This window comes from Pseudomonas sp. SK3(2021), from assembly GCF_016772375.1.
Taxonomy (GTDB): domain Bacteria; phylum Pseudomonadota; class Gammaproteobacteria; order Pseudomonadales; family Pseudomonadaceae; genus Aquipseudomonas; species Aquipseudomonas chlororaphis_I.
Genome location: NZ_CP061943.1, coordinates 5,401,539 through 5,457,339, shown reverse-complemented (window position 1 = coordinate 5,457,339; position 55,801 = coordinate 5,401,539). Strand labels below are relative to the sequence as shown.

Here is a 55,801-nt window from a genome sequence, read left to right as displayed (position 1 = left end):
GTGAAGCACTCAATTAATTTCATTGCACTAACCGACAACAGCATGCTTCCCCCAAGCCCCCATGTAATATAGTGCGATACGATGAGCCTTCTTTTAAACGGCTGGGGGAAAGTATCTATCTCGTTGGCGTCCAATATGCCTTTTTTAACATGGGAAGTAGGACGAGCTAAAAAACCTGCCACCATGCCGACCATTACCAGCCTTCCCCAAGGACCCATGTGAAGATAGAACCTGCTCCCGGTTATTGCCTTGCAGTTTTTAACGTGGCCAAGTATTTCCTCCATGCGGGTGTACCCCCAATAGAGATAGATACCACCCATGCTGAATATTCCAAGAAAAGTCAGGATGCATAAAACAACAAAAAAATCATGTGGGGAGCTAATCAGGTTCATTTTCCTTTCTCATATATAAACTCTCCAATGCTCTCACCCCCAGCTTCACCCAGTTTCCCTGCCGCATAAGAGCCCCCTCCGATGACTATCAGACCGCACACCACGCTACCGATGCCACCTGTAGGGACTCCGATGGCCACACAAACAGTTCCGGTCGCGGCGGTACCTAATGCCATTCCCGCAAACATTCCACCTGCTACCCCGCCCGTAAAGCTTCCGGCTTCGGTGAACCGTACTTTCTCACAAGCCTCCTTATTCCCCGCTGAGCAAACGTCCTGAACCTTCACATAAGACGCTCCACCGCCCAATGCTGTCCCAAGCCAACCACCCAACTTAAGTACCTTGGAGGCTCGGGAAACACCCTCAATATGCGTGGCGTACCCTGGAATCTGACCTACCGCACCCGCCTGGGTCCAGCGATGCACCAGACTCCGACTGGAAATCCCCAAGGCGCTCTTAAGGCTGGGGTGATCGGGGAAGGCAATGCTCATTTTCGTGATAGAGGTCAGGTTGCTATCCAGTTGTGCAAATAGTTTTCTCCTTTCACTGAAGAACTCGACACTACGCAGATGCCCATCCCGCAGGAAGAATTTCTGATGGAGCGCCTCGATATCCAGCAACGTTCTTTTCAGGCCATCCATATGATTACCCACGGCCGCCGTGCTGACCCCTAAAGCAGTCGAGCCATAAGAAAGCATCGATTCAACCTGCGCCCGGTGCTTGAGCATAAAGGCCGCTTCCTCATCACTCATGGACACCAAGGCCGCACTGACCTTCTCCGCCGCCTCCATCAGCAAGGCTTCTTCACGGGTGCATTGATAGTTGTCGGGATGACTGAGCACAACAAGCTGACCAGGTTTGGCAGGGCTCGATAGCTGGGGATTGAGCCGGCGGAATTTCTCCAGCACAGCTTCATCGGCCTGGCCGAACAGCACCGTCTCCAGCGCGGCGCGGGTCATCGGCGTTTGCACGATATGAAACCCCGGCTCCACCAAATGCTGCGTGTCCTGCACGGACAGCGGCGGTGAAACGATATCGCCGTGAGCAACGCTCAGGCCGCGTACCCGATCCCGCGGCACCGCATCGGCAAACTCATTCTGCGGGTAGCCCTTATGAATGGCGTCGGCCCAGCGCTGGGTATTGATCACCGCAGGCCCGATGTAATCGCTGTCGAGCGGGATAGCCGGCTGATTCCCGGAGCAGACTGTCCGCTGAGTAGCGATCAGGCGGTTGGCCCCGGTCGGACAGCCGCATTGCACAAGAACACCCTCCACCGCCGTGGCTTGGTGGTTATCCGCCCAGGTGTGATGGCCTTCGGCGATATAGCCCACCGTCTGGCACACCGGGCACCACACAGGGTCGGCAATGCGGGCGACCCGTCGATCCACGACAAAGGTGGTGGCCGATCCGGCAATGACCTTGCCGCCGGTGGTGGTGGGGTCGCCTTCCCTGATGACAAAGGCCATGGCTACGTTCTCCATGAGGAATTTGCCTCGAACGTAACGACCAATATCAGGCGGCTGAATCAGGCGATCCTGAAACGCCTTACCCCTTGGCTGGCATCACGACGCAAGACCACTGTCCACCCCCCGCACCAACACCTGCGGCTCCCCCTGCTTGATCACCCACCGTATCAACTCGCTCACGCTGATGCGGTGCTGGCGCTCGACCCATTCCAGGCCTTCGGGGCTGTAGTGTTCGCTGTAGCGGCTGAGGGTCAGGTGTTGCTGGTCGGCCGAGAGGCGCAGGCTGACTTCGCGGCATTGCAGGGAGGCATCGCCGTGTTTGGCCACGCGTTGCAGCAGGACCAGGGCGTCGGTTTCAGAAGTCATCGTGGGTCGCTCCTTCGCAGCGGTTTTTCGTGGGGCTGGTGGCGCCTTGCTTGCCTTCCTGCACGAAGGTGGCGCGGTGTTCGGCGTTCACGTCGCGCAGGGCGCTGTAGTAGTCGGGCATGGTTTTCAGGCTGTCGGTGAGCGGCAGCAGTTCGGCGCGGCCGTCCACTACGCCGCCGACCATGGCGACGGTGCCCAGGGCCTGCACGGTGTCGCTGTTGTCGCCGAAGGGGGAGACCACGAAGTTGAGGATCTTGCCCACCGAGTCGCGGCTGTTGTCGGTGCCCAGCAGCGGCAGTTCGACGATGGGGCCGTTGCCGATGCCCCACACGCCGAAGGTCTGGCCGAAGTCGGCGGTGTGGCGCGGGATGCCGAGCGGGTCCGAGACGTTGAACAGACCGAGCACGCCAACCGTGGTGTTGACCGCAAAGCGCCCCAGGCTGTTGACCGAGCGCTGCGGGTTGCCTTGCAACAGGTCGTTGATGAAGACCTTGGGCTCGCCGAAGTTGCTCGCGAAGTTGTGCACGCCCTGTTGCATGAAGTCCGGCAGGTGCCGATAACCGCGGGCGACCGGTGCCAGTGCGTAGTCGTCGAGGGCCTTGTTGAAGGCGAACACGCCGCGGTTGACCGGCTCGGCGGGGTCGTAGATCGGATAGTCGACCTTCGCGCAGTCGGGTTGAGTGGCAGGCCCCGGGCTGGTACAGCCCGCCAGGTAGGACAGGGACAGCAGCAGGGCGGTATGACGACACAGGCGGGTGGAGCACAGGAATGAGCGCATGGGCGGACGACCTTGGGAACAGGGAGGCCGATGCTGGCATGGGTGTTTTGCCTGAAGATGTCTGCTTTATTGCCGGGTTGTCGGTTTGTTACCGCGTTGAAATATATGACGGGCCGCGGCCAATGGTTTTGAATGACAGTACTTTCCGAGCTTGAGTGATACGCACTGGTGAGCAGTCTGTTGATCGTGGACGACGACCTTGAGGTCCTCGCGCTGCTGAAGAAATTTTTTGTGCAACACGGCTACTCGGTGGAAGTCGCCACCGAGGGCGCTTCGCTGTGGGCGGCGCTGGAGCGGCAGGTGCCGGACCTGATCATTCTCGACCTGATGCTGCCGGGGGAAAACGGCCTGACCCTGTGTCAGCGCCTGCGCCAGCAGCACGCCGTGCCGGTGATCATGCTGACCGCCATGGGCGAGTTGAGCGACCGCGTGGTGGGGTTGGAAATGGGCGCCGACGATTACCTGAGCAAACCCTTCGATGCCCGCGAGTTGCTGGCCCGGGTGCGCGCGGTGTTGCGCCGCGCTGGCGAGAGCCGGCCGGTGGTCGGGGAGGTGCCGCGGCCGCTGATCAGGTTCGCCGGTTGGCAATTGGACCTGACCCGCCGGGAGCTGCGCTCGCCGGATCAGGTGATGATTCCGCTGTCGGCGGGGGAGTTCGACCTGTTACTGGTGTTCGTCGAGCATCCGCAACGCATCCTCAGCCGCGAGCAGTTGCTCGACCTGGCGCGCGGGCAGGCCCATGACGCCTTCGATCGCAGCATCGATGTGCAGGTCAGCCGCCTGCGACGCAAGCTGGAATTCGACACCAAGCGCCCGGCGATGATTCGCACGGTGCGCAATGGCGGCTACCTGTTCACCCCCAGCGTGACCCGCCAATGAAAGTGAGACACAAGCCGGGCGGCCCGCGCGACACCATCGCCCGCTGGATCGCCCTGACCACCCTGATGGCGATGCTCACCGCGCTGGCCTTCAATGCGCTGTTCGTGCAGTTGGCCGGGGTCTGGGCCAAACCGCCGTTGAGCGAATCCGGCCTGGTGGAAAAGATCGCGTCCATCAGCAACATGATCGACGCCTCGGAGCCGGTGCAGCGCGCGCGCCTGGCCGAGTCGGTCAGCGACCACGGCCTGAGCGTGACCTGGCACCCGACGCGACGGGACATCGAGGTGCCGGTAGTCGAAGAGCCGGAGTACCGCGAGGGGTCGACGAAACTGAAGCAACTGCTCAGGCCGGGGGTGGGGCACATTGAAGCCTACCAGCCCAGCGACTGGCCGGAGCCGGGCGGGCCTTATGCGTTGCTGATCCAGATGAGCGATGGCTCCTGGCTGATGTTCTCCTCGCTCTCGCGCAATTGGGGGCTGGATGAGGGGCCGCGCAACCTGATCGTGATCGGGCTGGTGTTGTTGTCCACCGTGCTGGTCGCGCTGATCGCCACTCGCCGCCTGGCCAGGCCCTTGCAGCAGTTCGCCCTGGGCGCGCGACGGTTTGGCGTGGACTTTCGCGCGCCGCCCATCGAGCCGGTCGGCCCCCACGAAATTCGCCAGGCGATCCTCGCGTTCAACGCCATGCAGGCCCAGTTGCAGCACTTCATCAAGGACCGCACGCAGATGCTCGCGGCGATCTCCCACGACCTGCGTACCCCCCTGACCCGCATGCGCCTGCGCGGCGAGTTCATCGAGGACCCCGAGCAGCAGCGCCGGTTGTTCCATGACGTCGATGAGATGCAGGCGATGATCAATTCGGCCCTGGAGTTCTTCCGCGACGATGCGCGGCTGGAGGAGGCGACCTCTTTCGATCTGGCGGAGCTGTTGCAAACCCTGGTCGACGATTACCGTGACCAGTCCATCGACATTGCGTTCAGCGGTCCGCCGCGCCTGGTGTATTTCGGTCGCCCGCTGGGGCTCAAGCGGGTCATGAGCAACCTGCTGGAAAACGCCATCAAATACGCCAGCGAACCGGCGATTGAAGTGGTGGCGGACGCCGAGCAGGTGAAGGTCTGCGTGCTGGATCGCGGGCCGGGGATTCCCGTCGAATGGCAGGAGCAGGTGTTCGAGCCGTTCTTCCGCATGGAAAGCTCGCGCAACCGCAACACCGGTGGCGTTGGCCTGGGGCTTTCCGCGGCGCGGGCGATCGTGCTGGAGCACGGCGGCGAACTGCGTTTGCGCAACCGTGACGGTGGCGGGTTGCAGGCCTGTGTGTTGTTGCCGGTGCAGGGCATCTAGCTGGCTGGACCCGCTTCAGGCGCTGTTTATCGGTCCTGGAGCGGGGCCTTCTTCAAGGCCGGCTGCTTACACGAGGGTTGCCTGTGGGTTGCGCACCGGCTCCGCGGCCGCTTCGTTGTACACCCGCTCGTCTTCCTCCATGACCCGCGACGCCCGGCCGACCAGCACCGGGTCGGGTTGATGGGCCACGCGCAGGTTCTTGCCCGGATAGTCGAGGGAGTGCAGGAAGTGACGGATGCAGTTGATCCGCGCGCGTTTCTTGTCGTCCGACTTGATCACTGTCCAGGGCGCATCGGCGGTGTCGGTGTGGAAGAACATCGCCTGTTTGGCGGCGGTGTATTCGTCCCACTTGTCCAGCGACTTGATGTCGATGGGCGAGAGCTTCCAGTGCTTGAGCGGGTCGTCACGACGTGAAATGAAGCGCCGCAGTTGTTCGTCGCGATTGACCGAGAACCAGTACTTGAACAGCAGGATGCCGCTGTTGCACAGCATGCGCTCCAGCTCGGGTGTCTGGCGCATGAATTCCAGGTATTGCAGGGGCGAGCAGAAGTCCATGACCCGCTCGACACCAGCGCGGTTGTACCAGGAGCGGTCGAAGAACACCATTTCCCCGGCGGTGGGCAGGTGCTGGATGTAACGCTGGAAATACCACTGGCCCTGCTCCTGCGCGCTGGGTTTTTCCAGGGCGACGATCCGCGCGCCACGCGGGTTCAGGTGCTCCATGAAGCGCTTGATGGTGCCGCCCTTGCCCGCGGCGTCGCGGCCCTCGAACAGCACCACGATGCGCTGCCCGGTTTCCTTGACCCAGCTTTGCACCTTGAGCAGTTCGATCTGCAGCTCCTGCTTGGCCTTTTCATACTCGGCGCGACGCATGCGGCTGCGGTACGGGTAACTGGCCGGCAGCTTGGCGGTGGAGCTGTCTTCATTGCTGCCATGGGGCGCGCTGGCCACCTGCAGGGCGACCGGCTGCTGGCTGATGGCGCTGATCTCGGCTTCGGCGGTCTTGGCAGCGGCAGGTTTAGGGGTCGCGCGTGGCCGGCGCGGGCGTGGAGTGGCGGGCTTGCGTGGGGCGCTTTTGCTGCTGGCCGTGACCGTCGGTTTGGCTACGGGTGTGGCTTTTTCGGGAAGAGGGTTGGGAAGGGGACGCGCGGTGGATTCTTCACTCATAAGGGGGCCTGTGGGTCGTGTACGAATGTTCGTTCGTCAGTGTATGGAGGCCTTTTCCCCGCTCGTTGATTTCCATCAAGGTTGTGCGCGGGAGAAGCCTGTAGCGCACAGGGCGGGTTAAGGAAGCAGTTCCTGCTGATGCGCGGTGTACGACTGATGTCCTGGGCAGTGGGGCCGCGCCTCGGATTTCGCCGGGGCGCCGGCCTGCTCAATGGTAAGTCCTGGCCGGCCGCGCCAGGGTGCCCATCCAGTTGCCGGGCAGGTACAAGCTGTAGCAGCAGTGTTCCGAGGGGGGCAGCGGGAACCACTTGCTCAACGGCAGGCCTCGGCACTTGAGCCTGGCCTCGCGTTCGTTCCAGGCCCGGGCGACAAGCACAGGCTTGCGGCTCCGCTCCCTGTGTCAATCCTGTACCGGCGAACGCTCCTTGGCCTGATACTCGATCATCCAGCCCGGGTATTCGATCTCGGGGGCGCTGATGGCGTCCAGCCGGGCTATATCCCCGGCACTCAGGCGCACCTGCGTGGCATGCAGGTTGTCGTCCAGCTGCTCCAGGGTCTTGGCGCCGATAATGACGCTCATCACGGCGTTGCGCTGTAGCAGCCAGGCCAGGGCGATACTGGCGACGGAGGTGTCGTGGGCCTTGGCGATGGGCGCCATGGCTTCGACCAGGTCATAGACCCGTTCCCCGTCCGCGGGCGGAAAATCGAATGTCGAGCGGCGTGCTCCTTCGGGGAGATGGCCGTTGCGGGTGAACTTGCCGGACAGCAGGCCGCCAGCCAGAGGGCTCCAGATCATGATCCCCAGCCCCTGGTCCTCGCAGAGCGGGACTATCTCGCGCTCCAGGTCGCGGTTGGACAGGTTGTAGTAGGCCTGCACCGTTTCGAAGCGGGCGAAGCCCCGCCGCTCGCTGATCCCCAAGGCTTTCATGATCTGCCATGCGGCCAGGTTCGAGCAGCCAAGGGTGCGGATCATGCCCCGTGACACGCAATCATCGAGGGCGCGCAGCGTCACTTCGATGGGTGTCTGGGCGTCGAAACCGTGGATCTGGTACAGGTCTATGTGCTCCGTGCCCAGGCGCTTCAGGCTCAGGCCCACCTGATCCATGATGTGCCCGCGTGACAGTCCCGCCGAGTTGGGGCCGGGGCTGGTCCGTCCGAACACCTTGGTGGCGATGATCACGTCTTCGCGTCGCACATCGACTTCGCGCAAGGCCTGCCCCAGCAGCACCTCGGACTGTCCTTCGGAATAGACGTCGGCGCTGTCGAAGAAGTTGACTCCGGCTTCGAGGGCGCGGGCTACCAGCGCGGTAGCGCCTCGCTGGTCAACCGTACCCACGGTGCGCCAGAAGCCCTGGCCGCCGCTGAAGGTCATGGTGCCCAGGCACAGTTCGGAAACGAACTGGCCGGTCTTGCCCAAAGGTCTATAGCGCATCGCTTGCATCCTTCCTGTCTGGATATGAGGGCTGACGTAGTGCCGCCGCTGTTGCCGACGAAGCCTGAACTCCGAGGGCGGCCTGTGCGTCAGGCAGGTGGAATTCTGGAAAACCTCGGTCAGACTGTGAATGCAGCCACGTCCTATTTTCTGTCGAGATCATCCGGAGTTGCCTATGGATCCCTTGTCCGATGTGCTTTCTCAACTGGATAGCCACAGTTCGGTTTTTGCCGGACTGCAGGCCGGGGGGGAGTGGTCCATCAGCTTTCCGGCCCCGGAAGGCATCAAGTTCAACGCGATTATCGAAGGTTCATGCTGGTTGCTGGTGGAGGGCGAGCGCCCGATCGAGTTGCACCAGGGCGACTGCTTTCTCTTGTCCAAGGCGCGGCCCTTCATCCTGGCCAGCGACCTGAGCCTGGAGCCTGTCGATTCGCAACAGGTCTACCGCGATGCCAGGAACGGGATTGCCCGCTACCGGCAAGGCCAGGGCTTTTTCCTGATTGGCGGGCGATTTGCCTATTGCGACGAGGCCAGGCTGTTGCTGGATGGTCTGCCCGCGGTCGTTACGGTCAATGGCCAGTCGGATCAGGCCTGTGTGTTGCAGTGGGCATTGCAGCAATTGAAAAGCGAGCTGCCCAGCACTCTGCCGGGGTCATCTCTGATCGTGCGGCAACTGGGGCACCTGATGCTGGTGCAGGTGCTGCGACTCTATCTGGCGGCGACCCGGGAGCATCCGCCCGGGTGGCTGGCGGCACTCTCGGACCCGCGGATCAACGCTGCCATTCAAGCCATACACGCCGAGCCCGAACAGCGCTGGACGGTCAATCTGCTGGCCAGGCAGGTGGGCATGTCGCGTTCGACGCTGGCGCTGCGTTTCAAGCAGAAACTCGGCATGGGGCCGCTGGCCTATGTGCTGCGCTGGCGCATGCAGCTGGCCTCCCGGGAACTGCGCCGGCATCAGGGCAGCATCTCCTCAATCGCACAGGCGCTGGGCTATGACTCCGACAGCGCTTTCAGCAATGCCTTCAAGCGGGTGATGGCCTGCTCTCCACGAGAGTACCGGCTGCGCCAGGCCGCGCTTGCGAGTGTTGCATGACGAAATCGATAAAGGCCCGCAGCGACGGCGCCATTTGCCGTTGGCTGGGGTAATACAGGTAGAACCCGGGGAAGGCCGGTGTCCACTCCTTGAGCAGGTGGATCAGTTGGCCGCTTTCCACCAGGGCCGCCACCTGATGGCGGAACAGGTAGGCGATGCCGACCCCGTCGAGGACCACGCGGGTAAGCATTTCCGGCTCGGTAACCACCAATGGTCCCTTGACCTCGATCTCCAGCAGTTCGCCGTTGCGCTCGAATTCCCAGCGATACAGGCTGCCGTCCGTGGGCCAGCGGTAAGTCAGGCACTGGTGGTGTATCAGCTCCTGAGGGGTGCGCGGTATCCCACAACGCTCCAGGTAGGCGGCGGAGGCGACCACCAGCATTTCCTGATCACCGCCGAGCCCCTGGGCGACCATGTCCTTGTCGAGTTTCTTGCCAAGTCGGACCCCGGCATCGAAACCGCCGGCGACTATGTCCACCAGGCGTTCGTCGGTGACCACATCGAACTGAATGTCGGGGTAGGCCTGGAGAAAAGGGCCGATCAGCGGTGCCAGGTAGTGAACGGCCGCCACTCGGGTGGTATTGATGCGCAGCAGCCCGTGGGGGCCCTTGCTGGAGGTCTTGAGCCTGGCCAGCGCGGTATCCAGGGATGCCAGCGCGGGCAGCAGGTCTGCCAGGAGCCGGGCGCCCATTTCGGTGGGTGAGACGCTGCGTGTGGTGCGATTGACCAGGCGAACGCCCAGGCGCTCCTCCATGTTGCGGATGGTCTGGCTGAGGGCAGAAGCGGACATGCCGAGATGGGCGGCGGCGCGGACAAAACTTCCTTGTTGAATGACGGCGGCGAACGCCTGGAGCTGGGCATATTCATTGCCTCGCATTATGTCCACTTCCTTAATGGGTCATGCGGATAATTATGCATTATCAATTGACCCCGCATACGCAATACTTCCTGCGCATTGAGCATTTCACGTTAACAACGGAGGTTGACCTGTGGGCAGATTTTCCGGAAAACGCGTCCTGATTACCGGGGGCACCAGCGGCATGGGGCTGGCAGGAGCCAAGCGCATTGCCGATGAGGGGGGCCAGGTGGCCGTGACGGGCTACAGCGCCGAGCATCTCGAGGAAGCCGCGCAGCTTCTTCCGGCAGATGCCTTGGTTTTCAGGAACGATGCGGCCGATCCCGAAGCGACGCAGCAACTGGTGGAGCGGGTTCGGCAACTGGGCGGGCTCGACGGGCTTTGGCTCAATGCCGGTTATGCACAGGTGGGGCCGCTCGAAGAGGTGGATGCCGGCTTCTTCGATCGCATGATGAATGCCAACGCCAGGGGGCCTTTGCTGCAATTGGCCGGGCTGAGCGGATTGCTGCGACCCAATGCGTCGGTGGTGCTGACGTCCTCGACCTCCGCCTATGAGTCCTCGCCCATGACCAGCGTCTATGCGGCCACCAAGGGCGCGATGATCTCCATGGCCCGTTGTTGTGCCGCTGCCCTTGGCCCGCAGGGGATCAGGGTCAATGTGCTGGTGCCGGGGCCGATCGAGACCAATTTCCGTAACTTCATGGCGCAGGACATTCGCCGCCAGTTCGAGGATGGACTCGCCACCCAGTTGCCGCTGCGGCGGGTCGGTACCGCTGCCGAAGCCGCGGCGGTCGCGTTGTTTCTCCTCTCGGACGACTCCTCCTATGTGACCGGGAGCCAATACGCGGTCGATGGCGGCCTGACGATGCGCTGAGAGCGGACGGTCCGCTACTGCCCACAAGAAAGAGTTCCCGGGGTGACGGCTACGTACCCAAGAGGAGCGGATGCACCAGAGACACTATTGATGTCCTTCGGCTAGAAGGAGCGCGATGAGCAAGTCATCGCCAACAAGCCTTGGTTGGATGTTGCGTCATATACACAGTTTTCAGGCAGTCAGCTGTAGCAGTATCGCAATCCATTTGCGGATGAGCGATTGCTAACTGGCGTAAGAAGTATGTGTAAGGGATAACTTATGGGCAGCAATAGTATGTCTCTCCAGTGGTTGATGGACTTCCGTCTGCGGATGATGGCGGTAAGTTCCTCGGTACAGGCATTGAATATCATCGAGATTGAAACTCAACGTCACGGCTTCGATGTATTTGCATTCGGTGTAAAGAAGTCCACGCCTTTTACCCGACCCGATACCCGATTGCGTGGAACCTATCCGGAAGCCTGGATGGATATCTATCGGATCAGGAACTATGCGGCCACCGACCCGGCCGTGGAGCATGCACTGCGTACCACCAATGTAGTGGTGTGGAGTGACAAGTTGCGCGAGGAGAACCCCTTGTTATTCAGTGAGGCGAAAGAATATGGCCTATGCGAGGGTGTGACACTGTCCAACAAAGGCTCTGATAATACCGTCAGATTTTTATCTTTCTCGCGTAGCCAGGGAGTGGTTTCCGAGGCTGAAGTGGCGAATATCGGGCTGGGCTTCAAGTTGATGCTGGATATTCTTGTGGAAACCCTTGCCCGAACTAAAGACGAGGCTCTGGTGGCTGAATCCGCCAGCCTGACCAAGAGGGAAAAGGAAATACTGCAGTGGACGGCCGACGGCAAAAGTTCCGGGGAAATATCCATGATTCTGAGAATCTCCGAAAACACGGTGAATTTTCATCTAAAGAGCATCCAGAAGAAATTCCATGCCCCCAACAAGACCTTCGCCGCTGCCTACGCGGCGGCGCAAGGCTTGCTGTGATGGCCGCAGCCGGCGTGGCGGGTTCTTGCTTGAGCGGCTAATGGCTAACCTGGAAGTCCCGTGCACCAACATGGGGCTATTGTCGCTGCGCATTCAATTAACTTTTATGAATATTTTCAGGCGCCATTAATGTGGCGCTTTTTTATTGCGGGTTTGTTTTGGTGATCAATTAGTCAGTTCTTGTGTTGAATGTTTGTGTTTTTTGGTTACTTGTCGTCGAAGTTGGGTGCTGTGTCATTATGAAGCACTTAGTTACCTACCAGAATTAGTAGGTTGTAATGGGTAATAACGTTTGTTACTTTTTGTTTCATGGGCGTTTTGCTGAATAGCTCGCTCATTGATATTGGAACTTAATTGTTTCCTGTCTCTGTTGTCGAAGGTTTTTTGAAGTGTCTAGCAGCGTGCTGGCAATCGTTTGATTGCTAAAGGAGGTAGTTGTGCGAGATGTTAACTTCAGTCATATAGAGAACCATCTTGGGCCCGCGGCGGACCGATTCTTCGGTGCAGGTTTCAAGCGTGTTGAATATGGCACCAGACATCTAAGTCTTACTGATACTTCGGTAGATTCGAGTGTCAGTTTGAGCTATCCGGCTGGTTGGTCGAAAAAAATCGGCAGTGGTGAACTGGTGCCTCATCTGAGCACTATCGATGCATTGGCCATTGCCATCAATCTTTGTCAGGACGTGCTCCTGGAAAAGTTTGCAAACATCGATTGTTGCTGGGTCCGGCGGATATCGATAAAGGCCGGCAAGAAGCCTGAGGAAGACCTGCGCGAGATCCAGGCGCATATGCACGAGGAGCTCCCGCAAGTCGATGCCCAGGGTGATACCTGCCTGGTATTTTCCGGACATGTCGGCGCGATGGCCCTGCAACTGGAGATCATCCGGCCGGTGGCGGCTGGCGACAGGCTGAACCAGGATGGCAGTGGTAATAACTACTATGTGGACGGCTTCAGGAAACGCACCCAGCTGATTGACGACATAGTTTTCGATTCACCGCTCAAGGCGATTTCGAAACTGGTTGTCGTCGATGAAGAACCGGGCACTGCCAGTGGTGGTATCGAAGCCAGCTACCCGCAAGTCGTGACCCCTATCGATGCCTTTGTCAGCCACCTGCAAATCGCCCAGGTGCTGCTCTACAAACTCGACAATCTGCAGCGGGGTCAATCCAACACCCTGTGGATGAGAACCACCACCATTACCGCGCAGGACCCGGCCAGGCGCAGCGCTAGCGCCAGGGTGCTGATGACCGAACTCAGGGACGCCAACATAGTGACGGTCAAGGGTGAGGACTGGCGAGTGGCGGAGATTGTCGGCCACCTGAGTGGCATGACCCTGTCGTGTTCCGTCGCGCATCTGTTACCTCGCTAGGAGAGCACCATGGGCGTTCGTATCGCGGGGTTGGGAGGCGCCTTGCCTCCCCTGGAAGTGACCAATGAAGACCTTGAGCAGCGGCTCGATACCAGCAGCGAATGGATTGTCAGCCGTACCGGCATATTGAAGCGTTACGCCGTTACCGAGGGTATCTGCACCAGCGACCTGGCCAGTGAAGCGGCCAGGGCCGCCATCGAAAACGCATCGGTGGACCTGAACATCGACTTGCTGATCCTGGCAACCACCACACCGGATCGCCGTTGCCCGGCCACCGCGCCCAAGGTTGCGGAGAAACTCGGGCTGCGCGGGATCTCGGCCTTTGACGTGAATGCCGTGTGTTCGGGTTTCATCTATGCATTGCAAGTGGGGACGGCGGCGATCAAGGCGGGATTCGCCAAGCATGTATTGGTGATCGGTGCCGACGTATTTTCCTCGATCATCAACGGGCAGGATCGCAGTACCGTGCCCATTTTCGGTGACGGTGCCGGGGCCGTGGTGCTGCAGGAATCCGATGTCGATGACGTGCTGGATATCGAAACCGGCAGCGATGGCTCCCTTGAGGATCTGATCACTGTTCGTGCCGGCGGCGTGGAATCGAAAGTCAATTCGGCGCCGCAACACCCCGACGACATCTATTTCTCAATGAGTGGCAAGGAAGTCTTCATGCGGGCAATTCAATGCATGAACGATTCGGTGCTCGGTTTGCTACAGCGCAATCAACTGGATATTCAGGATGTGGATTGCCTGGTTCCGCACCAGGCGAACCTGAGAATTATAAGAGCCTTGGCCGAGCAACTCGGCGTGCCTTACGAGCGTGCAGTGGTTTCCCTGGATCGGTTTGGTAATACCTCGGCCGCTTCTATACCGCTGGCGCTGACGCAAGCCTGTATGAACACCACGCTCAAAGCGCGTGATCGAGTAGTGCTGACCGCTTTTGGCGGTGGTGTTACCTGGGGTTCTGCGTTGTTGAACTGGCCTGAATTGCAAAGTGTTCCATTCATCAAGCATATGAGCGCGACAGGGGTAGCCAAATGAAAGACAAACTGATTGAAGCAATTACCTTGATGTTGAAAGAGAAGTATCAGGTTCCCGCCCAGCAACTGCATGCCGATGCGGTGTATGAGGAATTGAATCTGGACTCGCTGACATTGCTGGAAGTTTCAATGGCGCTGGAACGAGGTTTCGATATCAAGGTGCCGGATGGAACTATCGCTCCCGAACACAGCATCGCCAAGTCGGTTGACAGCATACTGTTGAGCAATGCCGCCTGATGTTTATCGTCATCTTGCGGCACGGTGAAACGCCACAGAACCTGAGTGGCGTTTTCCAGGGGCAATCCGACCCGGACCTGCATGAAGTGGGAGTAGCGCGATTCCTGAGTGCTGCCCGGGTGCTTCGGAAGCAGGCCTGGGATGGGGTTTACAGCTCCCATTACCGACGCGCCATGAGTTCCGCTGACTTATTGGCGGACGCCACCCAAGCCCTCAGGTTCGTCTGCGCTGATCTGGCGGAGAGAAACCTGGGTGAATTGGATGGCCAAGCCAAATCCGAGCAATTGCAGCTCGATCCGCAGTTGCCGGAAAAGTTGATGAAACTTGACTACGCCCCGCCGGGAGGCGAGTCGGGACAGGCGGCTCTACAACGTTTCATTCGCGCAATTGAAGCAATAGCGGCAAACAACCTGACACGCACACTGGTGGTTTCCCATGGCGGAGTTATTGCCCTGTTCGCACATCACGTGCTGGGCGTGCCGGCGGCTTCCAGTTTTTTGGAACATGGTCATGGGCTGATGATCAGGGTGTCAGGAAAAGACTTGAGCCTGCTTGGCGTCAACTTTCAGCCAGAGTCAATAGTTGCTGACTTTTCTTAACTTCGGAGATCTGTGATGAGTATTGATATCGTGGTGTTCTTCAGTGTGAGCGCGACCAATCGAGTTGAACTTGGTCGACACTTCAATGAACTTGCGGCGCAAACATTGAATGAGCCGGGTTGTCAGCGGTTTGAACTTTACGAACAGTCGCCAGAGGTCGGCGGGTTCGCTCTGGTCGAGCGTTGGCAAGATGATTCGGCTATTTCCGATCATATGGGCATGCCCTATACCGAGCATTTCATTGCCAATGCCAAGCACCTGATCGAACGTAGCGAAGTCCATCGCTTGACTTCCTTGACCCGTGACTGACAGAGGACTTATGACATGGACTCGTCAGCCGTTGCATCCAGACCAGCATATACCCTGGTCGTCGTCTGTATCGCGTTGTTCGTGATCCCCCTGACCATCACCGGATCGGGTGTCCTGGTACTGCCGATTGCCCAGGGTTTCGCTTCGAGCTACCTGCAGACGCAGTGGGTGATCTGCTCGTTCATGGTGAGTTACGCGGCCTTTATGGCGATGACCGGGGTGATGGCCGATGCCCTGGGGCGCAAGTTGTCCTTTATCGCCGGCCTGGCGCTGTTTGCCATCGCCAGCGCGGCGGCGGCGGGCGCTGGCAGTCTGACGCAACTGATTGCCGCCAGGGCGCTGACCGGCGTCGGGGCGGCGGCCGTGACCACGGCCGGAACGGCGATTCTGGCCCTGGCCTACACGGGTCCGGCGCGGGTCCGGGCGTTCACTGTATTCGGTACGGCGCTGGGGCTGGGCCTTGCGGTCGGCCCTCTGGTGGCCGGTAGCCTGGTGTCGTTGCTGTACAGCTGGCGCCCGTTCTTTGCCGTGATCGCCGCGGTGCTGGGGATGGTCGCTCTGTTGGGGCTGGGGTTGCCGGAAAGCCGTTCCCTGGAGCGGCAGGCGGTCGACTGGAGCGGTGGGGTGCTGTTCACCAGTTGCCTGATTCTGCTGGTTTCGGCCTTTTCCATGGTGCCCGGCGCAGGTTGGGCGGACCCGACGGTGCTGTGCCTCTTTGTCGGCGCCGCGCTGCTGGTTCCGGTTTTCGTCAAGGTCGAGAGCCGCGCGGCCCATCCAATCGTCAACCTTCAGCTGTTGCGCAACCGGCAGTTCCTGGCGGTCTGCGTCACGCCGGTGTTTCTTGGCTTCGGTTACATCAGCCTGCTGTTCTACCTGCCCCAGTACCTGACGGTGGTTGCTGGCATGAGTGCCATGGAAATAGGCATCGCCTTGATGTGCTCAACATTGCCTTCGCTGCTGCTTCCATTGTTCTCCAGTCTGATGCGCCAGCAGTTGCCGCTCAGGACACTGATGGTCGTGACTTTCGCCTTCATGGTGCTCGGCCCGCTGTCCCTGGCCTGGGTGATTGCCAGCCCCACGCTGCTCAACCTGGCTGTGCCGCTCTTTATAACCGGCGCCTCCTTCGGCGTGTCCCTGTCCTATCTCGATGGTGCGGCGGTCAGCGTGGTTCCGCCCCAGCGCTCGGGAATGGCGGCCGGCATGTTCAATACCTTTCGCCTGGGAGGTGAGGCCCTGACCATTCCCTTGCTGGGTATGGTGATCATGGCGCTGCTCGGCCGCCAGGCCGATGACCGCGACGCGGGGCTCTCGGTCCTGGTGCAAGGCGATCTGGAAAGAGCGGCCCGATTGCTGTCGCTACCCCGGGAAGTGTTGATCGAGCATCTGGCGATTGCCATGCAGGAGGCCTTGATCGTCATTTCGGCCGTCTCGCTGGTTGGTTTGATGATCATCTTGAAACTGTCGAATCAGACTCTCACCAAAGGTGTTGAATATGCGCACTAAAGAGCAGGAGTCGAAAGTCCTGATAGTTGGCGCGGGGCCGGTTGGCATGTTGCTGGCCCTGGAGTTGGCCCTGTACGGGGTTCAGGCCCGAGTGATTTCCAGGGACGTGCGGGTTTCCCCGCATTCGAAGGCGACCATCGTCTGGCCGCGGATTCTGGAGCTGATGGACCGTACTGGCGTGTCCGAAGCGATTGTCCGTGAAGGGCACTACTTCGATCAGATGAACTATTACTCCAACAAGAAAAGAGTTGGACTCATACGGTTCAACACCCTGAGCGATACCCCCTATCCATTTGGCATCACTATTCCCCAGGCCAAGACCGAACGCATACTGGAGTCGGCGCTCACTGCCCAGGGCATTGCGATCGAATATGGCTGCGAGTTCGTTGGTGGCGAGCAGGATCTGGACAGTGTCAGCGTGACCCTCAGGGACAGGTCCGGGGCCGAGCAGCGTTGCAGCTTCGATTGGGTGGTCGGCGCCGACGGTTTTCAAAGCAGCGTGCGTTCTGCCTTCGAGTTCGATTTCAGCGGCTACTCGATGCCGATCCGCCTGGCCATTACCGATGCCGAGCTGACAGGGCAAACCACCAGCAGCGAAGCCGCCTACTACATGCACAGGTCCGGCAACATGGTACTGGCCCCGCTGGGCGATGGCGTGTTCCGGGTCGGTGCCAGCGTGCCGCCGGAATATACCGGCGACCAGCCCGACCGGGAGTTCTTCAATACCTTGCTGGAGCACCGGGTGCCCGGGGTGAAGAAACTGGGGGAAATGAAGTTCAGTGGGATCTTTACCGCCCATGTGCGTACCGCCAACCGTTTCAAGAAGAACCGGGTGTTTATCGTCGGCGATGCGGCCCATGCGATGAGCCCCTCCGGTGCTCAGGGGCTCAACACCGGGTTCCAGGATGCGGTCAATCTGGGCTGGAAGCTGGGAGGAGTGATCAGGGGCAGCCTGTCGCCGGACATTCTGGAGTCCTATACCCGGGAAAGGCTCGACTCGGTCAACCGGGTATCGGCCTTGTCCACCAGCCTGGCCAAGATGAGCCTGTATCGGCGCACGCCGCAGATAGTCCTGCGCGATACCGCGTTCAAGCTCGCTTCGCTGACCAGGGTCTTGGAGAACTATGTCTCGCCAAGGTTCGCGCAGCTGGATTCCAGCGTCGCCAAGCCGGATAACCGGCTGTTCCCCGGCAAGAAACGACCCTTTTGTGCAGGCGACAGGATTCCCCTCAGCTGGACGGAAAACTGGCAGGCGCCGGTACTCGCCAAAGACGCCTATTCCATCCTGCTGTGGCCCGGAAAGACTTACGTCTATGAAACCTGGTCGGCCTTCAGCCAGGAACTCGATGCCGCCATGCCGGGGCACAAGGTGATCAATCTGGGGGCGATGCCTCTGGGCAAACTGCTAGATCGATTGGGGACGCGGCCACAGAGCATCATCGTGCGGCCGGACGGGCATATTCAATCGATAGTCGCACTGGATGCGGCGGCTTACACAAAGGGCATCGACGCTATCAGCAATGCACTGCCTCACTCTCTCAACCTTCAATAACCAAGGTATCTGACATGAGTAAAAATCGAGTCGAGTTAACTTCCCCTGCCGATATGACTCCCGAGCAACTGGAGGTCTATGCCCGGTTTCCTTCCAACCTGACCCGCTCGCTGCTGCTTACCAAAGGCTCTGCGGGGCCACATCTGACCCTGGGCGGGTCATTCACGGTCGGGCTGATCTCGTTCCTGGAGCGTGAGGTTCTGGTGATGCGCGTGGCCAAGTTGCTGGAGAGTGCCTTTGAGCGACTGATTCACTACCCGCTGGCGATCAAGGCCGGTTTGACCGAGAGCGAAATCGACGATATCGAGCACGGTCGTTATGAGCGCATGGAGCCCAAGCGCGTTGCGCTGCTGGTGTACGTGTCCGAATGCACCCTGGAGCACAAGGCAAGCGCCGAGGCGTTCTGGGCGCTGCGCGAGTTCTATTCGCAGAATGAAGTGGCCGAGATCACTCATCTGGCCGGCCACTGCGCCATGACTGCCATGTACCTGGCCAGTCTCGATGTTCCTCTGGATGAGTCGGAAACTTCCTGGGACAAGCTGGTGGCTCGCGATCCCACCTGAGGGAGGAGGCGTCGATGTTGTATACCAAGCTGGGACGCAGCGGATTGAAGGTCTCCAGGCTGGCCTTGGGGTGCATGAGCTTTGGCGAGTCTGCGCGGGGTACCCATGCCTGGACCCTGGGGGCGGAGGAAAGCGAACGGATTCTGGGCAGGGCCCTGGACCTCGGGATCAACTTCCTCGATACGGCGAATATCTACTCCCAGGGATCGAGCGAAGAAATCCTCGGCAACGCCTTGTTCAAGCTCAAGGCTCGCCATGAGGTGGTGCTGGCGACCAAGGTCTATGAGGCCATGACTGACGGTCCTTTGTCGGGAGGGCTTTCGCGGCAGGCGATCTTTCGCGAAGTCGACGCCAGCCTGAAGCGCTTGCGCACGGACTATATCGATCTGTACATCGTTCACAGGTGGGACTATCAGACCCCCATCCTGGAGACGATGGAGGCGCTGCATGATTTGGTGAAGATGGGGAAGGTCCGCTACATAGGTGCCTCGTCGATGCATGCCTGGCAGTTCGTCAAGGCACAGTACCTGGCCACGCTCAATGGCTGGACGCGTTTTGTCAGCATGCAAAGCCACTACAACCTGCTCAACCGCGAGGAAGAGCGGGAGATGCAGCCCTACTGTGTCGACGAGGGGGTTGGCCTGACACCGTGGAGTCCGCTGGCCAGGGGCAAGCTGGCGCGGGTCGGCGAGGGTGGTTCGCCGCGTGCCGATAGCGACAAGGTGCAGTCCTGGCTGTACCAGTCGGCACAGGACAGCGATCGGCAGATCATTGCCGTGGTCGAGGCGATTGCCCGCGAGCGGGGTGTGACCAAGGCCCAGGTAGCGTTGGCCTGGCTGCTCAGGCAGCCGGCCGTGGCGTCACCGATCATTGGTGTGACCCGCCTGGAACAGTTGGACGATCTGCTCGGTTCGCTGGATCTTGAACTGGAGGCTGAGGAGCTTGCGCGTCTGGCTGCGCCTTACACGCCGCATGCTGCGCCCGAGTATGTGTAGCCCGGTTGATTGAAGAGCTGTCGCCAACCTCCCGGACAGGGGGTGGCGGCATTGCTCCAGAAAGCAGAAAGCCCGCAATCAGCGGGCTTTCGGGTTGTTGCATAGTCATCATGGGATGGCTACTTGTTGCGTTTGGTGCCCCGAGGGAGACTCGAACTCCCACTTCTCTCGAAAACGGATTTTGAATCCGCCGCGTCTACCAATTCCGCCATCAGGGCTCAATGGCGGCGAAGTATAGAGAGCTGCCTACCGTTGGTCAATCAGGTTTCATGGTCAATTTTGGCTATTTCCGCTAAACTTTCCGGCCCTGCTAGACGAACCCCATCATGCGTGTTGCTGACTTTACCTTCGAGCTCCCTGATTCGCTGATCGCCCGCCATCCCCTGGCCGAGCGTCGCGCGAGTCGCCTGCTGACCCTGGATGGGGTCACCGGCGCCCTGGCCCACCGTCAATTCACTGATTTGCTTGAGCATTTGCGCCCGGGCGACTTGATGGTGTTCAACAATACCCGGGTGATCCCGGCGCGCCTGTTTGGCCAGAAAGCCTCCGGCGGCAAGCTGGAAATCCTGGTGGAACGGGTGCTCGACAGCCACCGTGTGCTGGCCCATGTGCGCTCCAGCAAGTCGCCGAAACCGGGTTCGAAGATCCTGATCGAAGGCGGCGGCGAGGCTGAGATGCTGGCCCGTCACGACACCTTGTTCGAGCTGGGGTTCGCCGAGGAAGTGCTACCGCTGCTTGAGCGCGTCGGCCATATGCCGTTGCCTCCTTATATCGACCGCCCGGACGAAGACTCGGACCGCGAGCGTTATCAGACCGTGTATTCCGAGCGCCTGGGCGCCGTGGCGGCGCCGACCGCGGGGCTGCACTTCGACCAGCCGCTGCTGGAGGCGATTGCCGCCAAGGGCGTCGAGACCGCATTCGTGACCCTGCATGTCGGCGCCGGGACCTTCCAGCCGGTACGGGTCGAGCGCATCGAAGACCACCATATGCACAACGAATGGCTGGAAGTCAGCCAGGACGTGGTGGATGCGGTGGCCGCCTGCCGGGCGCGCGGCGGTCGGGTGGTGGCGGTGGGGACCACCAGCGTGCGTTCCCTGGAAAGCGCGGCGCGCGATGGCGTGCTCAAGCCGTTCAGCGGCGACACCGACATCTTTATCTACCCGGGCCGGCCGTTCCATGTGGTCGATGCCCTGGTCACCAACTTCCATTTGCCCGAATCCACGCTGTTGATGCTGGTTTCGGCGTTCGCCGGTTATCCCGAAGCCATGGCTGCCTACAAGGCCGCCGTCGAGCATGGATACCGCTTTTTCAGCTACGGTGATGCGATGTTCATCACCCGCAATCCCGCGCCACGCGGCCCTGAGGAAACAGCATGAGTCGCACCTGTCGTATGTCTTTCGAGCTGCTCGCCACCGACGGCAAGGCTCGTCGCGGTCGTCTGACCTTCCCCCGTGGCACCGTGGAAACCCCGGCCTTCATGCCGGTGGGCACCTACGGCACGGTCAAGGGCATGCTGCCGCGGGACATCGTCGCCACCGGCGCCGAAATCATCCTGGGCAATACCTTCCACCTGTGGCTGCGCCCGGGCACCGAAGTGATCAAGAAGCACGGCGACCTGCATGACTTCATGCAGTGGAAAGGCCCGATCCTCACTGACTCCGGCGGTTTCCAGGTGTTCAGCCTGGGCGCCATGCGCAAGATCAAGGAGGAGGGCGTGACCTTCGCCTCGCCGGTCGATGGCGCCAAGGTCTTCATGGGCCCGGAAGAGTCGATGCAGGTCCAGCGCGACCTGGGTTCGGACATCGTGATGATCTTCGACGAATGCACCCCGTACCCGGCCGACGAAGACGTCGCGCGGGTGTCCATGGAGCTGTCGCTGCGCTGGGCCCAGCGCTCGAAGAATGCCCATGGCGACAACACGGCGGCGCTGTTCGGCATTGTCCAGGGCGGCATGCACCAGGACCTGCGCATGCGCTCCCTGGAAGGCCTGGACAAGATCGGCTTCGACGGCCTGGCCATTGGTGGCCTGTCGGTGGGCGAGCCCAAGCACGAGATGATCAAGGTGCTGGAGTACCTGCCAGGCCAGATGCCAGCAGACAAACCTCGTTACCTTATGGGTGTTGGCAAGCCGGAAGATCTGGTTGAGGGTGTGCGCCGCGGTGTGGACATGTTCGATTGCGTGATGCCAACCCGTAATGCCCGCAATGGGCACCTGTTCATTGACACTGGCGTGCTGAAGATCCGCAACGCGTTCCATCGCCATGATGATTCGCCGCTGGATCCGACCTGCGATTGCTATACCTGCCAGAACTTCTCCCGTGCTTATCTGCATCATCTGGACAAGTGCGGCGAAATGCTGGGGAGCATGCTCAATACCATCCATAATTTGCGTCATTACCAACGTCTTATGGCTGGTTTGCGCGAGGCTATTCAACAGGGTACATTGGCCGCCTTTGTCGATTCCTTCTATGCCAAACGCGGGTTGCCCGTGCCGCCTTTAGAATAAGTTCTAAAGACGTTTAGACCCACTTTTGCAATTATCCGGAGTGTTACATGAGCTTTTTTATCTCGACTGCAATGGCTGATGCTGCTGCACCTGCTGCTGGCCCCGCTGGCACTGGCTTTGAGTGGATTTTCCTGGTCGGTTTCCTGGTCATCTTCTACCTGATGATCTGGCGTCCGCAGGCCAAGCGCGCCAAAGAGCAAAAGAACCTGCTGGGCAGCCTGCAGAAAGGTGACGAAGTTGTGACTACTGGCGGTATCGCCGGCAAGATCACCAAAGTGACCGACGACTTCGTAGTGCTGGAAGTTTCCGACACTGTCGAGATGAAGTTCCAGAAAGGCGCTATCGCTGCCACGCTGCCAAAAGGCACGCTGAAGGCGATCTAAGTTTCATCTTTTACCAATCGACGGGGCGCGCAAGGCGCCCCGCTTCATAAACGGGCGGCGTGATGCTGAACAAATACCCTCTGTGGAAATACGTACTGATCCTGGCGGTGCTGGCGATCGGTTTTATTTATTCCGCTCCCAATCTATACCCTGATGATCCGGCCATTCAGGTCAGCGGCGCGAGCACCGCGTTGCAGGTCACTCAGGCGGACCTGGATCGTGCGAGCAAAGCGCTCACCGACGCCGGGATCAACGTCAAGGCAGCGACCATCGCGGCCAAAGGCAAGGGCGGCCTGCTGCGCCTGACCAAGCAGGAAGACCAGCTTCCAGCCAAGGACGTCGTGCGCAAGGCCCTGGGTGACGACTATGTCGTTGCATTGAACCTGGCACAAACCACCCCGCAATGGCTGCGCAACCTCGGCGCGCATCCGATGAAGCTGGGCCTGGACTTGTCCGGTGGTGTGCACTTCCTGCTGGAAGTGGACATGGAAAAAGCCCTCGACGCACGCCTGAAAGTCTACGAAGGCGATGTGAAGAGCCTGCTGCGTAAAGAGCGCCTGCGCTATCGCAGCCTGCCGCAACTCAACGGTGCCATTCAACTGGGCTTCAGCGACGAAGCGGCCCGTGAACAGGCCCGTGCGCTGATCCGCAAGAACTTCAACGATTTCGACATTGTTCCGGCCGACCTCAATGGTCAGGCGGTGCTGCGTCTGGCGATGACCCCGGCCAAGCTGGCGGAAATCCGTGAATATTCCATCAAGCAGAACTTGACCACGGTACGTAACCGCGTCAACGAGCTGGGTGTTGCCGAGCCTCTGGTTCAGCGCCAGGGCGCCAACCGTATCGTGGTTGAGCTGCCGGGCGTGCAGGACACTGCTGAAGCCAAGCGTATCTTGGGCAAGACGGCCAACCTTGAATTCCGTCTGGCCGCCGAGCCGGGCGCTTCGAAAGCCACTTCCGAGTCTTTCGAGTTCCGTGAAGGCAATCGTCCTCCTGCGCTGATCGAGCGTGGCCTGATCATCACGGGTGACCAGGTGACCGACGCCCAGGCGGGCTTCGACGAACACGGTCGACCACAGGTGAACATCAAGCTCGATGGCCATGGCGGCGAGCTGATGAGCCGTTCGACCCGCAGTAACGTCGGTCGCAGCATGGCGGTGATCTTCATCGAGCAGAAGCCGACCACCACTTACACCAAGCAAGTGGTCGACGGTGTCGAGAAAGACGTCGCGGTGCAGAGCTTCAAGGAAGAGAAGAAGATCATCAGCCTGGCGACCATCCAGTCGCCGCTGGGTAGCCAGTTCCGCATCACCGGCCTGAACGGCCAGGGCGAGTCCTCCGAGCTGGCGCTGCTGCTGCGTGCCGGTGGTCTGGCCGCGCCTATGTACTTCGCCGAAGAGCGCACCATCGGTCCGAGCCTGGGTGCCGACAACATCACCAAGGGTATCGATGCGTCGCTGTGGGGCATGCTGTTCGTGTCGCTGTTCATCATCGCCATCTACCGTTTCTTCGGCGTCATCGCCACTGTGGCGCTGGGGCTGAACATGGTGCTGCTGCTGGCCCTGATGTCCTTGCTGGGGGCTACGCTGACCCTGCCGGGTATCGCCGGTATCGTGCTGACCATGGGTATGGCGGTGGACGCCAACGTACTGATCTTCTCGCGCATACGTGAAGAGATCGCCGCCGGCATGACCGTGCAGCGGGCAATCAACGAAGGCTTCGGCCGGGCATTCACCGCGATTCTCGACTCCAACCTGACCACATTGCTGGTCGGCGGGATTCTCTTTGCCATGGGCACCGGCCCGGTCAAAGGCTTTGCGGTGACCATGTCCCTCGGGATCTTTACCTCGATGTTCACGGCCATCTGGCTGACCCGCGCGATGGTCAACCTGATCTTCGGCGGTCGTGACTTCAAGAAGTTGTGGATTTAAGGGGCTGCCATGTTACGTACTATCAACTTCATGGGCGTCCGCAACGTTGCGTTCGGCGTCACTTTGCTCCTGACCGTTCTGGCACTGTTCAGCTGGTTCCACAAGGGGTTGAACTACGGCCTGGACTTTACCGGCGGTACGCTCATCGAGCTGACCTATGAGCGTCCGGCGGATGTGATGAAGGTTCGTGCTCAGTTGAGCGAATCCGGTTATCACGAAGCGGTCGTGCAAAGCTTCGGTGCCACCACCGACCTGTTGGTGCGGATGCCGGGTGAAGACCCGCAACTGGGTCACCAGGTGGCAGAGGCGCTGCAGAAGACTGGCGGCGACAACCCGGCGCAGGTCAAGCGCGTCGAGTTCGTCGGCCCGCAGGTCGGTGAAGAGCTGCGCGACCAGGGCGGCCTCGGCATGCTGATGGCGCTGGGCGGTATCCTGATCTACCTGGCCTTCCGCTTTCAGTGGAAGTTCGCGGTCGGCGCCATCGTCTCGCTGATCCACGACGTGGTGGTGACCGTGGGTATCCTGTCGTTCTTCCAGATCACCTTCGACCTGACGGTGCTGGCGGCGGTACTGGCGATCATCGGTTACTCGCTCAACGACACCATCGTGGTGTTCGACCGGGTGCGTGAGAACTTCCGCGTGCTGCGCAAGGCCAGCCTGATCGAGAACATCAACATCTCGACCACCCAGACCCTGTTGCGCACCATGGCGACTTCGATCTCCACCCTGCTGGCGATCGCGGCGCTGCTGTTCTTCGGTGGCGACAACCTGTGGGGCTTCTCCATCGCGTTGTTCGTGGGTGTTCTGGCGGGTACCTACTCGTCGATCTACATTGCCAACGTGGTGCTGATCTGGCTGAACCTGAGCAGCGAGGACCTGATTCCTCCGGCCAATACCGAGAAGGAAGTCGACGACCGTCCATAACGGTTTCCGCTTCCTGGCAGGCAGTCGAAAAGGCGCGAGCATTGAACTCGCGCCTTTTTTTATGCTCCAAGGCAGGGAGAAGCGCGGGCTTGTCCCGCTTGTGATGGTCAGGAGGTTCACGTGAACAAGTCGATGCTGGTTGGTGCGGTATTAGGTGCCGTCGCTGTGACTGCTGGGGGGGCTGTTGCCACCTACAAGCTGGTCAATAGTGGCCCTGAGTATGCGCAGGTGCTGGCAGTTCAGCCGGTCAAACAACAGATCAAAACACCGCGTGAAGTATGCAAGGACGTCACCGTGACCCGTCAGGCTCCGGTGAAGGATCAACATCAGATCGCCGGTACGGTGGTCGGTGCACTGGCCGGTGGCCTTCTGGGTAACCAGATCGGCGGCGGTACAGGCAAGAAGATCGCCACGGTCGCCGGTGCGGTCGGCGGTGGTTACGCTGGTAACAAGGTGCAGGAAGGCATGCAGGAGCGTGATACCTACACCACGACTCAGACTCGCTGCAACACGGTCAACGACATCAGCGAAAAGGTCGTGGGTTATGACGTGAAGTACGAGCTGAACGGCAAGCAAGGCCAGGTGCGTATGGATCGTGATCCAGGCAGCCAGATTCCGGTCAACAAGGAAGGTCAGCTGATCCTGGGCCAGAACGTACCAGCGCAATAGGCGTTTGAGCGCCAATCATGAAAAAGCACCCTGCGGGGTGCTTTTTTATTGCCTGGAGCTTGGGTTTGCTTCTGTAGCGAGGCTTGCCCGCGATAGCTTCAACTCCGAATGAGGCTGATACAGCGCGGCGCCAGGTCGCGGGCAAGTCTCGTTCCTGCAGGGGGAGTGGTTTCCAACAAATCCCAGGCATAAAAAAAGCACCCCGCAGGGTGCTTTCTGGTCGCTGGCGCTTAGCGCTTCAGCGAAGCCGGCAGGTGCGGCTGGATGGCGGTGAGGACTGCCTTGAAGCATTTGGTGTTGCCGGCAACCACATGGCCTTTTTCCAGGAAGTCGTGACCGCCGGTGAAGTCGCTCACCAGGCCGCCGGCTTCTTGGATCAGCAGGGCGCCCGCAGCCATGTCCCACTCGGACAGGCCCGACTCCCAGAAGGCGTCGAAACGGCCGGCGGCCACGTAGGCCAGGTCCAGGCTGGCGGCGCCAGCGCGGCGGATGCCGGCGGTCTGGCCGACCAGGGCGCGGAACATGCCCAGGTAGTTGTCGAGGTTGTCCATCTGGTCGTCACGGAACGGGAAGCCGGTACCCAGCAGGGCGCCGTCCAGGCTGGTACGGCCGCTGACGCGCAGGCGACGACCGTTCAGTTGTGCGCCGCGACCACGGCTGGCGGTGAATTCTTCCTGGCGCACCGGGTCCAGGACCACGGCGTGTTCCAGGCGACCACGGTATTTGCAGGCAATGCTGACAGCGAAATGAGGAATGCCGCGCAGGAAGTTGGTGGTGCCGTCCAGTGGATCGATGATCCACAGGTAGTCTTCGCCTTCGCCGCTGCCAGCGTGCAGACCGGTTTCTTCACCGAGAATGCCGTGAGTCGGATAGGCCTTGCGCAATGCGTCGATGATCTTCTGCTCGGCGGCGCGATCAACTTCGGATACGTAGTCTTTGGCGTCTTTTTCGTCGACCTTGATGGTATCCAGGCGCTCGATGGAGCGGAAAATCAGTTCACTGGCGCTGCGGGCGGCGCGCAGCGCGATATTCAGCATTGGCTGCATGGATAGGTCACCTAAGGTTGTTAAAGAAAGCCGAGCATTCTAGCAGAAAACTTTTGCAGATGAAGGTCGACATTCGCTCCGCTTGCCTCGTACTGTCGCTCGACCCCATAAAAACGCGGACATTTTGACGAGTGGCAGTCTGTCTGGCGTTGGCCGGCTTCTATAAAGTGCCAGCCAGAAGCGGTTATTTTTGAGGCGGGAGCGCTGGCTGTTCTGTAAGATTTGCTCCCCTTTCCCGTGTCCGAGAGCGCCTCCCTTGCTGCAGAACATTCGTGTCGTCCTGGTCAATACCAGTCATCCCGGAAACATCGGCGGGGCTGCGCGTGCCATGAAGAACATGGGGCTGTCGCGGCTGGTGCTGGTCGAGCCGCGGATTTTCCCGTCCCATGAGGCCGATGCGCGCGCATCCGGCGCTACTGACATTCTTGAAAACGCTCAGGTCGTCGCCACCCTGGAAGATGCCCTGGCCGGCTGCACCCTGGTATTCGGCACCAGTGCTCGTGATCGACGTATTCCCTGGCCATTGCTCGATCCCCGTGAGTCCGGGGTCAAGGTCGTGCAAGAGGCGGGGCAGGGCGCCGAAATTGCCCTGGTATTCGGTCGTGAAGATTCCGGCCTGACCAATGACGAGCTGCAGCGATGTCATTTTCACGTGCATATCCCTTCGGATCCGGAGTTCAGCTCGCTGAACCTGGCGACGGCGGTGCAGGTGCTGGCCTATGAAGTGCGTATGTCCTGGCTGGCGGCCGAAGGTCAGCCGAGCAAGGTCGAGAAGGATGAAGTGGCGTCGCCGCGCAGTGATGAGCTGGCGACCATGGACGAGCTGGAGCGGTTCTACGAGCATCTGGAACAGACGCTGGTGGCCATCGATTTCCTCGATCCGGAAAAACCACGGCACTTGATGGCGCGCCTGCGCCGGTTGTACGGACGCAGCTCGGTAAGCCGGGCGGAAATGAATATTTTGCGTGGCATCCTCACGGAGACCCAGAAAGCGGCCCGTGGCGAGCTCCTTAAGCGGAAGAATGATGATGTTTGAGCGTTTGCGTGAAGATATCCAGAGTGTTTTTCATCGTGACCCGGCAGCGCGTAACGCGTTCGAGGTCCTGACCTGCTACCCGGGCATGCACGCCATCTGGATTCATCGCCTGTCCGGTGCGTTGTGGGGCATGGGCTGGAAGTGGCTGGCGCGTCTGGTGTCGAACTTCGGGCGCTGGTTGACCGGGATCGAGATTCACCCGGGGGCCAAGGTCGGTCGCCGTTTCTTTATCGACCACGGCATGGGCATCGTCATTGGCGAAACCGCCGAGATCGGTGATGACGTCACCCTCTATCAGGGCGTGACCCTGGGCGGCACCAGCTGGAACAAGGGCAAGCGTCATCCGACCCTGGAAGATGGCGTGGTGGTGGGGGCGGGCGCCAAGGTGCTGGGCCCGTTCACCGTGGGCGCGGGAGCCAAGGTCGGTTCCAATGCGGTGGTGACCAAGGCAGTGCCGGCAGGTGCCACGGTGGTGGGTATTCCCGGGCGCATCATCGTGAAGTCCGATGACGAGCAGGAAGCCAAGCGCAAGGCCATGGCCGAGAAGCTCGGTTTCGACGCCTATGGGGTCAGCGAGGACATGCCGGACCCGGTGGCGCGAGCCATTGGCCAGTTGCTAGATCACCTGCAGGCTGTCGATGGGCGCCTGGAGGGTATGTGTGGGGCCTTGAAGGATCTGGGCAGCAACTACTGCGCCAAGGATCTGCCGGCACTGCGCGATGAGGACTTCGCAGGCGTCAAGGACAAGGGCGACAGTCAGGTCGGCTGAGTCTTTGGGGGCTGATGGTCTATCGCGAGCAAGCTCGCTCCTGCAAAAAAGCGAGGTAGCCTTTGTGGGAGCGAGCTTGCTCGCGATAACGCCCGAAAGGGCGCGGGCGACCCATCAGTCACCCGTCAAATCCAGGGCGTGCCATTACCTCGCAGACTTTGCTATGATTCGCGCGCTCTTTTGCGGGTAAACCTGACTAAAGTAGTAGGTCTTATAGTTGACTTAATTACTCGGGAATTGCATACTCGCTCCCATCCCGAAACACTCCGTGGTACTTGTCCATGCGACTGACTACAAAAGGCCGATACGCGGTAACTGCCATGCTTGACCTGGCGTTGCACGCGCAACATGGGCCGGTGTCCCTGGCCGATATCTCTGAGCGCCAAGGCATCTCCCTGTCCTATCTCGAACAGCTCTTCGCCAAGCTGCGCCGCAGCAATCTGGTGTCCAGCGTGCGTGGTCCAGGCGGTGGCTACCAGCTGTCGCGTGACATGCAAGGCATTCAGGTGGCCCAGGTGATCGATGCGGTGAACGAGTCGGTCGATGCAACCAAATGCCAGGGCCAGGGCGATTGCCATTCCGGCGACACCTGTCTGACCCACCACCTGTGGTGCGATCTGAGCCTGCAGATTCACGAATTTCTGAGCGGTATCAGCTTGGCTGACCTTGTGACTCGCCGTGAGGTGCAAGAAGTAGCCCAGCGTCAGGATCAGCGCCGCTGTAATGGCAAGGCGCAGCACCTGGACAAGATTGAAGCGTCCGCCGTCGAATGACAGCCAAAGAGCTAGCGGCACGCCAGCCAGCCTGATTTAGGAGAGAGTCCATGAAATTGCCGATTTACCTTGATTACTCAGCGACCACCCCGGTTGATCCGCGTGTCGCGCAAAAGATGAGTGAATGCCTGCTGGTCGACGGAAACTTCGGTAACCCGGCGTCCCGCTCCCACGTGTTCGGCTGGAAGGCCGAAGAGTCGGTGGAAAATGCCCGTCGCCAAGTGGCTGACCTGGTCAACGCCGACCCGCGTGAAATCGTCTGGACCTCCGGTGCCACCGAGTCCGACAACCTGGCAATCAAGGGCGTCGCGCATTTCTACCACACCAAGGGCAAGCACCTGGTCACCTCGAAGATCGAGCACAAGGCTGTCCTGGACACCATGCGTCAACTTGAGCGTGAAGGCTTCGAAGTCACTTACATCGAGCCAGGCGAAGACGGCCTGATCACGCCAGCCATGGTCGAAGCCGCCCTGCGCGACGACACCATCCTGGTGTCGATCATGCACGTGAACAACGAAATCGGCACCATCAACGACATCGCCGCCATCGGCGAGCTGACTCGTTCCAAAGGCATTCTGTTCCACGTCGACGCGGCTCAGTCCACCGGCAAGGTCGACATCGACCTGCAGGCGCTGAAAGTCGACCTGATGTCCTTCTCTGCCCACAAGACCTACGGTCCTAAGGGCATCGGTGCACTGTACGTCAGCCGCAAGCCGCGGGTTCGCCTCGAGGCGACCATGCACGGCGGCGGTCACGAGCGCGGCATGCGTTCCGGCACCCTGGCCACCCACCAGATCGTTGGCATGGGCGAAGCTTTCCGTGTAGCCAAGGAAGACATGGCTGCCGAAAACCTGCGCATCAAGGCGTTGAGCGACCGCTTCTACAAGCAGGTCGAGCACCTGGAAGAGCTGTACATCAACGGCAGCATGACGGCTCGTGTACCGCACAACCTGAACCTGAGCTTCAACTACGTCGAAGGCGAGTCGCTGATCATGGCGCTCAAGGACCTGGCGGTTTCCTCCGGTTCGGCCTGCACCTCGGCTTCGCTGGAGCCTTCGTACGTGCTGCGCGCCCTGGGCCGCAACGACGAACTGGCACACAGCTCGATCCGCTTCACCTTCGGCCGCTTCACCACCGAAGAAGAAATCGATTATGCCGCGCAGAAAGTCTGCGAGGCCGTGACCAAGCTGCGCGCTCTGTCGCCGCTGTGGGACATGTACAAAGACGGCGTCGATATCTCGAAGATCGAGTGGGCGGCACACTAAATATAGAAGCCGCCAGGTACAGCTCCTGTAGCGACGCGGCGACTGACGCAGGCGTAACTACAGGGGCTCAAGAGCGGCCCTGATGAGTGAGGATTAAGAATCATGGCTTACAGCGAAAAGGTCATCGACCACTACGAGAACCCGCGCAACGTCGGCAAGATGAACGCGGAAGATCCTGATGTCGGCACCGGCATGGTCGGCGCTCCGGCGTGCGGCGACGTGATGCGCCTGCAGATCAAGGTCAACGAGCAGGGCATCATCGAAGACGCCAAGTTCAAGACCTACGGTTGCGGTTCGGCTATCGCCTCCAGCTCCCTGGCTACCGAGTGGATGAAGGGCAAGACTCTGGATGAAGCCGAGACCATCAAGAACACTCAGCTGGCTGAAGAGCTGGCCCTGCCGCCAGTGAAAATCCACTGCTCGGTACTCGCCGAAGACGCCATCAAGGCTGCCGTTCGCGACTACAAGCAGAAGAAAGGCCTGATCTGATTTAGCGGATCAGCTTTCACAGATTGAGCGAAAAGTAAGGAGTCACGATGGCTATCAGCATGACAGAAGCGGCTGCTCAACACGTGCGGCGCTCCCTCAACGGGCGCGGCAAAGGTGATGGGATTCGTCTGGGTGTTCGCACCACGGGCTGTTCCGGCCTTGCCTATGTCCTGGAGTTCGTCGACGAGATCGGTGAAGACGATCAGGTGTTCGAGAGTCATGGCGAGAAAGTGATCATTGATCCGAAAAGCCTGACCTACCTGGATGGCACCGAACTGGACTTCGTCAAGGAAGGGTTGAACGAGGGCTTCAAGTTCAACAACCCCAACGTGCGCGGTGAATGTGGCTGCGGCGAAAGCTTCAACATCTGAGGCTGCTCGTGGGTACTCCTTGTCATTTCGCTTTATTTGAGCTGAAACCGAGCTTCCGCCTGGATCTCGAGCAGCTAGCCACGCGCTACCGTGAGTTGGCGCGTGCCGTTCATCCGGACCGCTTCGCTGATGCTTCCGAGCGTGAGCAGCGGCTGGCGCTGGAGCAATCCGCCAGCCTCAACGAGGCCTACCAGACCCTCAAGAGCCCTCCCAAGCGCGCGCGATACCTGCTCGCCATGAGCGGCCATGAGCTGCCGCTGGAGGTCACGGTGCACGATCCGGAGTTCCTTCTGCAGCAGATGCAGTGGCGCGAAGAGCTCGAGGATCTGCAGGACGAGGCCGACCTGGCCGGTATTGCAGTCTTCAAGCGCCGCCTGAAAGTGGCCCAGGATGAATTGAACGAAAGCTTCGCAGCCTGTTGGGATGATGCTGCGCAACGCGAACAGGCCGAACGCCTGATGCGGCGCATGCAGTTCCTCGACAAGCTCACCTACGAAGTGCGCCAGTTAGAAGAGCGCCTCGACGATTAACCCAGTGCCGCTCCGGTCGCACGCCTGATATACAGATAAGTCCAGATAAACATGGCCCTACTGCAGATCGCCGAACCCGGCCAAAGTCCTCAACCGCACCAGCGTCGCCTGGCTGTGGGGATCGACTTGGGTACTACCAATTCGCTGGTCGCTGCCTTGCGCAGTGGTCTTTCCGAGCCACTGGCCGACGCCAACGGGCAGGTCATCCTGCCGTCTGCCGTGCGTTATCACGCCGACCGTGTCGAGGTGGGCGAGTCCGCCAGGCTGGCGGCGTCTGCCGATCCCCTGAACACTGTGCTGTCGGTCAAGCGCTTGATGGGGCGTGGTCTGTCCGACGTCAAGCAGTTGGGCGAGCAGCTGCCGTACCGTTTCGTCGACGGCGAGTCGCACATGCCGTTCATCGACACCATCCAGGGCCCGAAAAGCCCGGTGGAGGTCTCCGCCGACATCCTCAAGGTATTGCGCCAGCGCGCCGAGTCGACCCTGGGTGGTGAGCTGGTGGGGGCGGTGATCACCGTTCCGGCCTATTTCGACGATGCGCAGCGTCAAGCAACCAAGGATGCGGCCAAGCTGGCCGGTCTCAACGTGTTGCGTCTGCTCAACGAGCCAACTGCGGCGGCCGTGGCCTATGGTCTGGACCAGCATGCCGAAGGCGTGGTGGCCATTTATGACCTGGGAGGCGGGACCTTCGATATTTCCATTCTGCGCCTGACCGGCGGCGTCTTCGAAGTGCTGGCCACCGGTGGCGACAGCGCCCTGGGCGGCGACGATTTCGATCATGCAATTGCAGGCTGGATCATCGAGAACGCCGGCTTGTCCGCCGATCTCGATCCGGGTAAGCAGCGCAATCTGTTGCAAATCGCCTGCGCCGCCAAGGAAGCGCTCACCAGTGCCCCATCGGTCGACGTGACCTATGGCGCCTGGTCGGCGCTGCTGACCCGCGAAGCCTTCGATGCCCTGATCGAGCCGATGGTGGCGCGCAGCCTCAAGGCTTGCCGTCGCGCCGTGCGTGATTCCAATGTCGAGCTGGAAGATGTCCAGGCGGTGGTCATGGTCGGTGGTTCGACCCGCGTTCCACGGGTTCGCGAAGCCGTCGCCGAAATGTTCGGTCGCCAGCCCCTGACCGAAATCGACCCGGATCAGGTGGTGGCCATTGGTGCTGCGATCCAGGCCGATACCCTGGCCGGCAACAAACGCGATGGTGGCGAACTGCTGCTGCTTGATGTGATTCCACTGTCCCTGGGGTTGGAAACCATGGGTGGGCTGATGGAGAAGGTGATTCCACGCAATACCACCATTCCGGTCGCCCGTGCCCAGGACTTCACCACTTACAAAGATGGCCAGTCGGCCATGATGATTCATGTATTGCAGGGCGAACGCGAGCTGATCAGCGACTGCCGCTCCCTGGCGCGTTTCGAGTTGCGCGGCATTCCGGCCATGGTCGCCGGTGCGGCGAAGATCCGCGTGACCTTCCAGGTCGATGCCGACGGTCTGCTGAGCGTGTCCGCTCGCGAGCTGGGCTCGGGCGTCGAAGCCAGCATCCAGGTCAAGCCATCCTACGGCCTGACCGACGGCGAAATCGCCAGGATGCTCAAGGATTCCTTCCAGTACGCCAGCGACGACAAGGTCGCCCGCGTGCTGCGCGAGCAGCAGGTCGATGCCCAGCGCCTGATCGAAGCGGTGCAGGGGGCTCTGGAGGTGGACGGCGAGCGTCTGCTGGATGCCGAAGAGCGCATGGTCATCGAGCTGCAGATGCAGGAATTGAGTGAATTGATGCGTGGCACCGATGGTTATGCCATCGAGCAGCAGACCAAGCGTCTGTCGCAAGTGACCGATGCTTTTGCTGCCCGCCGCCTGGACTCGACGGTGAAAGCCGCTCTGGCGGGGCGCAACCTGAATGAAATCGAGGAATAACTGATGCCGCAGATCATTTTTCTGCCACACGCCGTGTTTTGCCCGGAGGGCCTGGTTGTAGAGGCTGCACCGGGTACCTCGATTCTCGAAGTGGCGCATGACAACCACATCGAGATCGAGAGCGCCTGCGGCGGCGTCTGTGCCTGCACCACCTGCCACTGCATCATTCGCGAGGGTTTCGACTCGCTGAACGAAGCCGACGAGCTGGAAGAAGACCTGCTGGACAAGGCCTGGGGCCTGGAGGCGCAATCGCGTCTATCCTGTCAGGCGATCGTCGGCGAGGAAGACCTGACCGTCGAAATTCCGAAATACTCGCTCAACCATGCGGCCGAAGCGCCGCACTGATTCAAGGAATCCTCATGAGTCTGAAATGGGTTGATGTGCTGGAAATCGCGATCCAGCTGGCTGAGTCCAAGCCGGATGTGGATCCGCGGTACGTAAACTTTGTCGATCTGCACCAATGGGTTCTGGCGCTGCCGGAATTCAGCGACGATCCGGCTCGCGGTGGCGAGAAGGTTCTTGAAGCCATTCAGGCCGCCTGGATCGAAGAAGCAGACTGAGTCTGTCCCGTACGCAGTTAGGCAATCCCTATAAACCCGCGTATAATTCGCGGGTTTAATTTTTCGCTTTAATCACCGTTTCTGGAGTTACACCATGGCTGTTCAACGTACTTTCTCCATCATCAAGCCTGACGCTGTTGCAAAAAACGTCATCGGCGAGATCATTACCCGTTTCGAAAAAGCTGGCCTGCGCGTTGTAGCTTCGAAAATGAAGCAACTGTCGAAAGCCGAAGCTGAAGGCTTCTACGCTGAGCACAGTGCTCGTGGTTTCTTCGGCGAACTGGTTGCTTTCATGACTTCCGGTCCGGTTGTCGTTCAGGTGCTGGAAGGCGAGAACGCTATCGCTCTGAACCGTGAGCTGATGGGCGCTACCAACCCTAAAGAAGCTGCTGCCGGCACTATCCGCGCTGACTTCGCTGAATCCATCGACGCCAACGCCGTTCACGGTTCGGACTCCGAAGCCGCTGCTGCACGCGAAATCGCTTACTTCTTCGCTTCCACCGAAGTGACCACTCGCTAAGCCAAAGGCCCGTGAGTGAAGGTGAAACCATGACTACATCGACTGGCAAAACTAACCTGTTGGGTCTGACTCAACCGGAAATGGAAAAATTCTTCGACTCAATCGGGGAGAAGCGTTTCCGTGCCGGTCAGGTAATGAAATGGATTCACCACTTTGGCGTCGATGATTTCGACGCCATGACGAACGTCGGCAAGGCCTTGCGCGAAAAGCTCAAGGCCGTTGCCGAAATTCGTGGTCCGGAAGTGGTCAGCGAGGACATCTCCAGCGACGGCACCCGCAAGTGGGTGGTGCGCGTGGCGTCCGGCAGCTGCGTCGAGACCGTTTACATTCCCCAGGGCAAACGCGGCACCTTGTGCGTTTCGTCCCAGGCAGGCTGTGCCCTGGACTGCAGCTTCTGCTCCACCGGCAAGCAAGGCTTCAATAGCAACCTCACCGCCGCCGAAGTCATCGGCCAGGTGTGGATTGCCAACAAATCCTTTGGCAGCGTCCCGGCGACCGTCGACCGTGCCATCACCAACGTGGTGATGATGGGCATGGGTGAGCCGCTGTTGAACTTCGACAACGTCATCTCGGCCATGCACCTGATGATGGACGACCTGGGCTACGGCATCTCCAAGCGCCGCGTGACCCTGTCGACCTCCGGCGTGGTACCGATGATCGATGAGCTGGCCAAGCACATCGACGTCTCCCTGGCGTTGTCCCTGCACGCACCGAACGATGCGCTGCGCAACCAGCTGGTACCGATCAACAAGAAGTACCCGCTGAAAATGCTGCTCGAATCCTGCCAGCGCTACATGTCGTCGCTGGGCGAGAAACGTGTGCTGACGATTGAGTACACGCTGCTCAAGGACGTCAATGATAAGGTTGAACACGCTGTCGAGATGATCGCGTTGCTCAAGGACATTCCTTGCAAGATCAACCTGATCCCGTTCAACCCGTTCCCGCATTCCGGTTACGAGCGGCCGAGCAACAACGCCATTCGCCGGTTCCAGGATCAACTGCATCACGCAGGCTTCAACGTCACCGTGCGCACCACGCGCGGCGAAGACATCGATGCGGCCTGTGGCCAACTGGTCGGGCAGGTGCTGGATCGCACCCGTCGTAGCGAACGTTATATCGCCGTGCGCGAGTTGAGCGCCGACGCCGATATGCCGCAAAGCGCTGCGAACCGTACCTGAGAGAGGATCTCCATGACCTTGCGCGTCGCGCTGCTTCTGCTTTTTGTCAGCCTGTCGGCTGGCTGTGTTCTTTCGGGGGATTTCAACCCGATGAAGACAAGCAAGGGGCGGGACGAGGCGCGTGAGGCCTATGTCCAGCTGGGCCTGGGGTATCTGCAGCAAGGCATGACCGAGCGGGCGAAAGTGCCGCTGAAAAAAGCCCTGGAACTGGATGAGTCCGACGCTGACGCCAATGCCGCCCTGGCGCTGGTGTTCCAGGCTGAAATGGAACCCGAGCTGGCTGACCAGCATTACCGCAAGGCCCTGGCTGCGCGTCCCTCCGATGCCCGTATCCTGAACAACTACGGCAGCTTTCTCTTTGAAGAAAAACGTTACAAGGATGCTTATCAGCGCTTTGAACAGGCGGCTGCTGATACCCTGTACCCCGAGCGATCCCGAGTGTTCGAGAACCTTGGCATGACCGCCGTGATGCTGGGTGACCGGGACCTGGCCCGGCAACACCTGGAAAAAGCCCTGCGCCTGAACCGCCAGCAGCCGCGTGCGTTGCTGGAAATGGCTGAGTTGTCCTTCGAAGACAGGCATTATGTGCCCGCGCGCGACTATTACGATCGTTTTAGCCTGCTTAGCGAGCAAAATGCACGTAGTCTATTGCTCGGCGTTCGGCTGGCAACGGTGTTCGAAGATCGCGACAAGGCCGCCAGTTATGGCCTGCAATTAAAACGACTCTATCCCGGTACGCCGGAATATCAGCAATACCTGTCGGAGCAATGATGAAAGCGGCGCATCCCGAAGTTCTAGCAGCGACTCGCGTCAACCCCGGTGAGACCCTGCGCCAGGCCCGCGAAAGCAATGGTTGGTCGCTGGCTGAAGTGGCCCTCAAGCTCAATCTGACCGCCAGCTCGTTGAGCAACCTGGAAGCCGGTGCTTTCGACAAGCTGCCGGGGCATACCTTCGCCCGTGGTTATATTCGTGCCTATGCCAAGTTGCTGGGGATGGACCAGGCCGTTCTGGTCCAGGCCTTCGACCAATACACGGGCACCGATTCCCAGGGCAGCAATGTGCACAGCCTGGGCCGTATCGAAGAGCCGGTACGGGTTTCCCACACCATTTTGCGCATCGTCAGCCTGTTGCTGCTGATCGCGGTGATCGGCGGCGGCTTTATCTGGTGGCAGGATCAGACCTCGGTACGCACCAAGGAAGTGGTTGGCCTCAATCAGGAACATGTCGAAGTCGAAGGGGCCGACGGCACCACGCAGATTCATCCGATCGACGAGCCGGAAGACCAGGCGGTCGTGGAAGGTCAGACCGAGGGCGAAACCGCCCTGGCCCTGCCTGAAGCCCCGGCTCCAGGCCCGACCCAGGCGGATTCTACAGCCCCTGTGCCAAGCGTTCCGGCTGCCGCACCTGTTGCTCCAGTTGCTCCGGCACCCGCAGTTGTGGCACCGGCAGCACCCGCGTCGAGCGCTCCGGTCGCGCCTGCCCCTGTAGTGCCTGCGGTCGCGGCAGCGACTACTCCAGTTGCCCCGGCAGCTCCAACTGCCCCTGTCGCCGCGCCTGTAGCCGGCGCGGGTCAGGTACAGATCCAGTTCACAGCCGATTGCTGGACCCAGATCACCGATGGCAGCGGTAAAGTGCTGTTGAGTGGCCTGAAGCGCAAGGGCGAGACCGCCGATGTTTCCGGCAAGCCGCCATTTGCCGTGCGCCTGGGTTATGCCCGTGGCGCACAGGTCAGCTACAACGGACAAGCGGTCGATGTGGCTCCGTTCACCAGTGGCGAGACTGCTCGCCTGAAGTTAGGTCAATAAGTCATGCACGGCGAATCTCCAATCAAACGTCGCGAGTCCCGCAAGATCTGGGTCGGCTCGGTACCCGTGGGTGGCGATGCCCCCATTGCCGTGCAGAGCATGACCAACAGCGACACCAACGATGTGGCGGCCACTGTGGCCCAGATCAATCGTCTGGAAGCCGCCGGCGTCGATATCGTGCGGGTTTCCGTACCGGACATGGACGCGGCCGAAGCCTTCGGCCGTATCAAGCAGCAGGTCAAGGTGCCGCTGGTTGCCGACATCCACTTCGACTACAAGATCGCCTTGCGCGTGGCCGAACTGGGCGTCGACTGCCTGCGGATCAACCCCGGCAACATCGGTCGTGAAGACCGCGTGCGTGCGGTGGTGGACGCGGCCCGGGATCGCGGGATCCCGATCCGTATCGGCGTCAACGCCGGTTCCCTGGAAAAGGACCTGCAGAAGAAATATGGCGAGCCCACCCCGGCTGCATTGGTGGAGTCTGCCCTGCGTCACGTCGAGCACCTCGAGCGCCTGAATTTCAAGGACTTCAAGGTCAGCGTGAAAGCCTCCGACGTGTTCATGGCCGTCGAGGCCTACCGTCTGCTGGCCAAGGAAATCATCCAGCCGCTGCACCTGGGTATCACCGAAGCCGGCGGTTTGCGTTCAGGCACGGTGAAATCCGCCGTGGGCCTCGGTATGCTGCTGGCCGAAGGGATTGGCGATACTATTCGCATCTCGTTGGCGGCCGACCCGGTCGAAGAAGTGAAAGTCGGCTACGACATTCTCAAGTCCCTGCATCTGCGTTCCCGTGGCATCAACTTCATCGCCTGCCCGAGCTGCTCGCGGCAGAACTTCGATGTGGTCAAGACCATGAACGAACTGGAAGGGCGTCTCGAGGATCTGCTGGTGCCGCTGGACGTGGCGGTCATCGGTTGTGTGGTCAACGGTCCGGGAGAAGCCAAAGAGGCGCATATCGGCCTGACCGGCGGGACGCCGAACCTGATTTACATCGACGGCAAGCCGTCGCAGAAACTGACGAATGACAATCTTGTGGATCAACTGGAAAAGCTGATCCGCGAGAAGGCGGCCGAAAAGGTCGAAGCCGATGCAGCGCTGATCGCGCGCGGCTGAGCCCGACTGAAGAGCCGAACGAATTTAAGGATTTATAGTGAGCAAGTCTCTGCAAGCCATTCGTGGCATGAACGACATCCTGCCCGAGCAGACGCCCCTGTGGCGCTATTTCGAGGGCACCGTCGCACGTTTGCTGGATAACTACGGTTACAAGCAGATCCGTATGCCGATCGTCGAGTTCACCGAGTTGTTCAAGCGTTCCATCGGTGAAGTGACCGACATCGTCGAAAAAGAGATGTACACCTTCGACGACCGCAACGGCGACTCCCTGACCCTGCGTCCGGAAGGCACCGCGGCGTGCGTGCGCGCTGTGCTCGAGCATGGCATCACCGGCGGTGGCCAGGTGCAGAAACTCTGGTACATCGGCCCGATGTTCCGTCACGAGCGTCCGCAGAAAGGCCGTTATCGCCAGTTCCACCAGATCGGTTGCGAGGTCTTCAACCTCGACGGTCCGGACATCGACGCCGAACTGATCGTGCTGACCTGGCGCCTGTGGGGCGAGCTGGGCATCCGTGATGCGGTCAAGCTCGAACTGAACAGCCTGGGGACCGCCGAAGCCCGTGCACGTTATCGCGATGCGCTGGTGACGTTCCTCTCGGCGCGCATGGACAGCCTGGACGAAGACAGCCAGCGCCGCCTGAAAACCAACCCGCTGCGCGTGCTCGACACCAAGAACCCGGACACTCAAGCCGTACTGGTGGACGCGCCGAAGCTGGCCGACTACCTGGACGAAGAGTCCCGCGTGCACTTCGAAGGCCTCAAGGCCCGTCTGGATGCCGCCGGTATCCCTTATGTGATCAACCCGAAGCTGGTGCGCGGGCTGGACTACTACAGCAAGACCGTTTTCGAATGGGTCACCGACAAGCTCGGCGCCCAGGGCACCGTTTGTGCCGGCGGCCGTTACGACGGCCTGGTCGAGCAGATGGGCGGCAAGCCGACCCCGGGTGTCGGTTTTGCCATGGGGATCGAGCGTCTGGTACTGCTGCTGGAAACCCTGGAGCAGATCCCGGAAGAAATCTCGCGCCAGGTCGACGTTTACCTCTGCGCCTTCGGGGAGGCCGCCGAACTGGCCGCACTGGCGCTGAGTGAACGTGTTCGTGATCAACTGCCGAACCTGCGCCTGCAGATCAACGCCGGCGCCGGTAGCTTCAAGAGCCAGTTCAAGAAGGCCGACAAGAGCGGTGCGTTGTACGCACTGATCCTCGGTGACGACGAACTGGCCCAGCAAGTGGTAGGTTTCAAACCCCTGCGTGGCCAGGGCGAACAACAAAGCATTGCCTGGGATGCGCTCGCTGCACACCTGGCCACCTGCGTCGTGCAGGGTTGAAGCTGTCAAACAGCCGATTTAGCGAATAAGGAGTATTGGGGTGTCGAGTACCGAAGATGAACAGCTGGCGGATTTGAAGGACTGGTGGCAGCGTAACGGCAAACCCCTGGTCACCGGCGGCCTGTTGGCGCTGGTCATCGTGTTCGGCTGGCAGGCCTGGCACAAGTATCAGAGCAATCAGTCGCAAGGCGCCTCGATGCTCTATCAGCAATTGCTGGAGACCACGCTGACGCCTGATGGCAAGCCGGATGCAGCCCGTGTCGCAGACCTGGCCGGCAAGCTCAACAGCGAGTTCGGTGGTACTGCCTACGCGCAATACGGCAGCCTGTTCGTCGCCAAGGTGGCGGTCGATACCGGCAAGCTGGACGACGCAGCGACCGAACTCAAGGCTATCGCCGACAAGCCGGCCAACCCGACGCTGGGTGAGATCGCCCGCCAGCGCCTGGCCCAGGTCCTGGCGGCGCAGAACAAGGCCGACGAAGCACTGAAGCTGCTCGAAGGCGATGCCGACAAGGCATTCCTGGCCACTCGCGAAGAGCTCAAGGGCGACCTGCTGGTCCAGTTGGGCCGTACCGACGAAGCCCATGCAGCGTACGAAAAAGCCAAGGCCGCGCTGTCCGATGAAGCGGCAGTCGGTGGCCTACAAATCAAGCTGGACGACCTGGCCAAAGGGGATGCGTGACGTGATCCGTTGGAAACATGCAGCATTGCTGGCTCTGGCCGTTCTGGCCGCGGGTTGCAGCAGCAACAGCAAGAAAGAATTGCCACCTGCCGAACTGGTCGACTTCAAAGAAGAAGTGGTCTTGCAGAAACAGTGGAGCCGTTCGGTCGGTGACGGCCAGGGCGAAACCTACAACATGCTGGTTCCGGCGATCGACGGCAGCACCATCTACGCCGCCGACGTCACTGGCGTGGTAGAGGCGCTGGATCGCATGAACGGCGACGTCAAGTGGAAACAGGACCTGGAGTTGCCTGTGTCCGGTGCCGTTGGCGTGGGCTACGGCCTGGTCATGATCGGTACCCTCAAGGGTGAAGTAGTCGCTCTGGATGCTTCGAGCGGCGAAGAGAAGTGGCGCGCGCGGGTGACCAGTGAAGTACTGGCTCCTCCGTCCACCAATGGCGATGTGGTTGTGGTCCAGACCCAGGATGACCGTGTGATCGGCCTCGACGCCGCCACCGGCAACCAGATGTGGGTCTATGACAGCACCCCGGCGGTACTGACCCTGCGTGGCACCAGCGCGCCAATCACCACCAACCGCCTGGCGGTCGCCGGTCTGTCGACCGGTAAAGTGGTGGCCCTGGATATCCGCAACGGCGTGCCGGTGTGGGAACAGCGCGTGGCCATTCCGCAAGGCCGTTCCGAACTGGATCGTGTGGTCGACATCGACGGTGGCCTGCTGTTGTCCGGCGGCACCCTGTATGTCGCCAGCTACCAGGGTCGCGTAGCGGCGCTGGACCTGGAAAGCGGTCGTCCGCTCTGGCAGCGCGATGCTTCCAGCTATGCGGGTGTCGCTCAAGGTTTCGGCAGCGTCTATGTGAGCCTGTCTTCCGGCACAGTCGAAAGCGTCGACGAGCGTTCCACCACTGCACTGTGGAGCAACGACTCGCTGGCCCGCCGTCAACTGTCGGCCCCGGAAGTCTTCTCCAGCTACGTGGCGGTCGGTGACCTGGAAGGTTACCTGCACCTGCTGAGCCAGGTGGACGGTCGCTTCGTTGGCCGTGAGCGTATCGACAGCGATGGTCTGCGTGCGCGTCCGCTGGTGGTGGGCAACATGATTTATGTGTATGGCAACAGCGGCAAACTGGAAGCCCTGACCATCAAGTAATGGTTTGACTATGCTTGGGGTTGATCCCCAAGCGGCCTTGCCCCGGCAAGGTTCGCAGCACGCCATGTGCTGCCCCGAGCACCAGCCGCTGCCTCGCAGCGGCTTTTGTATTTTCTGAATTAACGCAGTGGAGAGCCGCATGGTTCCCGTAATCGCCCTGGTGGGCCGACCGAACGTCGGCAAGTCCACCTTGTTCAACCGCCTGACTCGGACTCGCGACGCCATTGTCGGCGACCTGTCCGGTCTGACCCGTGATCGCCAATACGGTGAGGCCAAGTGGCAAGGGCGTACCTACATTCTGATCGACACCGGCGGTATCTCCGGTGACGAGCATGGCATGGACGAAAAGATGGCCGAGCAGTCGTTGCTGGCCATCGAAGAAGCCGATGTCGTCCTGTTCCTGGTAGACGCCAAGGCCGGTTTCACCGCGGCCGACCAGATGATCGGCGAGCACCTGCGCAAACGTAACAAGACCTCTTACGTGATTGCCAACAAGGTCGACAATATCGACCCTGACATGGCGCGTGCCGAGTTCGCCCCGCTGGGCATGGGCGACGCGATCCCGATCGCCGGTGCTCACGGCCGCGGTATCACGCAGATGCTGGAAATCGCCCTGCGCGAGTTTCCGAAAGACGACGCGGACGAGCCGGAAGAGGGTGAGGAAGAAGTCGTAGCCGAAGGCGAGGAAGCCAAGCGCATTCCAGGCCCGAGCGAAAAAGACGGGATCAAGATCGCCATCATCGGCCGGCCGAACGTGGGCAAGTCCACCCTGGTCAACCGCATGCTCGGCGAGGACCGGGTCATCGTCTACGACCAGCCCGGTACCACCCGCGACAGTATCTACATTCCCTTCGAGCGTAACGAAGAGAAGTACACGCTGATCGACACCGCCGGTGTGCGCAAGCGCGGCAAGATCCACGAGGAAGTCGAAAAGTTCTCGGTGGTCAAAACCCTGCAGGCGATCAAGGACGCCAACGTGGTGATCTTCGTCATGGACGCCCGCGAAGGCGTGGTGGACCACGACCTGAACCTGTTGGGCTTCGCCCTGGAAGCAGGTCGGGCCTTGGTCATCGCCCTGAACAAATGGGATGGCATGGATCCGCGCGAGCGTGACTATGTGAAGACCGAGCTGGAGCGTCGGCTGTTCTTCGTCGACTTCGCCGACATCCACTTCATTTCGGCATTGCACGGTACTGGCGTGGGCAACCTCTATCAGTCGGTGCAGAACTCCTTCAAGTCCGCGGTGACCCGCTGGCCGACCAGCCGCCTGACGCAGATTCTCGAGGACGCCGTGAGCGAGCACGCGCCACCGATGGTCAACAACCGTCGCATCAAGCTGCGTTATGCCCACCTGGGTGGGGCCAACCCGCCGCTGATCGTGATCCACGGTAACCAGGTGGAGAAGGTGCCGAAGTCTTATGTGCGCTACCTGGAAAACACCTACCGGCGTGTTCTGAAGCTGGTTGGCACGCCGATCCGCATCGAATTCAAGGGTGGTGAGAACCCGTACGAAGGCAACAAGAACACGCTGACCGACCGTCAGGTCAACAAGAAGCGTCGCTTGATGACCCACCACAAGAAGGCCGAGAAGAAGCGCAAGGACAAGCGCTGAGACTCGCTGCGGGAACCGGCTTGCCGGCGAAGCCCTGGATCTGGTTCAACGCTTCGCCGGTAAGCTACTTCCTACAGGATTTACCTTGGAAAAAGGGCGCCTTTGGCGCCCTTTTTCATGTCTGTGGTTTGGGCTATTCTCGGGACCTCCCCGTGCCGTCGTAGAGCCGGGTGTTCAGCAGGGAATCACCCATGATCACCAGTAAGCTGCCGAATGTCGGCACCACCATCTTCACGCAAATGTCGCAGCTCGCGGTGGAAACCGGAGCGCTGAACCTGTCCCAGGGGTTTCCCGATTTCGATGGCCCGCAGGCCCTGCGCGATGCCGTCGCCCGGCATATCGCCAGCGGCCACAACCAATACGCACCGATGACCGGCCTGCCGGCCTTGCGCCAGCAAGTGGCGGCCAAGATCGCCCGCAGTTATGGCGTGCAGGTGAATGCCGACACCGAGGTGACCATTACTCCGGGCGCCACCCAGGCGATCTTCTGTGCCATCCAGGCGGTGATCCAGGCCGGTGATGAAGTGATCGTCTTCGATCCTTGCTATGACAGCTATGAGCCTTCGGTGGAGCTGGCCGGTGGGCGTTGTGTGCACGTGCAACTGGGCCTGAACAATTTCGCCATCGATTGGCAGAGGCTTGGCGAGGCGCTGAGCCCGCGTACGCGGATGATCATTCTCAATGCGCCGCACAACCCCAGCGGGGCGCTGATCAGTCGGGCGGAGCTGGACCAGTTGGCGGCGCTGATTCGCGACCGGGATATCTACCTGGTCAGCGACGAAGTGTACGAGCACCTGGTGTTCGACGGCATCCCCCACGTCAGCGTGCTGGCCCATGAGGAGCTGTACCGGCGGGCATTCGTGGTCAGTTCCTTCGGCAAGACCTATCACGTGACCGGCTGGAAAACCGGCTACGTGGTTGCTCCTCCGGCCTTGAGCGCCGAGCTGCGCAAGGTGCATCAATATGTCAGCTTCTGCGGCGTGACCCCTTTGCAGTACGCTCTGGCGGACTACATGGCCGAACACCCGGAACATGTCGAAGAGCTTCCCGATTTTTATCAGGCCAAGCGCGACCTGTTCTGCGACCTGCTGGGGGCTTCGCGGTTCAGCTTTACCCGGGTGGCCGGTACTTACTTCCAACTGGTGGATTACTCGCAGATCCGCCCGGACCTGAATGACGTCGAGATGGCGATCTGGATGACCCGCGAGCACGGCGTCGCGACCATTCCGGTGTCGGTGTTCTACCGCGAGCCACCGCAAGGGCAGCGTCTGGTGAGGCTATGCTTTGCCAAACGTGAGGAGACGCTGCGTCAGGCAGCGGAGAAACTATGCGTGATCTGAGTGCTTTGCCCAATCTGAATGTGGCGCTGATCCAGACCTCCCTGGTCTGGCACGACCGCCAGGCCAATCTCGAGCATTTCGAACTGTTGCTCGAACAGGCCCGGGGCGCCGACCTGATTATCCTGCCGGAAATGTTCACCACCGGATTTTCCATGGAGTCCGAAACCCTCGCCGAGGCGGAAAACGGTCCGACCAGCAAGTGGCTGCGCAGCCAGGCCGCCAGGCTCGATGCGGTGGTCACCGGCAGTGTGATTATCCAGGCCGCCGACGGTAGCCACCGCAACCGCCTGCTGTGGGCTCGTCCCGACGGCGAGGTCTGGCATTACGACAAACGTCATTTGTTCCGCATGGCGGGCGAGCACGATCATTACTCGCCGGGCGAGCGCCAGGTGCAGTTCGAACTCAAGGGGTGGCGGGTCAGGCCGCTGATCTGTTACGACCTGCGTTTTCCGGTATGGAGCCGCGATGCGCGGGATACCGACTTGCTGCTGTACACGGCCAACTGGCCGGGGGCGCGGCGTCAGCACTGGAATCGCCTGTTGCCGGCCAGGGCCATCGAAAACCTGTGTTATGTGGCGGCGGTCAATCGGGTCGGCACCGACGGCAAGGGGTTTGCCTACACCGGGGATAGCCAGGTACTGGATTTCCAGGGCGAGACCCTGCTCAGCGCCGGTGAGGCCGACGGGGTATTCCAGATCTGCCTGAATGCCGCGGACCTGGCTGCCTATCGCGCGCGCTTTCCCGCCTACCTCGATGCCGACACCTTCGAGTTCACCCAGGCTTAAAGATCTGTCGGGATGGGCCGTTAAGGGGTAAGAGGATTTTCAGGGAGGTTCATCATGACCACTATCGGTGCTGCGAGCATCAATCCATTCCCCCTGGGGGCCGCGCCGCAAAAGCTCAACATCGCCGAGCAGCAGGCCAGCCCGCTCGAGGTGCAGGACAAGCGCGTTGCCGAAGACAGCGAGTCGGTGAGTGTCGACATGCAGGAATACGGCGCCCAGGCCGATCTCGGCTCGTCCACCGCTGATATCGTCGCGCAGTTGCAGAAGCAGATCGACCAGACCGAAAAGACCCTGGCCGAGCAGCAGTCGCAATTGTCCAGCGTGCAGAAGGGCCAGGCGAGCGAGGAGCAGAAGGCGCAACAGGCCCTGGAGGTGCAGGCGCAGATCGCGATCACCGCCAACAACCTGCAGGTGTTGCAGGCGGCCTTGCTCCAGGCGCTGACGGCGCGGATCAATACCACTGCCTGAGTGGGGCAATGAATACACAATAAAAAAGCCCCGGATCATCCGGGGCTTTTTTGTCGCCGTAAAACCGTCAGGCGGCTTTGGCGTCCAGCTGGCTCAGGGAGCGGTTCAGCGCGCTGAACAGGGCCTTGAAGCTGGCGGTGGTGATGTTTTCATCGATACCCACACCGTGCACCGCGCGCTCGCCGTTCACGCGCAGTTCGATATAGGCAGCGGCCTTGGCGTTGGTACCCGCGCCGATGGCGTGCTCGTTGTAGTCCATGATTTCCACCGGAACCGGCAAGCCGGCCACCAGGGCTTCCAGGGCGCCGTTGCCCTTGCCGCGCCAGTGCAGGTTGGTCTCGCCCTGGCCCTTGCTGGACACTTCCACTTCCACGGCGCTGTGGCCGTTTTCTTCCTGCAGGCGATGGCTGACCAGCGCGTACGGGGTGTTGGCCTGCAAGTATTCGCTGTGGAGCAGCGCGTGGATCTGCTGGGCGGTCATCTCCAGGCCCAGGCGATCGGTTTCACGCTGTACCACCTGGCTGAACTCGATCTGCATGCGGCGCGGCAAGCTGATGCCGTATTCCTGCTCCAGCAGGTAGGCGATACCGCCTTTGCCCGACTGGCTGTTGACGCGGATCACCGCCTCGTAGCTGCGGCCGATGTCGGCCGGGTCGATCGGCAAGTACGGTACTTCCCACAGCGCATCGGATTTCTGCTGGGCGAAGCCCTTGCGGATAGCATCCTGGTGCGAACCGGAGAAGGCGGTGTGAACCAGGTCGCCGACATACGGATGACGCGGGTGCACCGGGATCTGGTTGCACTCTTCGACCACTTTGCGCACGCCGTCGATATCGGAGAAGTCCAGTTCCGGATCGATGCCCTGGGTGTAGAGGTTCAGGGCCACGGTGACCAGGTCGACGTTGCCGGTACGTTCGCCGTTGCCGAACAGGCAGCCTTCGACGCGGTCGGCGCCGGCCATCAGGCCCAGCTCGGTGGCGGCTACGCCAGTACCACGGTCGTTATGGGTGTGCAGGCTGATGATCACACTGTCACGACGGTTGATATGGCGGCCGAACCATTCGATCTGGTCGGCATAGATGTTCGGCGTGGCGACTTCGACGGTGGCCGGCAGGTTGAGGATCACCTTGTTGGCTGGCGTCGGGTTCCAGACCTCGATCACCGCGTCGCAGACTTCCTTGGCGAACTCCAGCTCAGTGGCGCTGAAGGTCTCTGGCGAGTATTCGAACTGCCATTGGGTTTCCGGCTGCTGGGCGGCGTATTTGACGAACAGCTTGGCGGCGTTCACCGCGATCTCTTTCACGCCTTCCTTGTCCTGGTTGAAGACAATGCGGCGGAACGACGGGCTGGTGGCGTTGTACAGGTGGACGATGGCTTTCTTCGCCCCGCGCAACGATTCGAAGGTCCGGGCGATCAGGTCTTCACGGGCCTGGGTCAGCACCTGGATGGTGGTGTCGTCCGGGATATGGCCGCCTTCGATCAGGGTGCGCACGAAGTCGAAGTCGGTCTGCGAAGCGGCCGGGAAGGAGGCCTCGATTTCTTTCACACCGACGGCGACCAGGGTTTTCCAGAAACGCAGCTTCTTCACCGCATCCATCGGCTCGATCAACGACTGGTTGCCATCACGCAGGTCGGAGCTGCACCAGATCGGCGCGCGGGTGATGGTCTTCGACGGCCAGGTACGGTCCGGCAGGTTGATGGTCGGGAACGCGCGGTACTTCGAGGAAGGGTCTTTGAGCATGCTCATGGGGAAATCCTTATTGTCCGGGCCGAAAAGAGGCGGCCTGCCGGTGAATCAATGGGTGTGTTGTTTGAAGCAGGGGACGAGGTACCGCGACTCAACCTGGCAGTCGTGCGCTGACGAGGCAGAGGCTTCGGTGTTGGCGGCGCTGAATGAGGGTGTGAGAGGTTTTCATGCCCTCAACCCTAACCACTGGGGTGAAAGATGGCAAGCAGTCGAAAAAAATTGAGATAAATCTCTTAAAACGGAATTTTTGCGAGATTTTATTCTGCGAGGTTGGCGGCTTTCTCGATCTTATTGCGCAGACTTTTGAACCTGCGCAACCCCGGCAGGAGCCCTGACTCAGGGCTGGAAGGCACCGATAAAGATCGCCGGATCGACACGGGCATCGTTCAGGCTGACGTTCCAGTGCATGTGCGGCCCGGTGGCGCGTCCGGTGGAGCCGACTTTCCCGACCACACCGCCGCGGGCCAGTTGCTGGCCGACCTTCACGTCGATCTTCGACATATGGCAGAACATGCTGATAAAGCCCTGGCCATGGTCGACGAATACGGTGTTGCCGTTGAAAAAGTAATTGCCGATCAGGATCACCTTGCCGGCCGCGGGCGTCTTGATCGGCGTGCCGGCGGGCACCGCGAAGTCCAGCCCGGCGTGTGGGTTGCGTTCCTCGCCATTGAAGAAGCGACGCACGCCGAACTTGCTCGACAGCGGGCCGTTCACCGGTTTGTCCAGCAACAGGTTGCTCGGGGTGCTGGGGCTGAAGCTGCGGTAGGCGCGGACCTGCTCGGCCAACTCGGCGTCGATGCGCTTGAGGTCGGCCGGATCGGGGTTGACCTGGCGTTTGTTCTTTAGCGTGATGTGCTGTTCCGGGTATTTCTTGCTGCCCACGCTGAAGTTCAGGCTGCGACCGCCGGCACTGATCTGCTGGGGGCCAGGCTTGACGGTCAGGGGAATGCCGACAATCGCCAGCCAGTTGTTCTGTTCCTTGACCACCAGCAGCGGTTTTCCCTGGTAGCTGGCCTTGGGCGCCTGGGCGGCGCTGCCCAGGTCGATCACTGCCACGCCGCCGGGCACCGGTTTGTTCAGCAGGCGCGTGATGTAGCTATCGGCGTGGGCGTCGAGGGTCAGGCACAGCAACAGCAGGGAGCTCAGAAAGCGCGGCATGGATCAATCCAGTAAAGAAAGGGTGACAGGCGTCAGGTGATTGTCTTCGACCCGGACCTGCAGTTCGCCTTCGCCAAGGCGGGCCTTGAGGCGCTGGCCCGGCTGGGTCTGTGCGGCGCTGCGAATGGCCTGGCCGCGTTCGTCCAGCAGGATGCTGTAGCCACGGCCCAGGGTGGCCAGCGGGCTGACCACATGCAGGGTCTGCATCTGGCTTTGCAGTTGCAGGCGGCGGGATTTCAGGCCTTCGCGCATGGCCCGTGGCAGGCGTTCGGCCAGGCTGTCGAGGCGTTGCCGCAACAGCGCCAGTTGACGTCCGGGGTGCTGGCCGGCGAGCCGGGTTTCCAGGCGGATCAGGCGTTCGCGGCGGGTATTGAGGCTGCGCTCGAACGCCCGGCGCATGCGCATGTCCAGGTCGTCCAGACGCTGCGCTTGCTGGCGCAGGCGTTCGCCGGGGTGGCGCAAGCGCCGGGCCATGCCTTCCAGGCGCAGGCGCTCGCGCAGCAGCCGATCGCGCATGCGCATCACCAGGCGTCGATGCAGGCTTTCGACCCGGTGTTGCAGGTCGCTGGAGTCCGGCGCGAGCAATTCGGCCGCCGCCGAGGGCGTCGGTGCACGCACGTCGGCGACGAAGTCGCTGATCGATACGTCGGTTTCATGACCCACGGCGCTGACGATTGGTGTGACACAGGCATCCACCGCCCGGGCCACGGCTTCTTCGTTGAAGCACCAGAGGTCTTCCAGGGAACCGCCGCCACGGGCCAGGATCAGCGCGTCGAAACCCCGGGCATCGGCCATTTTCAGGGCACGCACGATCTGCGCAGTCGCCTCGCGGCCTTGCACGGCGGTCGGGATCAGGGTCAGGGCCACCTGCGGCGCGCGGCGCCGGAACACACTGATGATGTCGCGAATCACCGCCCCGGTCGGCGAACTGATAATGCCGATGCGCTGGGGATGGGCGGGCAGCGGCACCTTGCGTTCGGTGCTGAACAGGCCTTCGGCGCTGAGCTTTTCCTTCAGGGCATCGAAGGCCAGGCGCAGGGCGCCGTCGCCGGCCGGTTCGACCGTATCGAGGATCAGCTGATAGTCGCCGCGGCCTTCGAACAGCGAGACCTTGCCGCGCACCTTGACCGCCAGGCCGTCCTTCAGCGCCTGGCGTACCCGCGCGGCATTTTGCCGGAACAGCGCGCAGCGCACCTGGGCACCGCTGTCCTTGAGGGTGAAATACACATGGCCGGACGCCGGGCGGGCGAGGTTGGAGATTTCGCCTTCGACCCAGATGTTGCTGAACACGTCTTCCAGCAACACCCGCGCACGGCCGTTGAGCTGGCTGACGGTCAGGACTTCGCGGTCCAGGCCGAGTCTTGCAAAGGGATCTTTAATCATGGGGCGCAGTTTAAAGGCATTCGGCAAACAATCTCCATGGATCGAAACAAAAGGAGACGATGCCTTTGTTGGCCTTGAATACTCCTCCGGCGGTCAGGGCATGAGGGCGGCGTGGAAGTGTTCGATGAACTGCTTGACCAGCGGTGTCGGGTCCTGCCGACAGGCGAGGGCGACCGTGCTCTGGCAGGCCGGGTCTGCCAAGGGCAGGAAGTGCAGGTTGGCGGGGGCGATGTCTTGCATCGATTCGGGCAGCAGGGCGATGCCGAATCCGGCCTGGATCAACTGCAACTGCGTGGTCTTGCGCGACAGCACCCGCGCCGCCTTGGGGAAAAAGCCCTGGCGCATGCACAGCTCGGCCGACAGGTAACTCAGGCCGCCACGCTGTGGATGGGGAATGGAGATAAAGGCTTCGTCGCGCAGTTGCGCCAGGTCCACGCCCTGCTCAGGAGGCGCTGATGCCAGAGAGTGACCTGGCGGCACGGCCAGCAGCAGGCGCTCGCTGAACAGCGGCGTGATCTGCACACCCTCGCGCTGGCGCAGTACCGGCAGCCGTAGCAGGCCGATATCCAGCCGGCCTTCGGCGACTTCCTCCAACTGTGCTTCGGAAGACAGGGTGGCGATGTCCATCGAGGCGCCCGGGCACTGCTCCAGGTAACCGCTGATGGCCCGCAGCAAGCGGCCGCTCATGGACACCGTGCTGGAGTGGCTCAGGCGCAATGTCCCCAGTTGCCCACGGCCGACCTGGGCCGCCAGTTCGCTGGCCTTGTTCAGCTCGTCGAGCAGGTTGCGGGCGCGCGGGTAGAAGGCCGCGCCCGCCGCTGTCAGCCTGGGCAGGCGCGCGGTGCGCTCGAACAGCGGGGTCTTGAGATGGGTTTCCAGTTCCTTGATCTGTCGGCTGAGGGCGGACTGGGCAACGAACAGGCGTTCGGCGGCCGCGCTGAAACTGCCGCTGTCGACAATCTCCACGAAGTAGCGCAGTTGGCGGGTTGAAATCACTCGTCATGCCTTTTTGAGATGGGTTAATGGCTTTGATGATATTAGTCGCAAGGCTTGTGGCTGGCTAAAGTCATTCCTTGATTAAAGGAGGATGGCGAATCGATGAGCATGGTCGAGTTGTTGGGGCAGTGGTCGTGGGGGACGAGTGGCTGGCTGGCGATCGGCCTGGGGATCGCCCTGGCTTATATAGTGTTTGGTATTGCCGGGTTCGGCACGGCGCTAGTGGCCGGGCCGGTGCTGATCCTGTTCATGCCACTGTCGAAGATAATCCCGCTGCTGGTGCTGCTGGATTTTGTCGCGGCCTTCGGCAATCTCTTGCCGTCGCGACGGGATGTCGATCGCTCCGAGCTGGTACGCCTGCTGCCGTGCATGGCGCTGGGCTGCACCCTGGGGGCGATCTTCCTGCTCAACCTCAAGTCCGACCTGTTGCTGCTATTAATGGGGCTGTTTATCAGCGCTTATGCGGTGTACAGCCTGTGGGTCAAGGCAAGGCCCAAGGCGCTGGCGGCGGGCTGGGCGATTCCCATGGGGACCGTGGGAGGGACGTTCGGGGCGCTGTTTGGCAGTGGCGGCTTTTTATATGCGATCTATCTGAACAGCCGCCTGCCCAAGGATGCGGCGCGGGCCACCCAGAGTGCGTTGATCAGTTGCAGCACGGTGGTGCGCCTGAGCCTGTTCGCCATTGCCGGGGTTTATGCGCAGCTGCCTTTATTGTTGTTGGCGTTGTGCTTGTTGCCGGCGATGGTGCTGGGCTTGTGGATGGGGCGGCGGCTGACCATGAAGTTGTCCCGCGAGGCGTTCGTCCGGCTGGTGACCTGGTTGGTGCTGGCCAGCGGCATTGCCCTGATCGGTCGTTACCTGAGCACTTGACCTGTGGGGTTCAGGGATTAAGCTGCGGGCCCGCGGATTTGCCTGGCACGCCGACTTCTATACTTATTGGTCAGGTATCGGCTTGCAGGCGTACTGTCCGAGCAGGCGACGCAGACTTCCCTTCACACGCTCCAGGCCCCACCCATGAACTCGCAAAGCATCATCGTCCCGAAAATCTCCACCTTGCCGGTTCACGAACCCCGCGCCCGGGCGATCGTGCGCTGGCTGGTGCGCAAGAACATCGTCGAGGAAGCCTTGAGCACCTGTGGCCGTACCGGCAATCGCATGGCGCACGCCATTGCTCCTGGCGCGCGCGAAGTGGTGCTGCACCCGGAGGCCTTGCCCTTTGGCGAACCGGTCAACGGTCTGGAGATCATTACCAAGCGCTGCATCTATACCCCGGCCAAGGGGTTTCTCGAGGAAGCAGGTTGCGCCGAGTGCCGCCAGGAAGTGGGGGAGGCGTTGTTCGAGAGCCTGGAAGACTGGATGCCCGGGCGCACCGATAACTTCACCTGCCCCGAGTGTGGGCATGAAGATGACATCAACGGTTTTCTGTTCTTGCAGGAGTGCGGGTTTTCCAACCTCGGTTTCATCTTCAACAACTGGGTCGAGGCCGGGTTCAAGCAGAGCTTTCTCGACGAGTTCGCCGAATGGCTGGATCAGCCGGTGAGTTGGGTGAAGGTCGAGTTGTAAGGATATTTCGGCAGCCGGGTCCAGGGGGGATCATCGCCGGCAGGTGCAATGCTTGCCCCGCGAAACAGGCGCTGCGTTCCGGCAAATTTCCCATCCATCACCCCGTTGATAATAGACAGACTTTTACATTGAGCCCGGGTAGGTGTCTGAGTATAATGGCGCGCTTCCATTTTCCCGCTCGGGAGCCCCCGCGATGCTGCGTATCAGCCAAGAAGCTCTGACCTTCGACGACATTCTCCTAGTGCCCGGTTATTCCGAGGTTCTTCCTAACGAAGTCAGTCTCAAGACCCGTCTCACCCGTGGCATCGAGCTGAATATTCCACTGGTTTCCGCCGCAATGGACACCGTCACTGAAGCCCGTCTGGCAATCGCCATGGCTCAGGAAGGTGGCATCGGCATCATCCACAAGAACATGACCATCGAGCAGCAAGCTGCCGAAGTCCGCAAGGTCAAGAAGTTCGAAGCCGGCGTCGTCAAAGACCCGATCACCATCGAGGCTGACGCCACGGTGCGCGACCTGTTCGAACTGACCCGCATGCACAACATTTCCGGCGTTCCGGTACTGCACGATGGCGACCTGGTCGGTATCGTCACTTCCCGTGACGTGCGTTTCGAAAACCGTCTGGACGCCAGTGTCCGGGAAGTGATGACGCCTAAAGAGCGTCTGGTCACGGTCAAGGAAGGCGCCGACAAGAACGATGTGCGCGAGCTGCTGCACAAGCACCGCATCGAGCGCGTGCTGATCGTCGACGACAAGTTCGCCCTCAAGGGCATGATGACCGTCAACGACATCGAAAAAGCCAAGGCTTATCCGCTGGCCAGCAAGGACGATCAAGGTCGCCTGCGCGTAGGTGCTGCGGTCGGTACCGGTAAAGACACCGGCGACCGCGTGGCCGCCCTGGTCAACGCCGGTGTGGACGTGGTGGTGGTCGACACCGCCCACGGTCATTCCAAGGGCGTGATCGACCGCGTTCGCTGGGTCAAGGAAAACTACCCGCAAGTGCAGGTGATCGGCGGCAACATCGCCACCGGTGCCGCTGCCAAAGCCCTGGCCGCAGCCGGCGCCGACGCAGTCAAGGTCGGTATCGGCCCTGGCTCGATCTGCACCACCCGTATCGTCGCCGGTGTCGGCGTACCGCAAATCAGCGCCATCGCCAATGTCGCCGCAGCCCTTGAAGGCACCGGTGTTCCATTGATCGCCGACGGCGGCATCCGCTTCTCCGGTGACCTGTCCAAGGCCATCGTCGCCGGTGCTTCCGCGGTGATGATGGGCTCGATGTTCGCCGGTACCGAAGAAGCGCCAGGCGAAATCGAACTGTTCCAGGGGCGTTCCTACAAGGCTTACCGCGGCATGGGTTCGCTGGGCGCCATGTCCCAGGCCCAGGGTTCTTCCGACCGTTACTTCCAGGACTCCTCCGCGGGTGCCGAGAAGCTGGTTCCGGAAGGCATCGAAGGCCGTGTTCCGTACAAGGGCACCTTGACCGCCATCATCCATCAGCTGATGGGTGGCCTGCGTTCTTCCATGGGCTACACCGGTAGCGCCAACATCGAAGAGATGCGCACCAAGCCGGAGTTCGTACGCATCACTGGCGCCGGTATGGCTGAGTCCCATGTCCATGACGTGCAGATCACCAAAGAAGCACCGAACTACCGCGTAGGTTGATGCTTCAAGCAAAACGTTAAATGACCGGGGCTGTTTTATTCAGCCCCGAGTCGTTTCTGAATCACGACTGTTTTCGAATTACCTAGACGAGACTGAATCATGGCCCTCGACATTCATGCCCACCGCATCCTGATCCTCGATTTCGGTTCTCAGTACACCCAATTGATCGCCCGTCGCGTGCGTGAAATCGGCGTGTACTGCGAACTGCATCCGTTCGACATGGATGACGAAGCGATTCGCCAATTCGCTCCAAAAGGCGTCATTCTCGCTGGCGGCCCCGAGTCCGTGCACGAAGCCGACAGCCCGCGCTGCCCGCAAGCGGTGTTCGACCTGGGCGTGCCGGTCTTCGGTATCTG

The 55,801-nt window shown here is 60.8% G+C and carries 59 protein-coding genes and 1 tRNA gene (2 of these 60 only partly in view); 46 read left to right on the top strand and 14 right to left on the bottom strand.

Going from position 1 to position 55,801, the window contains the following annotated elements; translation table 11 throughout:
* The 4 genes from IF690_RS24050 to IF690_RS24035 all read right to left on the bottom strand — a co-directional run.
* A protein-coding gene (locus IF690_RS24050) for a hypothetical protein (protein WP_202697649.1) crosses the window boundary here: on the bottom strand, positions 1 to 392 show its 5' portion. It extends 4 nt beyond the left edge of the window; 392 of the gene's 396 nt are visible here — the first part of the coding sequence; its start codon is at positions 390 to 392; its stop codon lies beyond the left edge, outside the window.
* Positions 389 to 1,858: a PAAR domain-containing protein gene (locus tag IF690_RS24045; protein ID WP_202701706.1), complete on the bottom strand. Its 1,470-nt coding sequence runs from the start codon at positions 1,856 to 1,858 to the stop codon at positions 389 to 391. Before IF690_RS24045 ends, IF690_RS24050 begins: the two co-directional genes overlap by 4 nt.
* A 96-nt stretch (positions 1,859 to 1,954) precedes the next feature.
* Entirely contained in the window at positions 1,955 to 2,224 is a 270-nt protein-coding gene (locus tag IF690_RS24040) for a hypothetical protein (RefSeq protein WP_202697648.1), read from the bottom strand.
* Positions 2,214 to 3,002, bottom strand: a complete 789-nt coding sequence (locus IF690_RS24035; protein WP_202697647.1) for an MlaA family lipoprotein — start codon at positions 3,000 to 3,002, stop codon at positions 2,214 to 2,216. Before IF690_RS24035 ends, IF690_RS24040 begins: the two co-directional genes overlap by 11 nt.
* Before the next feature lie 168 nt (positions 3,003 to 3,170).
* On the opposite strand from IF690_RS24035, the gene IF690_RS24030 reads away from it, so the two are divergent.
* Both IF690_RS24030 and IF690_RS24025 read left to right on the top strand, forming a co-directional pair.
* Positions 3,171 to 3,881, top strand: coding sequence for a response regulator (locus IF690_RS24030; protein WP_202697646.1), 711 nt, complete (start codon positions 3,171 to 3,173; stop codon positions 3,879 to 3,881).
* A complete protein-coding gene (locus tag IF690_RS24025; protein ID WP_202697645.1) occupies positions 3,878 to 5,221 on the top strand; it encodes a sensor histidine kinase in 1,344 nt (447 codons plus the stop codon). Before IF690_RS24030 ends, IF690_RS24025 begins: the two co-directional genes overlap by 4 nt.
* A gap of 66 nt (positions 5,222 to 5,287) precedes the next feature.
* On the opposite strand, the gene ppk2 is transcribed toward IF690_RS24025, so the two are convergent.
* The 3 genes from ppk2 to IF690_RS24010 all read right to left on the bottom strand — a co-directional run bounded on the left by ppk2 (position 5,288) and on the right by IF690_RS24010 (position 7,820).
* Positions 5,288 to 6,388: a polyphosphate kinase 2 gene (gene ppk2 / locus IF690_RS24020; protein WP_252189508.1), complete on the bottom strand. Its 1,101-nt coding sequence runs from the start codon at positions 6,386 to 6,388 to the stop codon at positions 5,288 to 5,290.
* Between the two features lie 208 nt (positions 6,389 to 6,596).
* Positions 6,597 to 6,764, bottom strand: coding sequence for a hypothetical protein (locus IF690_RS24015; RefSeq protein WP_202697644.1), 168 nt, complete (start codon positions 6,762 to 6,764; stop codon positions 6,597 to 6,599).
* A gap of 24 nt (positions 6,765 to 6,788) precedes the next feature.
* Positions 6,789 to 7,820 (bottom strand): aldo/keto reductase, encoded by a 1,032-nt coding sequence (locus IF690_RS24010; protein WP_202697643.1) that lies wholly within the window; start codon positions 7,818 to 7,820, stop codon positions 6,789 to 6,791.
* A gap of 175 nt (positions 7,821 to 7,995) precedes the next feature.
* Here IF690_RS24010 and IF690_RS24005 point away from each other — a divergent pair, with 175 nt between their 5' ends.
* Entirely contained in the window at positions 7,996 to 8,916 is a 921-nt protein-coding gene (locus IF690_RS24005; RefSeq protein ID WP_202697642.1) for an AraC family transcriptional regulator, read from the top strand.
* Here IF690_RS24005 and IF690_RS24000 read toward each other — a convergent pair.
* Positions 8,846 to 9,793 carry a LysR family transcriptional regulator gene (locus IF690_RS24000; protein ID WP_180922598.1) on the bottom strand — a complete coding sequence of 316 codons (948 nt, stop codon included), beginning with the start codon at positions 9,791 to 9,793 and terminating at the stop codon, positions 8,846 to 8,848. The genes IF690_RS24005 and IF690_RS24000 overlap by 71 nt on opposite strands.
* Before the next feature lie 112 nt (positions 9,794 to 9,905).
* Here IF690_RS24000 and IF690_RS23995 point away from each other — a divergent pair, with 112 nt between their 5' ends.
* From IF690_RS23995 to IF690_RS23945, 11 genes are all read left to right on the top strand, one after another.
* Positions 9,906 to 10,646: an SDR family oxidoreductase gene (locus tag IF690_RS23995; protein ID WP_180922597.1), complete on the top strand. Its 741-nt coding sequence runs from the start codon at positions 9,906 to 9,908 to the stop codon at positions 10,644 to 10,646.
* Positions 10,647 to 10,904: 258 nt separating this feature from the next.
* Positions 10,905 to 11,630 carry an autoinducer binding domain-containing protein gene (locus IF690_RS23990; RefSeq protein WP_202697641.1) on the top strand — a complete coding sequence of 242 codons (726 nt, stop codon included), beginning with the start codon at positions 10,905 to 10,907 and terminating at the stop codon, positions 11,628 to 11,630.
* Between the two features lie 437 nt (positions 11,631 to 12,067).
* On the top strand, positions 12,068 to 13,000 hold the full coding sequence (locus IF690_RS23985) for an AvrD family protein (protein WP_202697640.1): 933 nt from the start codon (positions 12,068 to 12,070) through the stop codon (positions 12,998 to 13,000).
* 9 nt (positions 13,001 to 13,009) lie between these two features.
* On the top strand, positions 13,010 to 14,038 hold the full coding sequence (locus IF690_RS23980; RefSeq protein ID WP_202697639.1) for a beta-ketoacyl-ACP synthase III: 1,029 nt from the start codon (positions 13,010 to 13,012) through the stop codon (positions 14,036 to 14,038).
* Positions 14,035 to 14,274, top strand: a complete 240-nt coding sequence (locus IF690_RS23975) for a phosphopantetheine-binding protein (RefSeq protein WP_180922593.1) — start codon at positions 14,035 to 14,037, stop codon at positions 14,272 to 14,274. The genes IF690_RS23980 and IF690_RS23975 overlap by 4 nt, the downstream gene beginning before the upstream one ends.
* Positions 14,274 to 14,873 carry a histidine phosphatase family protein gene (locus IF690_RS23970; protein WP_202697638.1) on the top strand — a complete coding sequence of 200 codons (600 nt, stop codon included), beginning with the start codon at positions 14,274 to 14,276 and terminating at the stop codon, positions 14,871 to 14,873. The genes IF690_RS23975 and IF690_RS23970 overlap by 1 nt, the downstream gene beginning before the upstream one ends.
* Before the next feature lie 15 nt (positions 14,874 to 14,888).
* Positions 14,889 to 15,182: a putative quinol monooxygenase gene (locus IF690_RS23965; RefSeq protein ID WP_180922591.1), complete on the top strand. Its 294-nt coding sequence runs from the start codon at positions 14,889 to 14,891 to the stop codon at positions 15,180 to 15,182.
* A 15-nt stretch (positions 15,183 to 15,197) separates the two neighbouring features.
* Positions 15,198 to 16,685 (top strand): MFS transporter, encoded by a 1,488-nt coding sequence (locus IF690_RS23960; RefSeq protein WP_202697637.1) that lies wholly within the window; start codon positions 15,198 to 15,200, stop codon positions 16,683 to 16,685.
* Entirely contained in the window at positions 16,675 to 18,237 is a 1,563-nt protein-coding gene (locus tag IF690_RS23955) for an FAD-dependent oxidoreductase (RefSeq protein ID WP_202697636.1), read from the top strand. The genes IF690_RS23960 and IF690_RS23955 overlap by 11 nt, the downstream gene beginning before the upstream one ends.
* A gap of 14 nt (positions 18,238 to 18,251) precedes the next feature.
* Positions 18,252 to 18,800 carry a carboxymuconolactone decarboxylase family protein gene (locus IF690_RS23950; protein WP_180922588.1) on the top strand — a complete coding sequence of 183 codons (549 nt, stop codon included), beginning with the start codon at positions 18,252 to 18,254 and terminating at the stop codon, positions 18,798 to 18,800.
* 14 nt (positions 18,801 to 18,814) lie between these two features.
* A complete protein-coding gene (locus tag IF690_RS23945; protein ID WP_202697635.1) occupies positions 18,815 to 19,795 on the top strand; it encodes an aldo/keto reductase in 981 nt (326 codons plus the stop codon).
* Positions 19,796 to 19,928: 133 nt separating this feature from the next.
* Here the strand turns inward: IF690_RS23945 and IF690_RS23940 are convergent.
* Positions 19,929 to 20,013 (bottom strand) — tRNA-Leu (locus IF690_RS23940).
* A 108-nt stretch (positions 20,014 to 20,121) separates the two neighbouring features.
* Between IF690_RS23940 and queA the strand changes: the two genes are divergently transcribed.
* From queA to IF690_RS23910, 6 genes are all read left to right on the top strand, one after another.
* Positions 20,122 to 21,171, top strand: coding sequence for a tRNA preQ1(34) S-adenosylmethionine ribosyltransferase-isomerase QueA (gene queA / locus IF690_RS23935; RefSeq protein WP_028683321.1), 1,050 nt, complete (start codon positions 20,122 to 20,124; stop codon positions 21,169 to 21,171).
* Positions 21,172 to 21,185: 14 nt separating this feature from the next.
* A complete protein-coding gene (gene tgt / locus IF690_RS23930) occupies positions 21,186 to 22,301 on the top strand; it encodes a tRNA guanosine(34) transglycosylase Tgt (RefSeq protein WP_202701702.1) in 1,116 nt (371 codons plus the stop codon).
* A gap of 47 nt (positions 22,302 to 22,348) precedes the next feature.
* Positions 22,349 to 22,684: a preprotein translocase subunit YajC gene (gene yajC, locus IF690_RS23925; protein ID WP_202697634.1), complete on the top strand. Its 336-nt coding sequence runs from the start codon at positions 22,349 to 22,351 to the stop codon at positions 22,682 to 22,684.
* A 62-nt stretch (positions 22,685 to 22,746) separates the two neighbouring features.
* Complete coding sequence (secD, locus tag IF690_RS23920; protein WP_202697633.1) at positions 22,747 to 24,615, top strand: protein translocase subunit SecD; 1,869 nt, start codon at positions 22,747 to 22,749, stop codon at positions 24,613 to 24,615.
* 9 nt (positions 24,616 to 24,624) lie between these two features.
* Positions 24,625 to 25,539, top strand: a complete 915-nt coding sequence (gene secF / locus IF690_RS23915) for a protein translocase subunit SecF (RefSeq protein ID WP_202697632.1) — start codon at positions 24,625 to 24,627, stop codon at positions 25,537 to 25,539.
* A gap of 120 nt (positions 25,540 to 25,659) precedes the next feature.
* On the top strand, positions 25,660 to 26,208 hold the full coding sequence (locus IF690_RS23910; protein ID WP_023967173.1) for a glycine zipper 2TM domain-containing protein: 549 nt from the start codon (positions 25,660 to 25,662) through the stop codon (positions 26,206 to 26,208).
* 230 nt (positions 26,209 to 26,438) lie between these two features.
* Here the strand turns inward: IF690_RS23910 and suhB are convergent, their stop codons facing one another.
* Complete coding sequence (gene suhB / locus IF690_RS23905; RefSeq protein ID WP_007929514.1) at positions 26,439 to 27,254, bottom strand: type III secretion system regulator SuhB; 816 nt, start codon at positions 27,252 to 27,254, stop codon at positions 26,439 to 26,441.
* 256 nt (positions 27,255 to 27,510) lie between these two features.
* On the opposite strand from suhB, the gene trmJ reads away from it, so the two are divergent.
* The 22 genes from trmJ (at position 27,511) to IF690_RS23795 (ending at position 46,935) form a co-directional block, all read left to right on the top strand.
* Entirely contained in the window at positions 27,511 to 28,290 is a 780-nt protein-coding gene (gene trmJ / locus IF690_RS23900; RefSeq protein ID WP_007929516.1) for a tRNA (cytosine(32)/uridine(32)-2'-O)-methyltransferase TrmJ, read from the top strand.
* The gene (gene cysE / locus IF690_RS23895) at positions 28,283 to 29,059 is read left to right on the top strand and encodes a serine O-acetyltransferase (protein ID WP_007929518.1); all 777 of its coding nucleotides are present in this window, start codon (positions 28,283 to 28,285) and stop codon (positions 29,057 to 29,059) included. Before trmJ ends, cysE begins: the two co-directional genes overlap by 8 nt.
* Positions 29,060 to 29,340: 281 nt before the next feature.
* Positions 29,341 to 29,832, top strand: a complete 492-nt coding sequence (iscR, locus tag IF690_RS23890; protein ID WP_009045442.1) for a Fe-S cluster assembly transcriptional regulator IscR — start codon at positions 29,341 to 29,343, stop codon at positions 29,830 to 29,832.
* A gap of 50 nt (positions 29,833 to 29,882) precedes the next feature.
* Positions 29,883 to 31,097 carry an IscS subfamily cysteine desulfurase gene (locus IF690_RS23885; protein WP_023967169.1) on the top strand — a complete coding sequence of 405 codons (1,215 nt, stop codon included), beginning with the start codon at positions 29,883 to 29,885 and terminating at the stop codon, positions 31,095 to 31,097.
* Positions 31,098 to 31,199: 102 nt separating this feature from the next.
* A complete protein-coding gene (gene iscU, locus IF690_RS23880; RefSeq protein ID WP_007929523.1) occupies positions 31,200 to 31,586 on the top strand; it encodes a Fe-S cluster assembly scaffold IscU in 387 nt (128 codons plus the stop codon).
* 47 nt (positions 31,587 to 31,633) lie between these two features.
* Positions 31,634 to 31,957: an iron-sulfur cluster assembly protein IscA gene (gene iscA / locus IF690_RS23875; RefSeq protein WP_007929524.1), complete on the top strand. Its 324-nt coding sequence runs from the start codon at positions 31,634 to 31,636 to the stop codon at positions 31,955 to 31,957.
* An 8-nt stretch (positions 31,958 to 31,965) separates the two neighbouring features.
* Entirely contained in the window at positions 31,966 to 32,487 is a 522-nt protein-coding gene (hscB, locus tag IF690_RS23870) for a co-chaperone HscB (protein WP_202701700.1), read from the top strand.
* Positions 32,488 to 32,538: 51 nt separating this feature from the next.
* The gene (hscA, locus tag IF690_RS23865) at positions 32,539 to 34,401 is read left to right on the top strand and encodes a Fe-S protein assembly chaperone HscA (protein WP_202697631.1); all 1,863 of its coding nucleotides are present in this window, start codon (positions 32,539 to 32,541) and stop codon (positions 34,399 to 34,401) included.
* 3 nt (positions 34,402 to 34,404) lie between these two features.
* Positions 34,405 to 34,746, top strand: coding sequence for an ISC system 2Fe-2S type ferredoxin (gene fdx / locus IF690_RS23860; RefSeq protein ID WP_202697630.1), 342 nt, complete (start codon positions 34,405 to 34,407; stop codon positions 34,744 to 34,746).
* A gap of 14 nt (positions 34,747 to 34,760) precedes the next feature.
* Positions 34,761 to 34,961, top strand: a complete 201-nt coding sequence (iscX, locus tag IF690_RS23855; RefSeq protein ID WP_007929528.1) for a Fe-S cluster assembly protein IscX — start codon at positions 34,761 to 34,763, stop codon at positions 34,959 to 34,961.
* Positions 34,962 to 35,055: 94 nt separating this feature from the next.
* Positions 35,056 to 35,481: a nucleoside-diphosphate kinase gene (gene ndk / locus IF690_RS23850; protein WP_202697629.1), complete on the top strand. Its 426-nt coding sequence runs from the start codon at positions 35,056 to 35,058 to the stop codon at positions 35,479 to 35,481.
* 29 nt (positions 35,482 to 35,510) lie between these two features.
* Positions 35,511 to 36,659: a dual-specificity RNA methyltransferase RlmN gene (gene rlmN / locus IF690_RS23845; protein WP_007929531.1), complete on the top strand. Its 1,149-nt coding sequence runs from the start codon at positions 35,511 to 35,513 to the stop codon at positions 36,657 to 36,659.
* Between the two features lie 12 nt (positions 36,660 to 36,671).
* Positions 36,672 to 37,430, top strand: a complete 759-nt coding sequence (pilW, locus tag IF690_RS23840; protein ID WP_202697628.1) for a type IV pilus biogenesis/stability protein PilW — start codon at positions 36,672 to 36,674, stop codon at positions 37,428 to 37,430.
* The gene (locus IF690_RS23835; protein ID WP_202697627.1) at positions 37,430 to 38,464 is read left to right on the top strand and encodes a RodZ domain-containing protein; all 1,035 of its coding nucleotides are present in this window, start codon (positions 37,430 to 37,432) and stop codon (positions 38,462 to 38,464) included. Before pilW ends, IF690_RS23835 begins: the two co-directional genes overlap by 1 nt.
* Positions 38,465 to 38,467: 3 nt before the next feature.
* Positions 38,468 to 39,577 (top strand): flavodoxin-dependent (E)-4-hydroxy-3-methylbut-2-enyl-diphosphate synthase, encoded by a 1,110-nt coding sequence (gene ispG / locus IF690_RS23830; RefSeq protein ID WP_007929536.1) that lies wholly within the window; start codon positions 38,468 to 38,470, stop codon positions 39,575 to 39,577.
* A 37-nt stretch (positions 39,578 to 39,614) separates the two neighbouring features.
* A complete protein-coding gene (gene hisS / locus IF690_RS23825; RefSeq protein WP_009050637.1) occupies positions 39,615 to 40,904 on the top strand; it encodes a histidine--tRNA ligase in 1,290 nt (429 codons plus the stop codon).
* A 40-nt stretch (positions 40,905 to 40,944) separates the two neighbouring features.
* Complete coding sequence (locus IF690_RS23820) at positions 40,945 to 41,586, top strand: tetratricopeptide repeat protein (protein ID WP_202697626.1); 642 nt, start codon at positions 40,945 to 40,947, stop codon at positions 41,584 to 41,586.
* Positions 41,579 to 42,730, top strand: a complete 1,152-nt coding sequence (gene bamB / locus IF690_RS23815; RefSeq protein ID WP_009050636.1) for an outer membrane protein assembly factor BamB — start codon at positions 41,579 to 41,581, stop codon at positions 42,728 to 42,730. The genes IF690_RS23820 and bamB overlap by 8 nt, the downstream gene beginning before the upstream one ends.
* A 139-nt stretch (positions 42,731 to 42,869) precedes the next feature.
* Positions 42,870 to 44,342, top strand: a complete 1,473-nt coding sequence (der, locus tag IF690_RS23810; protein WP_007929542.1) for a ribosome biogenesis GTPase Der — start codon at positions 42,870 to 42,872, stop codon at positions 44,340 to 44,342.
* 191 nt (positions 44,343 to 44,533) lie between these two features.
* A complete protein-coding gene (locus tag IF690_RS23805; RefSeq protein WP_202697625.1) occupies positions 44,534 to 45,682 on the top strand; it encodes a pyridoxal phosphate-dependent aminotransferase in 1,149 nt (382 codons plus the stop codon).
* On the top strand, positions 45,670 to 46,467 hold the full coding sequence (locus IF690_RS23800; protein ID WP_202697624.1) for an amidohydrolase: 798 nt from the start codon (positions 45,670 to 45,672) through the stop codon (positions 46,465 to 46,467). Before IF690_RS23805 ends, IF690_RS23800 begins: the two co-directional genes overlap by 13 nt.
* Positions 46,468 to 46,521: 54 nt before the next feature.
* Positions 46,522 to 46,935 (top strand): hypothetical protein, encoded by a 414-nt coding sequence (locus IF690_RS23795; protein ID WP_202697623.1) that lies wholly within the window; start codon positions 46,522 to 46,524, stop codon positions 46,933 to 46,935.
* Between the two features lie 67 nt (positions 46,936 to 47,002).
* On the opposite strand, the gene leuA is transcribed toward IF690_RS23795, so the two are convergent.
* The 4 genes from leuA to IF690_RS23775 all read right to left on the bottom strand — a co-directional run bounded on the left by leuA (position 47,003) and on the right by IF690_RS23775 (position 52,219).
* Complete coding sequence (gene leuA / locus IF690_RS23790) at positions 47,003 to 48,682, bottom strand: 2-isopropylmalate synthase (protein WP_009050632.1); 1,680 nt, start codon at positions 48,680 to 48,682, stop codon at positions 47,003 to 47,005.
* A gap of 336 nt (positions 48,683 to 49,018) precedes the next feature.
* Positions 49,019 to 49,840, bottom strand: a complete 822-nt coding sequence (locus tag IF690_RS23785) for a peptidoglycan DD-metalloendopeptidase family protein (protein WP_202697622.1) — start codon at positions 49,838 to 49,840, stop codon at positions 49,019 to 49,021.
* Between the two features lie 3 nt (positions 49,841 to 49,843).
* Complete coding sequence (gene xseA / locus IF690_RS23780) at positions 49,844 to 51,223, bottom strand: exodeoxyribonuclease VII large subunit (RefSeq protein WP_202697621.1); 1,380 nt, start codon at positions 51,221 to 51,223, stop codon at positions 49,844 to 49,846.
* Positions 51,224 to 51,316: 93 nt separating this feature from the next.
* On the bottom strand, positions 51,317 to 52,219 hold the full coding sequence (locus IF690_RS23775) for a LysR family transcriptional regulator (RefSeq protein ID WP_202697620.1): 903 nt from the start codon (positions 52,217 to 52,219) through the stop codon (positions 51,317 to 51,319).
* 102 nt (positions 52,220 to 52,321) lie between these two features.
* On the opposite strand from IF690_RS23775, the gene IF690_RS23770 reads away from it, so the two are divergent.
* The 4 genes from IF690_RS23770 to guaA all read left to right on the top strand — a co-directional run.
* Complete coding sequence (locus IF690_RS23770) at positions 52,322 to 53,089, top strand: sulfite exporter TauE/SafE family protein (RefSeq protein ID WP_202697619.1); 768 nt, start codon at positions 52,322 to 52,324, stop codon at positions 53,087 to 53,089.
* A 144-nt stretch (positions 53,090 to 53,233) separates the two neighbouring features.
* A complete protein-coding gene (locus IF690_RS23765; RefSeq protein ID WP_202697618.1) occupies positions 53,234 to 53,782 on the top strand; it encodes a sugar ABC transporter ATPase in 549 nt (182 codons plus the stop codon).
* Positions 53,783 to 53,975: 193 nt separating this feature from the next.
* The gene (gene guaB / locus IF690_RS23760) at positions 53,976 to 55,445 is read left to right on the top strand and encodes an IMP dehydrogenase (protein ID WP_009050626.1); all 1,470 of its coding nucleotides are present in this window, start codon (positions 53,976 to 53,978) and stop codon (positions 55,443 to 55,445) included.
* Positions 55,446 to 55,544: 99 nt separating this feature from the next.
* Positions 55,545 to 55,801, top strand: the 5' end (the start) of a protein-coding gene (gene guaA / locus IF690_RS23755; RefSeq protein WP_023967138.1) for a glutamine-hydrolyzing GMP synthase. Its footprint extends 1,321 nt past the window's final position; only the first 257 of its 1,578 coding nucleotides appear in the window; the start codon lies at positions 55,545 to 55,547; its stop codon lies beyond the right edge, outside the window.

Bases quoted from the DNA above. Each gene is read 5' to 3' on its own strand.
- IF690_RS24045 (WP_202701706.1), bottom strand. From the start codon at position 1,858: ATGGCCTTTGTCATCAGGGAAGGCGACCCCACCACCACCGGCGGCAAG.
- IF690_RS24040 (WP_202697648.1), bottom strand. From the start codon at position 2,224: ATGACTTCTGAAACCGACGCCCTGGTCCTGCTGCAACGCGTGGCCAAA.
- IF690_RS24035 (WP_202697647.1), bottom strand. From the start codon at position 3,002: ATGCGCTCATTCCTGTGCTCCACCCGCCTGTGTCGTCATACCGCCCTG.
- IF690_RS24025 (WP_202697645.1), top strand. From the start codon at position 3,878: ATGAAAGTGAGACACAAGCCGGGCGGCCCGCGCGACACCATCGCCCGC.
- ppk2 (WP_252189508.1), bottom strand. From the start codon at position 6,388: ATGAGTGAAGAATCCACCGCGCGTCCCCTTCCCAACCCTCTTCCCGAA.
- IF690_RS24010 (WP_202697643.1), bottom strand. From the start codon at position 7,820: ATGCGCTATAGACCTTTGGGCAAGACCGGCCAGTTCGTTTCCGAACTG.
- IF690_RS24005 (WP_202697642.1), top strand. From the start codon at position 7,996: ATGGATCCCTTGTCCGATGTGCTTTCTCAACTGGATAGCCACAGTTCG.
- IF690_RS24000 (WP_180922598.1), bottom strand. From the start codon at position 9,793: ATGCGAGGCAATGAATATGCCCAGCTCCAGGCGTTCGCCGCCGTCATT.
- IF690_RS23990 (WP_202697641.1), top strand. From the start codon at position 10,905: ATGGGCAGCAATAGTATGTCTCTCCAGTGGTTGATGGACTTCCGTCTG.
- IF690_RS23980 (WP_202697639.1), top strand. From the start codon at position 13,010: ATGGGCGTTCGTATCGCGGGGTTGGGAGGCGCCTTGCCTCCCCTGGAA.
- IF690_RS23975 (WP_180922593.1), top strand. From the start codon at position 14,035: ATGAAAGACAAACTGATTGAAGCAATTACCTTGATGTTGAAAGAGAAG.
- IF690_RS23970 (WP_202697638.1), top strand. From the start codon at position 14,274: ATGTTTATCGTCATCTTGCGGCACGGTGAAACGCCACAGAACCTGAGT.
- IF690_RS23965 (WP_180922591.1), top strand. From the start codon at position 14,889: ATGAGTATTGATATCGTGGTGTTCTTCAGTGTGAGCGCGACCAATCGA.
- IF690_RS23960 (WP_202697637.1), top strand. From the start codon at position 15,198: ATGGACTCGTCAGCCGTTGCATCCAGACCAGCATATACCCTGGTCGTC.
- IF690_RS23955 (WP_202697636.1), top strand. From the start codon at position 16,675: ATGCGCACTAAAGAGCAGGAGTCGAAAGTCCTGATAGTTGGCGCGGGG.
- IF690_RS23950 (WP_180922588.1), top strand. From the start codon at position 18,252: ATGAGTAAAAATCGAGTCGAGTTAACTTCCCCTGCCGATATGACTCCC.
- IF690_RS23945 (WP_202697635.1), top strand. From the start codon at position 18,815: ATGTTGTATACCAAGCTGGGACGCAGCGGATTGAAGGTCTCCAGGCTG.
- queA (WP_028683321.1), top strand. From the start codon at position 20,122: ATGCGTGTTGCTGACTTTACCTTCGAGCTCCCTGATTCGCTGATCGCC.
- tgt (WP_202701702.1), top strand. From the start codon at position 21,186: ATGTCTTTCGAGCTGCTCGCCACCGACGGCAAGGCTCGTCGCGGTCGT.
- yajC (WP_202697634.1), top strand. From the start codon at position 22,349: ATGAGCTTTTTTATCTCGACTGCAATGGCTGATGCTGCTGCACCTGCT.
- secD (WP_202697633.1), top strand. From the start codon at position 22,747: ATGCTGAACAAATACCCTCTGTGGAAATACGTACTGATCCTGGCGGTG.
- secF (WP_202697632.1), top strand. From the start codon at position 24,625: ATGTTACGTACTATCAACTTCATGGGCGTCCGCAACGTTGCGTTCGGC.
- suhB (WP_007929514.1), bottom strand. From the start codon at position 27,254: ATGCAGCCAATGCTGAATATCGCGCTGCGCGCCGCCCGCAGCGCCAGT.
- cysE (WP_007929518.1), top strand. From the start codon at position 28,283: ATGTTTGAGCGTTTGCGTGAAGATATCCAGAGTGTTTTTCATCGTGAC.
- iscR (WP_009045442.1), top strand. From the start codon at position 29,341: ATGCGACTGACTACAAAAGGCCGATACGCGGTAACTGCCATGCTTGAC.
- IF690_RS23885 (WP_023967169.1), top strand. From the start codon at position 29,883: ATGAAATTGCCGATTTACCTTGATTACTCAGCGACCACCCCGGTTGAT.
- iscU (WP_007929523.1), top strand. From the start codon at position 31,200: ATGGCTTACAGCGAAAAGGTCATCGACCACTACGAGAACCCGCGCAAC.
- iscA (WP_007929524.1), top strand. From the start codon at position 31,634: ATGGCTATCAGCATGACAGAAGCGGCTGCTCAACACGTGCGGCGCTCC.
- hscA (WP_202697631.1), top strand. From the start codon at position 32,539: ATGGCCCTACTGCAGATCGCCGAACCCGGCCAAAGTCCTCAACCGCAC.
- fdx (WP_202697630.1), top strand. From the start codon at position 34,405: ATGCCGCAGATCATTTTTCTGCCACACGCCGTGTTTTGCCCGGAGGGC.
- iscX (WP_007929528.1), top strand. From the start codon at position 34,761: ATGAGTCTGAAATGGGTTGATGTGCTGGAAATCGCGATCCAGCTGGCT.
- ndk (WP_202697629.1), top strand. From the start codon at position 35,056: ATGGCTGTTCAACGTACTTTCTCCATCATCAAGCCTGACGCTGTTGCA.
- rlmN (WP_007929531.1), top strand. From the start codon at position 35,511: ATGACTACATCGACTGGCAAAACTAACCTGTTGGGTCTGACTCAACCG.
- pilW (WP_202697628.1), top strand. From the start codon at position 36,672: ATGACCTTGCGCGTCGCGCTGCTTCTGCTTTTTGTCAGCCTGTCGGCT.
- IF690_RS23835 (WP_202697627.1), top strand. From the start codon at position 37,430: ATGAAAGCGGCGCATCCCGAAGTTCTAGCAGCGACTCGCGTCAACCCC.
- ispG (WP_007929536.1), top strand. From the start codon at position 38,468: ATGCACGGCGAATCTCCAATCAAACGTCGCGAGTCCCGCAAGATCTGG.
- bamB (WP_009050636.1), top strand. From the start codon at position 41,579: ATGCGTGACGTGATCCGTTGGAAACATGCAGCATTGCTGGCTCTGGCC.
- der (WP_007929542.1), top strand. From the start codon at position 42,870: ATGGTTCCCGTAATCGCCCTGGTGGGCCGACCGAACGTCGGCAAGTCC.
- IF690_RS23805 (WP_202697625.1), top strand. From the start codon at position 44,534: ATGATCACCAGTAAGCTGCCGAATGTCGGCACCACCATCTTCACGCAA.
- IF690_RS23800 (WP_202697624.1), top strand. From the start codon at position 45,670: ATGCGTGATCTGAGTGCTTTGCCCAATCTGAATGTGGCGCTGATCCAG.
- IF690_RS23795 (WP_202697623.1), top strand. From the start codon at position 46,522: ATGACCACTATCGGTGCTGCGAGCATCAATCCATTCCCCCTGGGGGCC.
- leuA (WP_009050632.1), bottom strand. From the start codon at position 48,682: ATGAGCATGCTCAAAGACCCTTCCTCGAAGTACCGCGCGTTCCCGACC.
- IF690_RS23785 (WP_202697622.1), bottom strand. From the start codon at position 49,840: ATGCCGCGCTTTCTGAGCTCCCTGCTGTTGCTGTGCCTGACCCTCGAC.
- xseA (WP_202697621.1), bottom strand. From the start codon at position 51,223: ATGATTAAAGATCCCTTTGCAAGACTCGGCCTGGACCGCGAAGTCCTG.
- IF690_RS23770 (WP_202697619.1), top strand. From the start codon at position 52,322: ATGAGCATGGTCGAGTTGTTGGGGCAGTGGTCGTGGGGGACGAGTGGC.
- IF690_RS23765 (WP_202697618.1), top strand. From the start codon at position 53,234: ATGAACTCGCAAAGCATCATCGTCCCGAAAATCTCCACCTTGCCGGTT.
- guaB (WP_009050626.1), top strand. From the start codon at position 53,976: ATGCTGCGTATCAGCCAAGAAGCTCTGACCTTCGACGACATTCTCCTA.